This is a genomic window from Pseudomonas citronellolis, assembly GCF_900112375.1.
Taxonomy (GTDB): Bacteria; Pseudomonadota; Gammaproteobacteria; order Pseudomonadales; family Pseudomonadaceae; genus Pseudomonas; species Pseudomonas citronellolis.
Window position 1 is genome coordinate 1 of the sequence record NZ_FOLS01000032.1, and the last position, 54,285, is coordinate 54,285.

Annotated in this window: 57 protein-coding genes and 2 pseudogenes (1 of these 59 only partly in view); 17 read left to right on the forward strand and 42 right to left on the reverse strand. The window is 67.6% G+C overall.

Features of this window, described 5'->3' with window-relative positions; genetic code table 11:
* Positions 1-292: pseudogene (locus tag BM060_RS33050) on the forward strand (hypothetical protein); the annotation flags it as partial.
* A gap of 124 nt (positions 293-416) precedes the next feature.
* On the opposite strand, the gene tyrS reads toward BM060_RS33050, so the two are convergent.
* Positions 417-1,616, reverse strand: coding sequence for a tyrosine--tRNA ligase (gene tyrS, locus BM060_RS25320; protein WP_074984260.1), 1,200 nt, complete (start codon positions 1,614-1,616; stop codon positions 417-419).
* 185 nt (positions 1,617-1,801) lie between these two features.
* On the opposite strand from tyrS, the gene BM060_RS25325 reads away from it, so the two are divergent.
* Both BM060_RS25325 and BM060_RS25330 read left to right on the forward strand, forming a co-directional pair.
* Positions 1,802-3,256 (forward strand): peptidoglycan DD-metalloendopeptidase family protein, encoded by a 1,455-nt coding sequence (locus tag BM060_RS25325; protein WP_074984263.1) that lies wholly within the window; start codon positions 1,802-1,804, stop codon positions 3,254-3,256.
* A 3-nt stretch (positions 3,257-3,259) separates the two neighbouring features.
* Positions 3,260-4,351, forward strand: a complete 1,092-nt coding sequence (locus tag BM060_RS25330; RefSeq protein WP_074984265.1) for an anhydro-N-acetylmuramic acid kinase — start codon at positions 3,260-3,262, stop codon at positions 4,349-4,351.
* A 50-nt stretch (positions 4,352-4,401) separates the two neighbouring features.
* Here the strand turns inward: BM060_RS25330 and erpA are convergent, their stop codons facing one another.
* Together erpA and argC are read right to left on the reverse strand one after the other, a co-directional pair.
* Positions 4,402-4,752 (reverse strand): iron-sulfur cluster insertion protein ErpA, encoded by a 351-nt coding sequence (gene erpA / locus BM060_RS25335; RefSeq protein ID WP_009615673.1) that lies wholly within the window; start codon positions 4,750-4,752, stop codon positions 4,402-4,404.
* Between the two features lie 146 nt (positions 4,753-4,898).
* A complete protein-coding gene (argC, locus tag BM060_RS25340; protein ID WP_074984268.1) occupies positions 4,899-5,933 on the reverse strand; it encodes an N-acetyl-gamma-glutamyl-phosphate reductase in 1,035 nt (344 codons plus the stop codon).
* Between the two features lie 188 nt (positions 5,934-6,121).
* Here argC and hemJ point away from each other — a divergent pair, with 188 nt between their 5' ends.
* The 6 genes from hemJ (at position 6,122) to coq7 (ending at position 10,742) form a co-directional block, all read left to right on the forward strand.
* Positions 6,122-6,544, forward strand: a complete 423-nt coding sequence (hemJ, locus tag BM060_RS25345; protein WP_174672427.1) for a protoporphyrinogen oxidase HemJ — start codon at positions 6,122-6,124, stop codon at positions 6,542-6,544.
* 19 nt (positions 6,545-6,563) lie between these two features.
* Positions 6,564-7,532, forward strand: a complete 969-nt coding sequence (locus tag BM060_RS25350; RefSeq protein ID WP_043269222.1) for an NAD(P)H-dependent flavin oxidoreductase — start codon at positions 6,564-6,566, stop codon at positions 7,530-7,532.
* A gap of 103 nt (positions 7,533-7,635) precedes the next feature.
* A complete protein-coding gene (locus tag BM060_RS25355) occupies positions 7,636-8,736 on the forward strand; it encodes a DUF805 domain-containing protein (RefSeq protein ID WP_074984273.1) in 1,101 nt (366 codons plus the stop codon).
* 52 nt (positions 8,737-8,788) lie between these two features.
* Positions 8,789-9,580, forward strand: a complete 792-nt coding sequence (locus tag BM060_RS25360; protein WP_074984275.1) for an SDR family NAD(P)-dependent oxidoreductase — start codon at positions 8,789-8,791, stop codon at positions 9,578-9,580.
* Positions 9,581-9,657: 77 nt separating this feature from the next.
* Positions 9,658-9,996 carry a histidine triad nucleotide-binding protein gene (locus BM060_RS25365; RefSeq protein WP_009615667.1) on the forward strand — a complete coding sequence of 113 codons (339 nt, stop codon included), beginning with the start codon at positions 9,658-9,660 and terminating at the stop codon, positions 9,994-9,996.
* A gap of 98 nt (positions 9,997-10,094) precedes the next feature.
* The gene (gene coq7, locus BM060_RS25370) at positions 10,095-10,742 is read left to right on the forward strand and encodes a 2-polyprenyl-3-methyl-6-methoxy-1,4-benzoquinone monooxygenase (protein ID WP_058073245.1); all 648 of its coding nucleotides are present in this window, start codon (positions 10,095-10,097) and stop codon (positions 10,740-10,742) included.
* Between the two features lie 149 nt (positions 10,743-10,891).
* On the opposite strand, the gene speD is transcribed toward coq7, so the two are convergent.
* Positions 10,892-11,686, reverse strand: a complete 795-nt coding sequence (gene speD / locus BM060_RS25375; protein WP_009615665.1) for an adenosylmethionine decarboxylase — start codon at positions 11,684-11,686, stop codon at positions 10,892-10,894.
* Between the two features lie 222 nt (positions 11,687-11,908).
* The gene (locus tag BM060_RS25380) at positions 11,909-12,331 is read right to left on the reverse strand and encodes an OsmC family protein (RefSeq protein WP_009615662.1); all 423 of its coding nucleotides are present in this window, start codon (positions 12,329-12,331) and stop codon (positions 11,909-11,911) included.
* Positions 12,332-12,689: 358 nt separating this feature from the next.
* Here BM060_RS25380 and crp point away from each other — a divergent pair, with 358 nt between their 5' ends.
* On the forward strand, positions 12,690-13,337 hold the full coding sequence (gene crp, locus BM060_RS25385) for a cAMP-activated global transcriptional regulator CRP (RefSeq protein ID WP_043269230.1): 648 nt from the start codon (positions 12,690-12,692) through the stop codon (positions 13,335-13,337).
* 469 nt (positions 13,338-13,806) lie between these two features.
* Here crp and trpC read toward each other — a convergent pair whose 3' ends face one another.
* From trpC to BM060_RS25500, 24 genes and pseudogenes are all read right to left on the reverse strand, one after another.
* Positions 13,807-14,643, reverse strand: coding sequence for an indole-3-glycerol phosphate synthase TrpC (trpC, locus tag BM060_RS25390; RefSeq protein WP_074984278.1), 837 nt, complete (start codon positions 14,641-14,643; stop codon positions 13,807-13,809).
* On the reverse strand, positions 14,640-15,689 hold the full coding sequence (trpD, locus tag BM060_RS25395; RefSeq protein ID WP_074984281.1) for an anthranilate phosphoribosyltransferase: 1,050 nt from the start codon (positions 15,687-15,689) through the stop codon (positions 14,640-14,642). Before trpD ends, trpC begins: the two co-directional genes overlap by 4 nt.
* Positions 15,686-16,282 carry an aminodeoxychorismate/anthranilate synthase component II gene (locus tag BM060_RS25400; RefSeq protein WP_074984283.1) on the reverse strand — a complete coding sequence of 199 codons (597 nt, stop codon included), beginning with the start codon at positions 16,280-16,282 and terminating at the stop codon, positions 15,686-15,688. Before BM060_RS25400 ends, trpD begins: the two co-directional genes overlap by 4 nt.
* A 311-nt stretch (positions 16,283-16,593) precedes the next feature.
* Positions 16,594-16,854: a hypothetical protein gene (locus BM060_RS25405; protein ID WP_074984286.1), complete on the reverse strand. Its 261-nt coding sequence runs from the start codon at positions 16,852-16,854 to the stop codon at positions 16,594-16,596.
* Entirely contained in the window at positions 16,851-17,210 is a 360-nt protein-coding gene (locus BM060_RS25410) for a hypothetical protein (protein WP_074984288.1), read from the reverse strand. Before BM060_RS25410 ends, BM060_RS25405 begins: the two co-directional genes overlap by 4 nt.
* Positions 17,207-17,824: a glycoside hydrolase family 19 protein gene (locus BM060_RS25415; protein ID WP_074984290.1), complete on the reverse strand. Its 618-nt coding sequence runs from the start codon at positions 17,822-17,824 to the stop codon at positions 17,207-17,209. The genes BM060_RS25410 and BM060_RS25415 overlap by 4 nt, the downstream gene beginning before the upstream one ends.
* A gap of 11 nt (positions 17,825-17,835) precedes the next feature.
* Positions 17,836-18,852: a phage late control D family protein gene (locus BM060_RS25420; RefSeq protein WP_074984293.1), complete on the reverse strand. Its 1,017-nt coding sequence runs from the start codon at positions 18,850-18,852 to the stop codon at positions 17,836-17,838.
* A 46-nt stretch (positions 18,853-18,898) separates the two neighbouring features.
* A complete protein-coding gene (locus tag BM060_RS25425; RefSeq protein ID WP_009615647.1) occupies positions 18,899-19,105 on the reverse strand; it encodes a tail protein X in 207 nt (68 codons plus the stop codon).
* A complete protein-coding gene (locus BM060_RS25430; RefSeq protein WP_058487607.1) occupies positions 19,089-19,925 on the reverse strand; it encodes a phage tail protein in 837 nt (278 codons plus the stop codon). The genes BM060_RS25425 and BM060_RS25430 overlap by 17 nt, the downstream gene beginning before the upstream one ends.
* A gap of 28 nt (positions 19,926-19,953) precedes the next feature.
* Complete coding sequence (locus BM060_RS25435; protein WP_074984295.1) at positions 19,954-21,876, reverse strand: phage tail tape measure protein; 1,923 nt, start codon at positions 21,874-21,876, stop codon at positions 19,954-19,956.
* Between the two features lie 158 nt (positions 21,877-22,034).
* Positions 22,035-22,346, reverse strand: a complete 312-nt coding sequence (locus tag BM060_RS25440) for a phage tail assembly protein (protein ID WP_061560581.1) — start codon at positions 22,344-22,346, stop codon at positions 22,035-22,037.
* 10 nt (positions 22,347-22,356) lie between these two features.
* Complete coding sequence (locus BM060_RS25445; RefSeq protein WP_074984297.1) at positions 22,357-22,860, reverse strand: phage major tail tube protein; 504 nt, start codon at positions 22,858-22,860, stop codon at positions 22,357-22,359.
* Between the two features lie 12 nt (positions 22,861-22,872).
* Positions 22,873-24,030, reverse strand: coding sequence for a phage tail sheath subtilisin-like domain-containing protein (locus tag BM060_RS25450; RefSeq protein ID WP_074984300.1), 1,158 nt, complete (start codon positions 24,028-24,030; stop codon positions 22,873-22,875).
* A gap of 275 nt (positions 24,031-24,305) precedes the next feature.
* Positions 24,306-24,758: a gp53-like domain-containing protein gene (locus tag BM060_RS33780; RefSeq protein ID WP_371857772.1), complete on the reverse strand. Its 453-nt coding sequence runs from the start codon at positions 24,756-24,758 to the stop codon at positions 24,306-24,308.
* Between the two features lie 54 nt (positions 24,759-24,812).
* Positions 24,813-25,277, reverse strand: a pseudogene (locus BM060_RS33175) (phage tail protein); the annotation flags it as partial.
* The gene (locus BM060_RS25460) at positions 25,268-25,882 is read right to left on the reverse strand and encodes a phage tail protein I (protein WP_074984305.1); all 615 of its coding nucleotides are present in this window, start codon (positions 25,880-25,882) and stop codon (positions 25,268-25,270) included. The pseudogene BM060_RS33175 and the gene BM060_RS25460, both read right to left, overlap by 10 nt.
* Positions 25,875-26,765 (reverse strand): baseplate assembly protein, encoded by an 891-nt coding sequence (locus BM060_RS25465; protein ID WP_069862271.1) that lies wholly within the window; start codon positions 26,763-26,765, stop codon positions 25,875-25,877. Before BM060_RS25465 ends, BM060_RS25460 begins: the two co-directional genes overlap by 8 nt.
* Positions 26,762-27,088, reverse strand: coding sequence for a GPW/gp25 family protein (locus BM060_RS25470; RefSeq protein WP_043269256.1), 327 nt, complete (start codon positions 27,086-27,088; stop codon positions 26,762-26,764). The genes BM060_RS25465 and BM060_RS25470 overlap by 4 nt, the downstream gene beginning before the upstream one ends.
* 100 nt (positions 27,089-27,188) lie before the next feature.
* Positions 27,189-27,752 (reverse strand): phage baseplate assembly protein V, encoded by a 564-nt coding sequence (locus BM060_RS25475; RefSeq protein ID WP_074984308.1) that lies wholly within the window; start codon positions 27,750-27,752, stop codon positions 27,189-27,191.
* Positions 27,749-28,267 (reverse strand): hypothetical protein, encoded by a 519-nt coding sequence (locus tag BM060_RS25480; RefSeq protein WP_074984310.1) that lies wholly within the window; start codon positions 28,265-28,267, stop codon positions 27,749-27,751. The genes BM060_RS25475 and BM060_RS25480 overlap by 4 nt, the downstream gene beginning before the upstream one ends.
* A gap of 28 nt (positions 28,268-28,295) precedes the next feature.
* Positions 28,296-28,628 carry a phage holin family protein gene (locus tag BM060_RS25485; protein ID WP_009615613.1) on the reverse strand — a complete coding sequence of 111 codons (333 nt, stop codon included), beginning with the start codon at positions 28,626-28,628 and terminating at the stop codon, positions 28,296-28,298.
* 280 nt (positions 28,629-28,908) lie between these two features.
* On the reverse strand, positions 28,909-29,415 hold the full coding sequence (locus tag BM060_RS25490; protein ID WP_245322972.1) for a GNAT family N-acetyltransferase: 507 nt from the start codon (positions 29,413-29,415) through the stop codon (positions 28,909-28,911).
* A gap of 40 nt (positions 29,416-29,455) precedes the next feature.
* A complete protein-coding gene (locus BM060_RS25495) occupies positions 29,456-29,815 on the reverse strand; it encodes a PA0613 family protein (protein WP_009615611.1) in 360 nt (119 codons plus the stop codon).
* Positions 29,816-29,832: 17 nt separating this feature from the next.
* A complete protein-coding gene (locus tag BM060_RS25500; RefSeq protein WP_074984313.1) occupies positions 29,833-30,042 on the reverse strand; it encodes a TraR/DksA C4-type zinc finger protein in 210 nt (69 codons plus the stop codon).
* 395 nt (positions 30,043-30,437) lie between these two features.
* Between BM060_RS25500 and BM060_RS25505 the strand changes: the two genes are divergently transcribed.
* On the forward strand, positions 30,438-31,196 hold the full coding sequence (locus BM060_RS25505) for an XRE family transcriptional regulator (RefSeq protein ID WP_043269263.1): 759 nt from the start codon (positions 30,438-30,440) through the stop codon (positions 31,194-31,196).
* Positions 31,197-31,325: 129 nt separating this feature from the next.
* On the forward strand, positions 31,326-31,634 hold the full coding sequence (locus BM060_RS25510) for a pyocin activator PrtN family protein (RefSeq protein ID WP_043319249.1): 309 nt from the start codon (positions 31,326-31,328) through the stop codon (positions 31,632-31,634).
* Between the two features lie 347 nt (positions 31,635-31,981).
* Here the strand turns inward: BM060_RS25510 and trpE are convergent, their stop codons facing one another.
* From trpE to BM060_RS25560, 10 genes are all read right to left on the reverse strand, one after another.
* A complete protein-coding gene (gene trpE, locus BM060_RS25515; protein ID WP_074984316.1) occupies positions 31,982-33,469 on the reverse strand; it encodes an anthranilate synthase component I in 1,488 nt (495 codons plus the stop codon).
* Positions 33,470-33,539: 70 nt separating this feature from the next.
* A complete protein-coding gene (locus BM060_RS25520; RefSeq protein ID WP_043269269.1) occupies positions 33,540-34,364 on the reverse strand; it encodes a phosphoglycolate phosphatase in 825 nt (274 codons plus the stop codon).
* Entirely contained in the window at positions 34,364-35,038 is a 675-nt protein-coding gene (gene rpe, locus BM060_RS25525) for a ribulose-phosphate 3-epimerase (RefSeq protein ID WP_074984318.1), read from the reverse strand. The genes BM060_RS25520 and rpe overlap by 1 nt, the downstream gene beginning before the upstream one ends.
* A 478-nt stretch (positions 35,039-35,516) precedes the next feature.
* A complete protein-coding gene (locus BM060_RS25530) occupies positions 35,517-36,344 on the reverse strand; it encodes an ABC transporter permease (RefSeq protein WP_074984321.1) in 828 nt (275 codons plus the stop codon).
* Positions 36,345-36,357: 13 nt separating this feature from the next.
* Positions 36,358-37,605: an ABC transporter permease gene (locus tag BM060_RS25535; RefSeq protein WP_074984324.1), complete on the reverse strand. Its 1,248-nt coding sequence runs from the start codon at positions 37,603-37,605 to the stop codon at positions 36,358-36,360.
* A gap of 174 nt (positions 37,606-37,779) precedes the next feature.
* The gene (locus BM060_RS25540) at positions 37,780-38,838 is read right to left on the reverse strand and encodes an ABC transporter substrate-binding protein (protein WP_074984326.1); all 1,059 of its coding nucleotides are present in this window, start codon (positions 38,836-38,838) and stop codon (positions 37,780-37,782) included.
* Positions 38,839-38,879: 41 nt separating this feature from the next.
* Positions 38,880-39,989 carry an ABC transporter ATP-binding protein gene (locus tag BM060_RS25545; protein WP_058073263.1) on the reverse strand — a complete coding sequence of 370 codons (1,110 nt, stop codon included), beginning with the start codon at positions 39,987-39,989 and terminating at the stop codon, positions 38,880-38,882.
* Positions 39,990-40,333: 344 nt separating this feature from the next.
* Positions 40,334-41,371, reverse strand: a complete 1,038-nt coding sequence (locus tag BM060_RS25550; RefSeq protein ID WP_135499887.1) for an ABC transporter substrate-binding protein — start codon at positions 41,369-41,371, stop codon at positions 40,334-40,336.
* Between the two features lie 142 nt (positions 41,372-41,513).
* Positions 41,514-42,143 carry a response regulator gene (locus BM060_RS25555; protein ID WP_043269277.1) on the reverse strand — a complete coding sequence of 210 codons (630 nt, stop codon included), beginning with the start codon at positions 42,141-42,143 and terminating at the stop codon, positions 41,514-41,516.
* Between the two features lie 37 nt (positions 42,144-42,180).
* Positions 42,181-44,604 (reverse strand): PAS domain-containing sensor histidine kinase, encoded by a 2,424-nt coding sequence (locus tag BM060_RS25560; protein ID WP_074984331.1) that lies wholly within the window; start codon positions 44,602-44,604, stop codon positions 42,181-42,183.
* Between the two features lie 142 nt (positions 44,605-44,746).
* On the opposite strand from BM060_RS25560, the gene BM060_RS25565 reads away from it, so the two are divergent.
* On the forward strand, positions 44,747-45,787 hold the full coding sequence (locus tag BM060_RS25565; RefSeq protein WP_074984332.1) for an alpha/beta hydrolase family protein: 1,041 nt from the start codon (positions 44,747-44,749) through the stop codon (positions 45,785-45,787).
* A 14-nt stretch (positions 45,788-45,801) separates the two neighbouring features.
* Here the strand turns inward: BM060_RS25565 and BM060_RS25570 are convergent, their stop codons facing one another.
* From BM060_RS25570 to BM060_RS25580, 3 genes are read right to left on the reverse strand one after another with little or no spacing between them, the layout of a single operon-like run.
* A complete protein-coding gene (locus tag BM060_RS25570; RefSeq protein ID WP_074984333.1) occupies positions 45,802-46,560 on the reverse strand; it encodes a DnaJ domain-containing protein in 759 nt (252 codons plus the stop codon).
* Positions 46,561-47,235 carry an N-acetylmuramate alpha-1-phosphate uridylyltransferase MurU gene (murU, locus tag BM060_RS25575; protein ID WP_074984334.1) on the reverse strand — a complete coding sequence of 225 codons (675 nt, stop codon included), beginning with the start codon at positions 47,233-47,235 and terminating at the stop codon, positions 46,561-46,563.
* Entirely contained in the window at positions 47,232-48,248 is a 1,017-nt protein-coding gene (locus BM060_RS25580) for an aminoglycoside phosphotransferase family protein (protein ID WP_074984335.1), read from the reverse strand. Before BM060_RS25580 ends, murU begins: the two co-directional genes overlap by 4 nt.
* 127 nt (positions 48,249-48,375) lie before the next feature.
* Between BM060_RS25580 and BM060_RS25585 the strand changes: the two genes are divergently transcribed.
* The 4 genes from BM060_RS25585 to rsmA form a co-directional block, all read left to right on the forward strand.
* Positions 48,376-51,180 carry an LPS-assembly protein LptD gene (locus tag BM060_RS25585; protein WP_074984336.1) on the forward strand — a complete coding sequence of 935 codons (2,805 nt, stop codon included), beginning with the start codon at positions 48,376-48,378 and terminating at the stop codon, positions 51,178-51,180.
* A complete protein-coding gene (gene surA / locus BM060_RS25590) occupies positions 51,161-52,453 on the forward strand; it encodes a peptidylprolyl isomerase SurA (protein ID WP_099049026.1) in 1,293 nt (430 codons plus the stop codon). Before BM060_RS25585 ends, surA begins: the two co-directional genes overlap by 20 nt.
* A 133-nt stretch (positions 52,454-52,586) precedes the next feature.
* Positions 52,587-53,588: a 4-hydroxythreonine-4-phosphate dehydrogenase PdxA gene (pdxA, locus tag BM060_RS25595; protein WP_074984337.1), complete on the forward strand. Its 1,002-nt coding sequence runs from the start codon at positions 52,587-52,589 to the stop codon at positions 53,586-53,588.
* A gap of 100 nt (positions 53,589-53,688) precedes the next feature.
* A protein-coding gene (gene rsmA / locus BM060_RS25600; protein WP_074984338.1) for a 16S rRNA (adenine(1518)-N(6)/adenine(1519)-N(6))-dimethyltransferase RsmA crosses the window boundary here: on the forward strand, positions 53,689-54,285 show its 5' portion. It continues 210 nt past the right edge of the window; 597 of the gene's 807 nt are visible here — the first part of the coding sequence; the start codon lies at positions 53,689-53,691; its stop codon lies off the right edge, out of view.

Sequence of the window (54,285 nt, forward strand, 5' to 3'; positions counted from 1 at the left end):
AAGCACCCACACGAATTGCTTGATTCAACTTGTTAAAGAGCAGTTGGTTGATTCTTTCGTCTCAACCGAGGCCGCGCATTCTACGCCAACCTCTTATTTCGTCAAGCGTTATTTTCAGAATTTTTCGTTCCTACTCAACCGCTTGCGCTGTCGATCGGCCGGAGCTTCTCGTCAGCGGGAGGCGCATTCTACAGCGATCAAACTCGCTGTCAAGCACCTCGGCGATCTTCCTTTTGGCTCGCTGCCGGAGCAGCTGTCGAACCCAAAGGCGGCGAGTGAATCACCGGCCTGATCACCACTCTCAACTTCTAACCCGCTTAAGTGCTTGATTTTCAAGCTCTTTCAGCGCTTCGTCGCTGGGAGTGGTGCGCATTATAGGGACTTCAGAATGCCCGTCAACACTTTTCTGAAAGTTTTCACTCGGCCAGCAAAGTGACCTTCGCGAACGCCTTCTTGCCGGCCTGCACTATATGAGTAGCACCGACCTTGAAGACGAAGCTGCGATCCACGGCATGGCCATCGATACGCACGCCACCAGCGCCCAGCAGGTCGCGAGCCACGGCGGAGTTCTTCACCAGACCGGCACGGTTCAGCACGGCGCCGATGGGAAGGTCCTCGGTGGCGGCCACTTCCACTTCCGGGATGTCTTCCGGCAGTTCGCCTTCCTTCAGGCGATTGCCTGCGGACTTGTGGGCATTGGCGGCGGCTTCTTCGCCATGGAAGCGGGCGACGATCTCTTCCGCCAGCTTGATCTTGACGTCACGCGGGTTGGCACCAGCCTCGACATCCTTGCGCAGGGCATTGATCTCGTCCATCGAGCGGAAGCTGAGCAGCTCGAAGTAACGCCACATCAAAGTGTCCGGAATGGAAACGAGCTTGCTGTACATGACACCCGGCGCTTCCTGAATGCCGATGTAGTTGCCCAGGGACTTGGACATCTTCTTCACGCCATCCAGGCCTTCCAGCAGCGGCATGGTCAGGATGCACTGCGGCTCCTGGTCATAGGCGCGCTGCAGCTCGCGCCCCATGAGCAGGTTGAACTTCTGGTCGGTACCGCCCAGCTCCACGTCGGCGCGCAGCGCCACCGAGTCGTAGCCCTGCACCAGCGGATAGAGGAACTCGTGGATGGCGATGGACTGATTGCTGGCATAGCGTTTGCTGAAGTCATCGCGCTCGAGCATACGGGCGACGGTGTACTGGGAGGCGAGACGAATGAAATCGGCCGGAGTCAGCTTGTCCATCCAGGTGGAGTTGAATGCCACCTCGGTCCTGGCCGGGTCGAGGATCTTGAAGACCTGGGATTTGTATGTCTCGGCGTTCTCCAGCACCTGCTCGCGGGTCAGCGGCGGACGGGTGGCGCTCTTGCCGCTGGGGTCGCCGATCATCCCGGTGAAGTCCCCGATGAGGAAGATCACCTGATGACCGAGGTCCTGGAACTGACGCAGCTTATTAATGAGGACGGTATGCCCGAGGTGCAGGTCCGGCGCGGTCGGGTCGAAACCCGCCTTGATCCGCAGTGGCTGGCCGCGCTTGAGCTTCTCGACCAGCTCAGCCTCCACCAGAAGTTCATCCGCACCACGCTTGATCAGCGCCAGCTGCTCTTCGACCGACTTCATCACAGTTCCCGTTCCGTTTTTCCGGCAATCAAAAGGGAACCAACCATACAAGATCGGGCACTAAAAACAAGTTTTGCCCGGCGTACGGGGAAATGGCGTCAAACCCTGGGCGATAGACTTGCTTCGAGGGGAATTTGGTTATATTTTAGGCAGTTATTTCACATTCCAAAAACACCACTCATGCCATGACGCAATCGAATCAGAAAGCGCCCTACTATCCGAAGAGCCATCTGCTGGCCGCAAGCGGTGTAGCAGCGCTCCTCAGCCTGGCTCTGCTGGTGTTCCCCTCGAGTGAAGTCGAGGCGAAGAAGACCACGCTCAATCTGGAGCTGGACGGCGGTTCCGACCGCATCATTCAGGAAAAGGACGACCTGCGAAGCCCGCAGGTCACCGAGAACAGCGATTCTCCCTTCGCACGGATCGAAGGGCAGAACGACGACAACCGCGCCGGAAAAGACGCGGAAGAAGAAAAGAAAGCACTCAAGGCTTCCAACGACACCCAACCCGCCACGCCCGCCGAACCGGCGTGGAAACGCGTGACCGTGGGCAAGGGCGACACCCTTTCCACCGTCTTCGCCAAGGCTGGCCTGCCGGCCGGCCTGGTGCACGACGTGCTGGCCAGCAGCAAGGACGCCAAGCAGTTCACCCGCCTGGACGTCGGCCACGAAGTCGAGTTCCTGATCAGCCCGCAAGGCGAGCTGCAGAGCCTACGCATCAAGCAGAGCGACCTGGAGACCATCAGCCTGAACAAGTCCGCCAAGGGCTATGCGTTCAAGCGCGACCTGGTCAAGCCGGATGTGCACACCGCCTACGCCCATGGCCGCATCGACAGCTCGCTGTTCACCGCGGGCAAGGAAGCCGGCCTGTCCCATGACCTGATCATGGCCCTGGCGAACATCTTCGGCTACGACATCGACTTCGCCCTCGACCTGCGCGAAGGCGACCAGTTCGACGTGATCTACGAGAAGAAGGTGGTCAACGGCCGCCAGGTGGACACCGGCAACATCCTCGCCGCGCGCTTCATCAACCGCGGCAAGGAATACACCGCGGTGCGCTTCACCAACAAGACCGGCAACACCAGCTACTACCGCGCCGACGGCACCAGCATGCGCAAGGCGTTCATCCGCACCCCGGTGGACTTCGCCCGCATCAGCTCGCGCTTCTCCATGGGGCGCCTGCACCCGATCCTGAACAAAATCCGCGCGCACAAGGGCGTCGACTACGCCGCGCCCATCGGCACGCCGATCAAGGCCACCGGCGACGGCAAGGTGCTCGAGGCCGGGCGCAAGGGCGGCTACGGCAACGCGGTGGTCATCCAGCACGGCTCGACCTACCAGACCGTCTACGGCCACATGAGCCGCTTCGCCAAGGGCATCCGCAGCGGCGTCGCGGTCAAGCAGGGGCAGATCATCGGCTACGTCGGCATGACCGGCCTGGCCACCGGCCCGCACCTGCACTACGAGTTCCATGTCAACGGCCAGTACGTCGACCCGCTGAGCGCCAAGCTGCCGATGGCCGACCCGCTGGCCGGCCCGGACCGCAAGCGTTTCCTGGCCCAGACCCAGCCGCTGATGGCGCGCATGGACCAGGAGAAGCCCACCTCCCTGGCCATGAACAAGCAACAAGAGCAGCAGCGCTGAGCCATGGCGCTCTACCTGGGAGTGATGTCCGGCACCAGCCTCGATGGCCTGGACATCGCCCTGGTCGAGCAGGGTGAGGATTCCACCACCCTGCTCGCTTCCCACTACCTGCCCATGCCCGCGGACCTGCGCGCCGAACTCCTGGCCCTGTGCGCCAGCGGCCCCGACGAGATCGCCCGCGGTGCCTGCGCCGAGAATGCCTGGGTACGGCTCGCCGCCCAGGGCATCCTGGAACTGCTGCAGCGCCAGCAACTGCCGCCGCAAGCCATCCGCGCCATCGGCAGCCACGGTCAGACCGTGCGCCACGAGCCGCAGCGCGGCTTCACCGTGCAGATCGACAATCCCGCCCTGCTCGCCGAGCTGACCGGCATCGACGTGGTGGCCGACTTCCGCCGCCGCGACCTGGCCGCAGGTGGCCAGGGCGCGCCGCTGGTCCCGGCCTTCCACCAGGCGCTGTTCGGCAACGAAAAGCTGCGAGCCGTATTGAACGTCGGCGGCTTCAGCAACATCTCGCTGCTCGCCCCGGGCGAGCCGGTACGCGGCTTCGACTGCGGACCGGGCAACGTGCTGCTGGACAGTTGGATCCACGACCAGCGCGGCGAATCCTATGACCGCGACGGCGCCTGGGCGGCCAGCGGCCAGGTGAATGACGAACTGCTGCAGCGCTTCCTCGCCGATGACTTCTTCGCCACCCGCGGACCGAAGAGCACCGGGCGCGAACGTTTCAACCTGCCCTGGCTGAAGGCGAAGCTGGCCGAAGGCCCCGTCCTGCCCGCCGAGGACGTGCAGGCCACCCTGCTGGAGCTCAGCGCCCGCAGCATCGCCGAATCCCTGCTGCACGCACAGCCGGGCTGCGAAGAAGTACTGGTATGCGGCGGCGGCGCCTTCAATGGCGCATTCATGGCGCGCCTGGCGGCGCACCTGCCCAGGGCGAAGGTGGCCAGTACTGCGGAATATGGCGTGGCGCCGGAATGGATGGAGGCCATGGCCTTCGCCTGGCTGGCGCACCGTTTCCTCCAGCGCCTGCCCGGCAACCGCCCGGAAGTCACAGGCGCGGCCGGGCCACGGATACTCGGCGCCCTCTACCCCGCCTGAACAAACGAAAACGCCGCGCAGATGCGCGGCGTTTCGTCATTACGGCCGACTCAGATCGAGAACGACTGTCCGCACCCGCAGGTGGTGGCGGCGTTCGGGTTCTTGATCACGAAGCGCGAACCTTCCAGGCCTTCCTGGTAGTCCACCTCGGCGCCGGCGAGGTACTGGAAGCTCATCGGGTCGACCACCAGGCTGACACCATCGCGTTCCACCACGGTGTCGTCGTCCGCGGTGTCCTCGTCGAAGGTGAAGCCGTACTGGAAGCCCGAGCAGCCGCCGCCGGTGACGAAGACGCGCAGTTTCAGACGCGGATTGCCTTCTTCGTCGATCAGCGTCTTCACCTTGTGCGCGGCCCCGTTGGAGAAGATCAGCGGGGTGGGGGTGAAGGTCTCGATGGTCATGTCAGATGTCTCCCGGCCGAAGCCGTACGTTACAACATTGCGGGCTATTATCCGCTTACCCGAGAAAAATGGTCAACTAAGCCAGGTCAATCCTTCGTCGAACATCCTTCGGGACGGGCTCCCGCAGCGGGAGCCCGGGGCCAACCTCAGGGCAGCAGGGCCACGTTGGACAGGCCGAGGCGCTCGTCCAGGCCGAAGAGGATGTTCATGTTCTGGATCGCCTGGCCGGAAGCGCCCTTGACCAGGTTGTCGATCACCGACAGCACCACCACCAGGTCGCCGCCCTGCGGACGGTGCACGGCGATGCGGCAGACGTTGGCGCCGCGCACGCTACGGGTCTCCGGGTGGCTGCCGGCCGGCATCACGTCGACGAAGGGTTCGTTGGCGTAACGCTCCTCGAACAGCTTCTGCAGGTCCACGCCGCGATCGGCCACCTGGGCGTAGAGGGTGGCGTGGATGCCGCGGATCATCGGCGTCAGGTGCGGAACGAAGGTCAGGCCGACATCGCCCTTGGCGGCGCGGCGCAGGCCCTGGCTGATTTCCGGCAGGTGGCGGTGGCCCTTGACCGAGTAGGCCATCATGCTCTCGCCGGCCTCGCAGAACAGCGAACCGACCTTGGCGCCGCGGCCGGCACCGCTGACGCCGGACTTGCAGTCGGCGATCAGCCGCGAGGTATCGACCAGGCCGGCTTCCAGCAGCGGGATGAAGCCCAGCTGGGCGGCGGTCGGGTAGCAGCCGGGCACGGCGATCAGGCGCGCCGATTTGATCGCCTCGCGGTTCACTTCCGGCAGGCCGTAGACGGCTGCGGGCAGCAGTTGCGGCGCGCCGTGGGGCTGGCCGTACCACTTGGCCCATTCCTCGGCATCCTGCAGGCGGAAGTCGGCGGACAGGTCGATGACGCGGGTGCCGGTGGCCAGCAGCTCGCCGGCCAGGGCATGGGCCACGCCGTGCGGGGTGGCGAAGAACACCACGTCGCAGGCGCCCAGGCGCTGCACGTCCGGCACGCTGAAGGACAGGTAGTCGTAGTGGCCTCGCAGGTTCGGGTACATCTCGGCGACCTTCACGCCCTCCTCGGAGCGCGAGGTGATCACCTCGACGCGCGCCTCGGGATGCTGGGCCAGCAAGCGCAGCAGCTCCACACCCGTGTAACCCGTACCACCTACGATACCGACCTTGATCATCTGTCCGTCACTCCGCCAATAAGGGGCTCACTCAGAACCGCCAATGATAAGAGCGCGGGCCCCGCATGAACAGGCCGAAGCGCCGCGGGCGACGAGTCGCCGGCAGGGGCGTGCGACTTCGCGGGGATGACGCTGGCACGGGGCTGCCACTACTATCAGCGCAACCGTGACCCGAGGAGCTATCGATGCTGTATCTGTGGATAAAGGCCCTGCACATAGTCGCAGTGGTCTGCTGGTTCGCCGGCCTGTTCTACCTGCCGCGCCTGTTCGTCTACCACGCCATGAGCGAGGACGCCGCCAGCCGCGAGCGCTTCCAGGTGATGGAGCGCAAGCTGTACCGCGGCATCATGGGCCCGTCGATGATCCTCACCATCCTCCTCGGCGCCTGGATGCTCTACCTGACCCCGGGCTGGCTAAGCCAGGGCTGGCTGCACGCCAAGCTGACCCTGGTGGTCCTGCTGATCGGCTACCACCACGCCTGCGGCGCCATGCTCAAGCGTTTCGCCCGTGGCGAGAACCGCCGCGGCCACGTGTTCTTCCGCTGGTTCAACGAAGTCCCTGTGCTTTTCCTGCTGGCCATCGTCATTCTGGTCGTGGTCAAACCTTTCTAAGTCCTGCCCGGAGCCTCCCATGTCCTTGCCCGCCCTGCTCGACCGCCGTCTGCGCCTGCCCCTGGTGGCGGCGCCCATGTTTCTGGTGTCCAACCCGCAACTGGTGCTGGCCTGCTGCCACAGCGGCATCGTCGGCAGCTTCCCGGCGCTGAACCAGCGCGAGAGCAGCGGCTTCAAGGCCTGGCTGGAAGAGATCGAGGCCGGCCTGGCCAACGCCCCGCAAGCGGCGCCCTACGCCGTGAACCTCATCGTCCACCACAGCAACCCGCGCCTGCAGGCGGACCTTGCGCTGTGCGTGGAGCACCGCGTGCCCATCGTCATCACCAGCCTGGGTGCGGTGCGCGAGGTGGTCGACGCGGTGCACAGCTATGGCGGCCTGGTGTTCCATGACGTGACCACTCGCCGCCATGCGGAGAAGGCCGCCGAAGCCGGGGTCGACGGGCTCATCGCGGTGGCCGCCGGCGCCGGTGGCCATGCCGGCACCTGGAGCCCCTTCGCACTGGTCGCGGAGATCCGCCAGTTCTTCGACAAGACGCTGCTGCTGGCGGGCTGCATCAACCGCGGGCACGAGATCCTGGCGGCGCAGATCCTCGGCGCCGACCTCGCCTACCTCGGCACGCGCTTCATTGCCACCCGCGAGAGCAACGCCTCCACCGCCTACAAGAAGATGCTGCTGGAAGCCCGCGCCGCCGACATCATCCACACCCCCGCGGTCTCCGGCGTGCCGGCCAGCTTCATGCGCCAGAGCCTGGAGGCCGCCGGCTTCGACATGGCGCGCCTGAACGAGAAGGGCGAGCTGAACTACGGCGAGAAACTCAAGCCGGTCAACGACGAGGCCAAGGCCTGGAAGACCGTCTGGTCCGCAGGCCAAGGCGTGGGCAACATCAGCGACCTGCCGTCGGTGGACGAGCTGGTGGCGCGCCTGGACCAGGAATACCGCGACGCGCTCCAGCGCGGCGGCGCCCTGCCCGGCCTGCTGCGCCCCTGAACGGGGCTCGCAAATCCACGCATGCTGGCTTGTTGCCCTCAGGGCCTGCGATTAGGCTGTAGCCAAAAGCTGCAGCCCAATCAACCGACAAGGACGCCCCTCGATGGATGAACCGCGCTACAAGATCGTGTTCGACGGCACGCTGATGCCGCAAACGCCACTGGAAACCGCCAAGGAGAACCTCGCCCGCCTGTTCAAGAGCGACCTGGCGCGCATCGAGGCGTTGTTCAGCGGGCAACTGGTCGTGCTCAAGCGCGACCTTTCCGAGGGCGAGGCCGACAAGTACCTGCAGGCCCTGCACAACGCCGGCGCCCAGGCGCGCAAGGAGTCCGACCTGGTATCCAGCCTGTCGCTGGTGGAGACCGAGGACCACCCCAGCGCCGAGACCCAAGCCGCGGAACAAGCGACCAGCGCCGAGCGGATGACCTGCCCGAAGTGCGGGCACGAGCAGGCCAAAGCCAGCGAGTGCAGCGCCTGCGGCATCATCATCGACAAGTACCTGGCGCGCCAGGCCGAGCTGTCCGCGACCCAGCCCATCGCCGCGGCGCCGGCCGCCACTGCCAGCTCCAGCTCCAGCAACGCTGTCCAATCGCCCTACGCTACCCCGCAGGCACCGGTCGGCGAGGCGCTGCCGGAATACGGCGAGCTGCAGTACTTCACAGTCCAGGGGCGCATCGGCCGCGTCCGCTACCTGGGCTGGAGCATGGGCATGATCCTCGCCATGATCCCGCTGTTCATCCTCTTCGCCGCCCTCACTGCGGCCTCCCAGACGCTGGGCGCCCTGGTGCTGATCGCCGCCTGCGTCGGCATGGTCGTGGTCAGCATCTTCTTCGGCGTCCAGCGCCTGCACGACATCGGCTGGTCCGGCTGGCTGTGGCTGCTCAACTTCGTGCCCGTGGTGGGCAGCGTCATGGCCCTGCTGATGCTGCTGGTGCCGGGCAGCGTCGGCGCCAACCGCTACGGCCCGCCACCGCCGCCGAACAGCCGTGGCGTGGTGGCCCTGGCCTGGGCGTCGATCCTGGTGCCCATCGTCGGCATCCTCGCCGCGATCGCCATCCCGGCCTACCAGGGCTATCTCACCCGCGCCCAGGAAGCGGCCTACAGCCAGGACCAGAGCTACGACCCGGCCGCGACCGCCGAGCCCCAGGCCTACGACGACGAGGACGCGGCCGCCGTCGAAACCGACGAGCCCTCGGAGCAATAGCCCACGGCAATGGGGCGCGCTAGAATCCGCGCCCCATTCCGGAGACCCATCGATGCCACGCTATGCCCTGATCACCGGCGCCTCCAGCGGTATCGGCCTCGCCCTGGCCGAGGCCCTGGCGCGCCGCGGCCAGGCCCTGATCCTGGTGGCGCGCCAGCGCGATGCCCTGGAAAGCATCGCCTACGAGCTGGCCCAGCGTTTCGGCGTGGACGTGCTGTTCCGTATCTGCGACCTGTCCGAGCCGCTGCAGCTGTCCGGGCTGCTGCATGAGCTGGAGCAGTCCGGCCGGCAGATCGAGCTGCTGGTGAACAATGCCGGCTTCGGCAGCGGCGGCGCCTTCGTCGAGCAGGACTGGTCCCGCGAGCAGGAGATGATCGAGCTCAACGTCCTCGCCCTGGCGCGCCTGTGCCACGCCATCGGCGGGCAGATGGCGCGCGGCGGCGGCGGGCAGATCCTCAACGTGGCATCGGTGGTCGGCTTCATGCCCGGCCCCTGGATGAGCAACTACTACGCCAGCAAGGCCTACGTCCTGCACCTGTCCGAAGCGCTGCGCTCCGAGCTCAAGCGCCACGGCGTCAAGGTCTCGGTGCTGTGCCCGGGGCCGACGCGCACGGCCTTCTTCCGCAATGCCAGCGTGGAGGCCGCCCGCCTGGACGGCAGCAAGCTGATGATGAGCCCCGAGGAAGTGGCGCTGATCACGGTGAAGGCCCTGCGGCGCAACAAGGCCATCATCATTCCCGGCTGGCGCAACCGCCTGATGGCCTGGAGCCCGCGCCTGGCGCCACGCTGGCTGGTGCGCTGGATCGCCGGGCGAGCCAACCGCTCGGTGTTGCCCAACCCGTAGCCCCAGCGCGCCAGGCTGGGTTCCCCGGCCGCGGCCGGCTAAACTGCGGACCATCGCCCCGTACCGGAGGACATCCCATGGACTGCCTGTTCTGCAAGATCGCCGCGGGGGAAATCCCGGCGCGCAAGCTCTACGAAGACGACCAGGTCATCGCCTTCCACGATATCGGCCCGCAGGCGCCGGTGCATTTCCTGGTGGTGCCGAAACGGCATATCGCCACCCTCAACGACTTGGAGGAAGCCGACAAGCCGCTGGCCGGGCACATCCTCCTCACCGCCCAGCGCCTGGCCGCCGAGCAGGGCTGCGCGGAAGGCTTCCGCGTGGTGATGAACTGCAACGACCTGGGCGGCCAGACCGTGCACCACATCCACATGCACGTCCTCGGCCAGCGCCAGATGCACTGGCCGCCGGGCTGAGCCGCCAAGCGCAGGGCGGCCATGCAGCCGCCCCGCCGCAAGACCTGTCATCGGCAATCCGTTAAACTGGCCGCTGTTTTCCCTTTCGGAGGTGCGCCATGTCCGCCGACCGTCACTACTCCCCCGCCGACCGCTTCCTGCTGCAGGCCGATGCCGCGCTGCGCACCCTGCTGCCCTTCAGCGGTCACCCGGCACGTCCGTCGCCGGCCATCGTGCAGCCCGACGCCGAGCTCGACGAAGCCGACAGCCGCCACATCGCCGGGCTGATGCGCATCAACCACACCGGCGAGGTCTGCGCCCAGGCGCTGTACCAGGGCCAGGCGCTGACGGCCAAGCTGCCGCACGTGCGCAAGGCCATGGAGGAAGCCGCCGACGAGGAGGTCGACCACCTGGCCTGGTGCGAACAGCGCATCCGCGAACTGGGCAGCCGCCCGAGCCTGCTCAACCCGCTGTTCTATGGCCTGTCCTTCGGCGTCGGCGCGGCGGCGGGGCTGATCAGCGACCGCATGAGCCTGGGCTTCGTCGCCGCCACCGAGGACCAGGTGTGCAAGCACCTCGACGAACACCTGGAACAACTGCCGGCCGAGGATCAGAAGAGCCGCGCCATCCTCGAACAGATGCGCATCGACGAGGAGCAGCACGCCAGCAACGCCATCGAGGCCGGCGGCCTGCGCTTCCCGGCGCCGGTCAAGTTCGGCATGACGCTGCTGTCCAAGGTGATGACCAAGACCACCTACCGCATCTAGGCTTCAGGCGAACAGCGCGACGAGCTCTTCGTAGGATCGAGGGGGACGCCTAGTTCTTGCTCGCGAACGACTCCGCGACGGGGCCGGTTCGCGAGCAAGCTCGCTCCTACAGGTGAGACCTATCCACGGCTTCGCTCTTGCCTGCCGCCTCAGTGCGGCATGTTGCGACCGTAGAAGATCTCCAGCATCTCGTGGCGGACGCGCTCTTCCACCTGCTTGCGCTGCTCCGGCGAGAGGTTGCTCGTGGCGTCGCCGAACAGGTAGTTGTCCAGGTCGAACTGCTTGAGCAGCATCTTGGTGTGGAACAGGTTCTCCTGGTACACGTTCACGTCGGTCATCTGGTAGGCCTCGTACGTGTCGTCGGAGAGGTAGTTCTGGATCGAGTTGATCTCGTGGTCGATGAAGTGCTTCTTGCCCTCCACGTCGCGGGTGAAGCCGCGCACGCGGTAGTCCACGGTGACGATGTCCGAGTCGAACTGGTGGATCAGGTAGTTGAGCGCCTTCAGCGGCGAGATCACCCCGCAGGTGGAGACGTCGATGTCCACCCGGAAGGTCGCGATGCCTTCCACCGGATGGATCTCCGGGTAGGTGTGCACGGTGATATGGCTCTTGTCCAGGTGCGCCAGGATGGTTTCCGGTAGCGGCCCGGGGGATTCCTCGATCTGGCTGTCGGTCGGGGTGACCGGCTGCTCGGAGATCAGGATGGTAACGCTGGCGCCTTGGGGGTCGTAGTCCTGACGGGCGATGTTCAGGATGTTGGCGCCGATGATGTCGACAACATCGGTTAGGATCTGCGTCAGGCGCTCGGCATCGTACTCTTCGTCGATGTACTGCACGTACGCCTGCTGGTCTTCCGGCGTCTCGGCGTAGCAGATGTCATAGATGTTGAAGCTCAAGGTCTTCGTCAGGTTGTTGAACCCGTGGAGCTTGAGTTTGCTTTTCACCGTGGGGGAACTCTCTTCAATGCGGCTCTGCCGCGTGGTTGAGCATGCCCGTCAGATGCTTACGGCGCACCTGCGTAGGACGGTTTACACCTCTTCGCGTTGGCGATTGTGGTTGCTTGGTTTGGGGCCTGGCCCCGAAAAAAGGTGGCGCATTATGCAGAGGTCGGGCGACCTCTGCCAGCCTTTACGCCACCGCCATGACGATCCCGTGACGAGAGGATGTCAGCCGAGCTCGACGATCTCGTAGTCGTGGGTGATCTCCACGCCCGCGCGGCCGAGCATGATCGAGGCCGAGCAGTACTTCTCCGCCGACAGCTCGACGGCGCGCTTGACCTGGGCTTCCTTCAGGCCACGGCCCTTGACCACGAAGTGCACGTGGATCCTGGTGAACACCTTCGGGTCCTCGCCGGCGCGATCGGCCTCGAGGAAGGCCTCGCAGCTCTCCACCGGCTGGCGGCCCTTCTTCAGGATGCTGACCACGTCGAAGTTGGTGCAGCCGCCCAGGCCGAGCAGCAGCATCTCCATCGGGCGCACGCCCAGGTTGCGGCCACCGGCATCGGGCGGACCGTCCATCACCACCACATGACCGCTGCCGGATTCACCGAGGAACATGGCCTCGCCGGCCCACTGGATTCTCGCTTTCATGCAAAGGCTTCCGCCGGAAAAAAGGGGGCGACAGCTTATCACAAGGCCTGGAATGCCCGGCGATGTTGACCAGGTCTCAATTCGAGCCCTGACACCTTAACGTTCTATTATGCTGGCGTCATTTTACTGGCACACTCACGAGGTTAAATTGACAGCCCGACCAGCTTTTGATTGTCGGCGCCAGAACGTCTGTTTAAGCTCTTGCCATTAAAAAAGACCGCCAGCCATCGAGCTGCGGCACCGATGCTCGGGGGAGAGCGTCGTAACGTCACGGTAAGCCAGCCAGGGACGACACATAACAACTCGACAAAAGCGCCTGTCGTGCACAGGGCCATTCTTATAATTTCGGGACTCGGGCATGGTAGCTATTACCCTTACACCCAAACACAAAAACCTCGACAAGTTGCTCGCACACTGTCACCGCCGCCGCTACACCCCAAAGAGCACCATCATCTACGCTGGGGATCGTTGCGAAAGCCTGTTCTTCATCATCAAGGGCTCGGTCACCGTCCTGATCGAGGACGACGACGGTCGGGAAATGATCATCGGCTACCTCAACAGCGGCGATTTCTTCGGCGAGATGGGGCTGTTCGAGAAGGACGGCAGCGCCGCCCAGGAACGCAGCGCCTGGGTTCGCGCCAAGGGTGAATGCGAGGTCGCCGAGATCAGCTACACCAAGTTCCGCGAACTCTGCCTGCAGGATCCGGAGATCCTCCTCACCCTCGGCAGCCAGATGGCCGAGCGCCTGCGCAAGACCACGCGCAAGGTCGGCGACCTGGCCTTCCTCGACGTCACCGGGCGCGTCGCCCGCACCCTGCTGGACCTGTGCCAGCAGCCGGATGCCATGACCCACCCCGACGGCATGCAGATCAAGATCACCCGCCAGGAAATCGGCCGTATCGTCGGCTGCTCCCGGGAGATGGTCGGCCGCGTGCTGAAGAGCCTGGAGGAGCAGGGCCTGGTGCACGTGAAGGGCAAGACCATGGTGGTATTCGGCACCCGCTGAAGCCCGGACTTCAAGGTGTAATGCCATTCACTTGAGAAAGAACGCCGTTTCCCTGCATGGGGAACGGCGTTCTCACCAGCTATTCCTACGGGATGGGAAATAGCTTCGCTTGTGAATCGCCCCCCATTCACGCGGAACGTAGGGCGGATAACCGTTCGCGGTTATCCGCCATTGGCTATGCCCCCGGGACGCCCGGCGTGGCCGGTCATCCAATCGCGGACAAAGTCCGCTCCTACGCCCGTGCTTCCCTGGAACCGTAGGAGCGGACTCCGTCCGCGATTCGGCGGATAACGCCGTAGGCGTTATGCGCCCTACGTTCCGCGTTCGCGGGAATTTCGCCGCTCGCTCCGCATAGCCCCCTCGCCCTTCAGGGAGAGGGGTCGAAAGCCAAGGCTGAACACCTTTGCCGATCCCACGCACCACCCAAGTAACCAGCACTACGACAATTCCTGATTGTGCGCCCCCAGAATCAGTCCGGATCAGCCCCCAATACCGCCGCACGACGCTCAGGGAAGAACAGCCGCTTGAGCTCTACCCCCGGATCGTCGGCACGCATGAACGCCTCGCCAACCAGGAACGCATATACCTCGTTGACCTCCATCAGCTCGATGTCGGCACGGTTGAGAATGCCGCTCTCGGTCACCACCAGGCGATCGCGCGGAATCTCCGGCAGCAGGTCGAGGGTGGTGTCCAGGCTCACCTCGAAGGTGTGCAGGTTGCGGTTGTTGATGCCGATCAGCGGGGTGTCCAGTGTCTTCAGCGCACGCTCCAGCTCATCGCCGTCGTGCACCTCGACCAGTACGTCGAGCTGCTGCTCCTTGGCCACCGCGGCCAGTTCGGCCATGCGCGCGTCATCCAGCGCGGAGACGATCAGCAGGATGCAGTCGGCGCCGATGGCCCGGGCCTCGATCACCTGGTAGGGGTCGATCATGAAGTCCTTGCGGATCACCGGCAGCGCGCAGGCGGCGCGGGCTTCCTGCAGGTAGGCGTCGCTGCCCATGAAGTAGTCGATGTCGGTCAGCACCGACAGGCAGGTAGCCCCGCCTTCCTGGTAGCTGCGGGCGATGTCCGCGGGCGAGAAGTTCTCGCGCAGGATGCCCTTGCTCGGCGAAGCCTTCTTCACCTCGGCGATCACCGCCGGCTGCTTGCGCTGGGCCTGCGCCAGCAGCGCCGCGGCGAAGCCGCGCGGGGCGTCGGCGGCGCGGGCGCGCTGCTCCAACTCGGCGAAGGAGACATGCGCGCGGCGCTCGGCGACTTCCTCGGCCTTGCGGGCCAGAATCTTCTGCAGAACCGTGGGCACAGTCACTGTGCATTCTCCTCTCGGTAAACGGCGGTAAAGGCGGCCAATTCGTCCATTTTTTCCCGGGCCAGGCCGGTGTGCAGGGCATCGTGAGCCAGGTGCATGCCCTCGTGCAGCGTGCTGGCGAGGTCGGCGGCGTAGAGCGCGGCGCCGGCGTTGAGCACGATCAGCTCGGCGGCCTTCTGCCCGGCCTCGGTCCTGCGCCGGCCGAGGGCGTCGCGGATCAGCTCCAGGGACTGCTGCGGGCTGTCCACGGTGAGGCCGATCAGCGTCTGGCTGCGGATGCCGAAGTCTTCCGGCTTCACTTCGTACTCGCGCACCTCGCCGTCCTTGAGTTCGGCGACGTGGGTGGCGGCGGCCAGGCTGAACTCGTCCAGGCCATCGCGCGAATGCACCACCAGCACGTGCTCGCTGCCCAGGCGCTTGAGCACCTCGGCCAGCGGCCGGCACAGCGCCTGGCTGAACACCCCGACCACCTGGTGGCGCACGCCCGCCGGATTGGTCAGCGGGCCGAGCATGTTGAACAGCGTGCGCAGGCCCAGCTCACGCCGCGGGCCCGCGGCGTAGCGCATGGCCTTGTGGTGGACCTGGGCGAACATGAAACCCACGCCGACGCTCTCGATGCAGCGGGCCACCTGCTCGGACTTCAGGTCCAGGTAGATGCCGGCGGCTTCCAGCAGGTCGGCGCTGCCGCTCTTGCCGGACACGGCACGGTTGCCGTGCTTGGCCACCTTGCCCCCGGCGGCGGCGACCACGAAGGCCGAGGCCGAGGACACGTTGAAGATGTTGGCGCCGTCGCCGCCGGTGCCGACCACGTCGACCACACGGTCCAGGCTCTGCAGCTTCACGCCGTCGGCCAGCTCACGCATCACCGAGACCGCGCCGACGATCTCGTCGATGGTCTCGCTCTTCATGCGCATGCCCATGAGGAAGGCGCCGATCTGCGCGTCGGTGCACTGGCCGGTCATGATCTCGCGCATGACCGCCTGCATTTCCTCGGTGGAAAGGTCGAGCTGGTTGACCACGCGGTCGAGGGCTTCCCTGATGTTCATGCGCGCACTCCGCCCTGCTGCTTGAGGAAGTTGGCCAGCATTTCGTGGCCCTGCTCGGAAAGTATGGACTCGGGGTGGAACTGCACGCCCTCGACGTTCAGCGTCTTGTGGCGCAGGCCCATGATCTCGTCCACGGAGCCGTCGTCGTGGGCGGTCCAGGCGGTGATCTCCAGGCACTCGGGCAGGGTTTCACGCTTGACCACCAGGGAGTGGTAGCGCGTCTGCGTCAGCGGGTTGTTCAGGCCGGCGAACACGCCCTGGTCGGTGTGGAACACCGGGCTGGTCTTGCCGTGCATGACCTGGCGCGCGCGCACCACGTCGCCGCCGAAGGCCTGGCCGATGGACTGGTGCCCCAGGCAAACGCCCAGCAGCGGCAGCTTGCCGGAGAAACGCTGGATCACCTCCAGGGACACACCCGCCTCGTTGGGGGTGCAGGGCCCGGGGGAGAGCACGATGCGCTCGGGGTTCAGCGCGGCGATCTGCTCGACGCTCAGCTCGTCGTTGCGAATGACGTGGATGTCGGCCTTCAACTCGGCGAAGTACTGCACCAGGTTGTAGGTGAAGGAGTCGTAGTTATCGATCATCAGCAGCATGTCTGCTCGGACCTCAATGATTGCACTGCTTTCGGTTCGCGTCGCCGGCGCACCCGGGGCGGCCTGGGCAGGACCTGGCCATTATGCCAGCGGATGGGGGACGAACGCGGGGAAGGGTCCGGCGCGAGGGCCGGGAAAGAAGGAATCAGGCGCGCCAGCGCCAGCGGGCGAATGCCTTGAGGAGGGAGATGAGGATGCTGTTGCGGTGAATCACGGTAGCGATCTCGCCAGATGATTGCCGAACAGTAGCCGATGGCCGCCCGGCAACGCAAGCCGCACGGGCCCGCGCGGCGCCGGGAGCCGGCGGGCGGCTAGCGGCAGGCCTCCAGCGCGGCGCGCAGGCGGGCCTCGTAGCCCAGGTGCTGCTGGCGCTCGGCGAGCAGTGCGCGGACCTTGGTCTGCAGCGAGTCGGAAGACTGCAGGAGGGAAGTGGCGAACACCGGAATGGGGACAGCCGGCGCCCGGCAGGGAATGGCGACCGGCACCCGCACTTCGAGCGCGGCCCGTTGGGTTGGCGCCGCTGCGGTGCAGGCCGCGAGCAGCGGCAGACCAACGAGGAAGAGGATTTTCATGGCGCCAGCTCCTGGTCGATGAGCTGGCGCGCTGCGGCGCAGTCCTCCCCGTCGCTGTGCCCCACCAGCAGTCGCTGGGCGGCTGCCTCGTGGGCATCCGCCTGCACCTGGGCCGCCCGCAGCGCCTGCGCGGCGTCTATCTCACGCCTCTGAGTGGCGAGCGCCAGTTCATCCAGGCGGCGGTTCTGCTCGGCCACCTGGGCCTGCAACGCGCTACTGCCCTGGGCACAGAGCACACCCTCGACGCGGGCGGCTTCCAGTTGCGGACGCAGGTATCGGGCCGCGAGCCAGGCGCCCACGACAATGCCGAGGCCGATCAGGAGCAGGACGACGGCGAGCTTCCGGTACAGGCTCATCCCAGTACCTCCTGCGCCCGTCGCCACAGTTTCTGGCGCTCGGCCAGGCCATTGAGGCCGCCGTTGATGCGCCGGGTGATGTCCTCGAAACGGCCGGCGTCGGCCAGTTCGTTCAGGCCCACGTCCGCCCACCACCAGGCCGCCGATTCGCAGGCCCAGTGCGGTTCGGCGAGCGATTCCGGGTGAGCCTCGAAGGCCTGGCCGAGCGCCATGCCGACGCGCCGATAGTTGGCCCGGCCGGTGATCTGCAGCAGGCCACGGCCGCGGTAGCGCCAGCCATCGCCGGAAGCCTCGTCGCCATTGCCGTTGCGCCCGGCGTAGGCGCAGTTGGCGATGGCCTGGGGCTGGTAGGCCAGTCGGCAAGCCAGTGCGGTGGGCTTGCCGGCGGCGTTGCGGAAGCGCCGCGGCCAGGTGTCCGCCAGGCCCTGGGCGCTGTAGGCGAGGCTTTCCACCAGGCGCGTCAGCCCGGCGCTCTCGTGGCCGACCTGGGCGAGGAAAGCGGCGGCGCGCGGCGCTCGGTCAACCCCGTGGGCACGCATCGCCGGCGCCAGCCAGGGCAGGACCTGGCCGGCCCGGGGAAACAGCTGCAGCAGTTGTTGGTCGGTGATCTCCATGCTGCCCTCCTTCAGCTGCGCCCCTTGCCACCCGCGGCATCGGCCTTGCCCTGGGCGCCGCCGTTGCAGGTGATGGTGGTGCTCCAGCCGCTGGCATCCAGGCGCTGTTCCACCGAGTCGGTGAGGAACTCGCCGTCCAGGCCGTCCTTGAAGCCGCTCAGCCGCACGCTGCGCTCGGCGAACAGGTCGCTGCGCCCGGGCATCTGCAGGCGCACGAAGGCGCTGCCACGGTTGAAGTCGACCAGCCGCGCCCTGGCCGCCTGCTCAGCGGCGCCGCGATCCGGATAAGGGTGGCGGTCGATGAACTCGGCGCTGACGTCCTCCGGCGCCTTCGGGTTTTCCAGCGCCACCTGGCGCATGGCGCCGCTGGCCGGGTCCTGGTAGCAGGTCTTCACCCGGCGGTAGACGGTACGGTCGTCGAGGCGCAGGTCGAAGGAGCCGACATCGCCCGGCATCAGCTCCAGCGGCGCGATGGCGCGCCCGGAGGCGCTCTCCCCGGCCTGGCGCGGCAGCACCAGCAACAGGCCGTCGGCCAGCTTGGCAGTGCAGTCGTGCTGGCGGGCCAGGCGGGTGATGAAGTTGAAGTCCGATTCGTTCAACTGCTCCGCGCGGGCGACGTTCACCTGCACCGGGCAGCGTGCGCTCCAGTGGTTGCGCGCGGCCAGGTCGAAGACGATCCGCGCCAGGCTGGCGTTCTCCCAGGCGGCGCAGCGGGTGCTTTTGCCCTCGCCGTGCATGTCGCCGGCACGGCCGCTCAGGGTCAGCCGGCGGGGCGGCCCGTCGAAGCGGAGCGCATCCACCCGGTATCGGCCCATGGGCGCCAGTTCCTCCCCGGCGTAGCCGAGGAACAGGTCCAGCCAGGCGCCGCGCGCGGGCAGCGCAATGGCGCCATCGCGGTCGTCGAGGACCAGCTCGAAGGTATCGGACTCCAGGCCCGGCTTGTCGGTCAGGACCAGGCTGAGCAGACGATCGCTGAGCAGGTGGGTGATGTCGCTGCCGTTGGCGAGCAGACGGAAGGTCGGGCGCACTTCGGGCCTCCGGAAATGAAAGACCCCGCCGGAGCGGGGTCGGGGGTCAGTCCCACAGGCGTACCCGGGGATCGCTGGGGGGCGGCAGCTCGGGCAGGCGGATCAGCAGCCCGGCGCGCAGCGGTTGGGGCTCGTCGGCCAGGCCGGGGTTGGCTTCGAGGACGGCCTCCACGCTGCCCAGCAGGTGCCCATAGTGGTACTGGCAGAGGCTGTCCAGGCAGTCGCCGTCCGCGGTTCTACAGATCGTCGCCATAGCGGGTGAACTCCAGGGTGAAGGCCTGGCTGCGCGGCACGCCGTCGCTCAGCAGGCTGGATTGGTTCTCGCCGATGCGGGTGATGCACCAGTTGCCCAGCAGTTGGCCGGACCAGCTGCTCAGGCTCAGCGGCTCGCGGCGCGCGGCGATGTCGCGCAGCTTCTGCAACTGGCCGACGCCGGCGCCCAGCAGGGTGGCAATGGTGCCGCTGAGGCTCAGCGTCTCCGCGCCCTGCCCCGGCGACTGCAGGGCCGGGCGCCGGTCCAGGCGGGCCTGGGGCACCCAGCTGTACTGGGTGTCGCGCACCAGCTTGTCGAAGGCCGCGGTGGACAGGTTGAAGTAGAAGGGCGTGGCGTTCGGCGCCAGCGGCCGCATCACCAGCAGGTGGGGCTGCGGCTTGACCGCTTCCGCCGCTGGCGTGGTCAGCGGCGCCAGCAGCTCGCTGGGGATGATGTTGGCCAGCTTCGGGCTGATCGCCCCGGCGATGCGGTTGATCGCCTGACCGGCCCGCGCCGCCTGCCGGCCCAGCGCGTCGAGGCGCTCGTCCACCCGCTGCACGGCGCGCTCGGCCTTCGAATAGACGGCCACCACCTTGTCCAGCCGCGCATTGGCCTGGTCGATGCCGCGCATCACACGCTGCAGTTGCGCCGACACGCCGGGCGGCAGGCCCAGCAGTTTCTCCAGCTGGCCGCTGGCGTCCTGCAGCTCGCCGATGGCCTGGTCCAGTGGATCGACCGTGCCCTTCAGCTCGCGGCGGCCGGCCTCGATGGCCTGGCCGATGGACCGTAGGCCGGCCTGTAGTTGCTCCATGTAAGCCATGCTGGCTCCTCATTCGTCATGTCGCCGTTCAGAGCCTCGGCAGGTCGAACAGGCTGTCGTTGCGCTGGCGGCTGTTGAATTCGTCGAGCAGCCGGCGCAGTTGCGGCAGCAACTGTTCGGCCAGCAGGCGCGGCTCGAACAGGCCGCCGCCGACGTTCAGGGTGATCTGCGGGGAGAAATGCCAGTTCTGCACCGGCGGTATCGCTGGCACGGCGGGAGGCAGCTTCGCTTCGGGCACACTGGCGGCCTCGGCCTTCGCCGCTGCACTCTCCTTGCCCAGCCAGGCACCAAGCTTGCCGCCGCCCCAGCCGCCCAGCTTCTCGCCCAGCAGGCCGCCGAGCGCACCGCCGATGGCCGTGCCCACCACCGGGACTATCGAGCCCACGGCAGCGCCCAGCGCGGTTCCCACCAGGGCGCCGGCGGCACCGCCATAGCCTTCGCCCTTCTCTTGGGCGGAGCCGTCACTGGCATAGGTCTGCACGGCGCCCAGCACGGCCAGCCCGGCACTCAGCGGTACGGCACCGCGCAGCAGCAGGCGACCGCCGCGGGCCAGTTGCGCACCGCCCTTGCCGGCCGCGTCGAGCACGGCGGGCACTCCACTCACCGTGCTGCCTGTGCGCAACGCAACCTCCGGCAGCTTCCCGGCTCGCGCGCCGAGCAGGCCGCCCCGGGCCAGGTTCACGGCGCCACGCCCCACATCGAACAGCGCCCGGCCCCCTTTGTAAGCACCGAACAGGCCCACCGCCGAGGCCACCACGCCGGGGTTCTCGTTGACCAGTTGCGTCCCACGGCGGAACGCCTCGGAGCCCGCCTCCAGAGCGGGGTCCACATAGGGCACGAGCGCATCGCCGACGGCTCCCAGCAGCGTCTCGCTGGATGCCCGCGCCGCACCGATGCGGGCCGAGGTCGTGTCATTGCGCTGGAGGAGAAGGCTGTCGACCACTCCACTGGCCTTCAGGGCCTGCGCTTGCAGGCGCCGCAACGCCTCCCCGCCGCCCGAGGCCGGTAGCAGGCCCTTGAGCCCTTTGCCCACCCTTTCGGCCGCCTCTTCGGGCGAACCGCTCTTGCGCATCTGCAGTTCCAGCATGGCCCCCAGGCGGACGACAGCCTTGCTGCCCTGCCCCTTTCGCGGGCGCGCCCTGGACAACAGTTCCGGCAGGTGACGCGCCAGGTCCGCCGTCTCGAACTCGCCCTGCTGGCCGAGGAAGGCCAGGGAGTCCAGCGTCTTCGCCAACTCGGCGGGAGTATCGAGCCCGGCCTTCACCTGCAGGCTGCGCAGCAGCGCCGCGGTGTGGTCGAGCCCGGCGCCCTGGCTGCGGGCGAATTTCGCCGCCAACGGCAGGAGCGACTGGGCATCCTGCTGCCGCATGCCGCTGTCCATCAGCGCAGCGAGCAGGCTTGCGCTGTCGTCCCGGCTCATCCCGCTGCCTTGCGCGCTTTCCTGTATCCGTTGCGACAGCTGCCGTTCCTGCGCGGTGCCGGCGATACCGCCACGGATCGCCAGGGCACGGATGCGTTCCTGATAATCCGCGGCGATACCGATGGGCACGCCCATGGCGCTGCCGAACCTGCCCAGCTCGCCGAAGCGGCGGCCGGCGCTCTCCAGTTGCTCCCAGCCCCGGGCCCTGAGTTCGCTACCACGCACACTGCGGCCCAGGCGCTCATACAGCTTCGACAGGTTGCCCACCTCCAGGCCGTGCCGCTTGAGCAGCGCCAGGTTGCCTTCCAGTGCCCGCAGGGTCGTGCCCGCCTGGGCGTCGCCGATGCGCTGCAGGCGCAGGTATTCCGCCTGCAGGTCGCGGGTTTCACCGACCAGGCCCTGGAGGTCGAAGGCACGCTCGCTGCTGCGCCGGAGCGCTTCCACACGCGCCTTGGCGTCCGCCACGACCGCCCCGAAACTGGCGTCGAGCACCCCGCCGAGCACGATGCTGATCTTCTGTTTCTCGCTCATCGCTCATTCCATCCATCAAAGGCGGGAGCGGCGCATGCACGCCGCTCCCGCGCCCTCAGGCAGCGTCCTCGCCCAGCCACCAGAGCAGCTCGCCCTGGCTCATGCCGTCGAGGTCGGCGGCGCCGAAACCCAGTTCGCGGGCCAGGCGCCGCGCCAGCTCACGCATCCGCGTCGGGCTCGTCGCCGTCTTCGCGCACCAGGCGAAAGTAGGCGTTCTGCAGCCGCTGGTAGTCGCTGAGCTTGAGCCCCTCCAGGTCCTGGGCGCTGACCTGGGCGAGGGAGGCGAACAGTTGCAGCTCGCGCTCCTCCGCATCGCCGCCGACGCGGGTGGCCAGGCGGATGTCGCGCACCGTGGGGGCGCGCAGGGTCAGGCTGTCGACGCTGACGCCGTTGCATTGCGCCGGGCGCGACAGGCGCACGGTGGCGGCGTCGGCGCCCAGGCTGAGCCAGGCCGGTTGTGCTTGGGTCATGGCGCGCACCTCACAGGCCGAGGTGGCCGCGCAGCGCGGCCAGCTGGTCGACGCCGTTGACGCGACGCACCGAGTTCAGCGGGTCGATCTCGAAGACCTCGCGGCCGTCGACTTCCAGCTTGTAGTAGCTGACCACCACGTTGAACTTGAACTCGGCCAGCTCGCCGACCTTCCAGTCGCCCGGGTCGACTTCCTGGAGCATGCCGCGCAGGGTCGCGATCACCGGCACGGCGTCGCCCTTCTGGCTCTTGAAGGAGCCGCGGAACACGCCGTTGAAGCCGCTCTGGTCGGCCAGGCCGAAGAAGTTCAGCGCCTCGCGCCGGGCGCCGTTGGTGGAGAACTTCGCCTCCATCTTCTCCAGGCCCATGTCCAGGGCGATGGGCGCGTCCATGCCGCCGGCCTGGTAGTCCTGGGTCTTGATGCTCAGCTTGGGCAGGGTCAGCGACGGCACGTCACCGGCGAAGCTGACGCCGTCGACGAACAGGTTGGTGTTGCTCAGGGTTTGCGGAATCATGGGTGTTGCTCCTTAGGCGTCGAGGACTTCGGTGAGCCACTGGTCGGTGACTTCCACGCGGAAGTTGGGGTTTTCGGCGGGCGGCACGTCGGTGAAGCGGATGTTCCAGTACACCTTGCCCTGGGCCAGCTGGCTGGCAGTGTTGAGTTCCGCGTCGGCGTAGACCTCGAAGTCGATCACCGCGCCCTGGTTCTTCAGGTCGCGCATGAAGGCGCGCAGGCCCTCGGTGACGTCCTTGACGTAGGTCTTGGTGATGCCGCGGTCGACCGCCCACTTGTGCCCGGCGAGGATGGCGTCCATCACCATGTCGAGGGTGCGCACGCGGGTCACGAAGGCCCACTTCGGGTCGCTGGACAGGGTGCGGTTGCCCCACAGGCGGTAGCCGTCGTCGCGGATGATGGTGGTGACGTTGGCGTTGTTCAGCAGGTTGGCGCGGCAGGTCGCGTCGCCGTCGAGGAACTCCACCGGGCGGGTGGTGCCGGTGATGCCGGTGAACACCTTGTTCGACGGCGAAGACCAGAAGCCGTACTCGGCGTCGGTCCAGGCGAACAGCCCGGCGGCGTAGGCCGAGGCCGGTGCGTCGGCGCTGGCGCTGGCCTCGGTGTCCCAGTACTGCACGCCGGGGTCGACCATGTACACGCGCTTGCTGCCGAACTCGCCGGCATAGGCGATGGCCGCCTCGTCGGTGCTGTTCGGCCCGTCGACGATGGCGATGGCGCGCAGCTTGCCCGCCAGGGCGTCCATGGTGGTAGCCACGGCCTCGGTGGCGGAATGCTTCGGCGCCACCAGCAGGCGCGGCTGGGCGTTGAAGCGCGACTTGCCGTCGAGCAGCGCCTGCAGGCCAGTGCGCTGGCCGGACTCGGTGACGCTGCCGATGATCGCCGAGGTCTGTTGCGCCGGGTCCTCGACCTCGGCCACACCCACCGCGACGACCACGGCGGAGGCCTGGGTGAAGATGGCGGTGCAGGCCTTGTAGATCGCCGAGCCGGCGCCGAAGGCGGCGGCCGCCTCGCGCAGGCTGGTCAGCAGCACCGGCACGTCCGGCTCGGCGGTGGCCGGAGCGCCCGGGGTGAAGGTATCCACCAGGCCGATGATCGAGGACGACGGCAGCGCGATGGTGCGCGCGCCGACGTCGACGTTGGTCACGGTAACGCCGTGAAAGAAGCTCATAGGGTTTTCTCCAGACATAAAAAAACCGCCGGTAGGCGGTTGCTTGGTTGGCCCGGGCCGCGGGTGCGGTGGGCTGGGATTACTCTCATCAGCTAGGAAAGCCAGTCTTGGCCGAAAATGAAGTCGCGCTAATTAGCGCTACATACAAGCGTACTAACTCAGAATTTCAATCGAGAAAGCATGGGCTGTGTGAACTATTTTCAGCACCCACGCCAACTCAGCAAAACAGCATAGGCCTATATATCTCACAACCCAAACCACTCAAATAATTAATCTTATTTACCTATAGACAGCCAGAAGAATGCACTTAGTGTTCCTGCTGTCGAAGCGACTTGCCGAACACCAAATGTCACGCCAGTCTTTGAGTAGCTCAGTGTGCCGATGGCATTCACGCCAGAAATACTGCCAGACGCGTCTCCATACCATATACCGTAAAACTCAGAAGGATATGCCAATGGAAAATTCAGACTACCGTTGCCATTTGCATCAGACTGACTTGTCCCCCACTGAATAATTAGTCCTCCCATCCAGGTTGGAAAAGCGACATAGCCACTATTGCCAATAGAAGCCATAAAGCCTGCCCGAAGTTTCTTAGGTGTGACAACGCTTGCGTCATCTATACCTGCATTTACCTGGGCTTGCGTAGCAATCTTCATCAACCCTGAAACAGACTCCGTAGCCTGTACGATTTTTTTTGCTATAGCCTGAAAAACCCGTAACGGTGTCATCAGTTTGCTGCTATCAACTCCGACTTCAGCATCCTGCTGGCTAGCGAGGATCGTCCGCGAGTCCACATATTCGCGGGTAGCCAGCACCACGCTCGGATCGATCTTCAGCTCCACCGAAGCGGTGTTGCTGACGATCAGCACCATGCGCACGGTCTGGGTGCGGCCGCTGCCTTCGGCCAGTTGCGGTTTGTAGGACGGCGCGCAGTTGGCGTAGGCGATCAGTGCGCCGGCCTCGTCGTACAGGCCCATCTCGCGGATCCACCAGCCGCCGACGTCCTCGGGGATGACCTGCTCGGCGATGATCTGCGCGGCGTTGGCCGGGTCGATGCTGAGTTGGTTCAGCGGTGCGCGGCGGACTTCGTTGACCAGCGCGGTGCGGCTGGCGTCCGGGGTAGGGACGTTGCCTCCGCCGTCGCCGACGGCCAGCTGGGTGATTTTCAGGGTGGTGCCCAGCGCGGTGGCATTCGCCAGCTTGCCGGCACCGATGGTGGTCAGGAGTGCGTAGTAGGTCACGGCCATGGGTAGACGCTCAGTTGGTCGATGGTGTGTTCCCGGCCGGGCAGGCCGTAGCCGCCGCGGGTCTCGATGACGTCCGGGAGATAGGGGTAGACGGTGGTGATGTCGCCGTCGTATTGGCCGGAGCCGACGTAGATCGGCCCCTGGGTTTCCAGGCTGATGTCCAGCCCGATGAGGTGGCGGGTCAGCGGCTTCGCGTCGTCGATCAGACGCTCCACCTCCTGGTACATGGCTTCGCTGATGCCGCTGTCGAGCACGCCGATGCGCAGGCGGAAAGTGCCCGGCTCGCCCGTGGGCGCACTCTGCCACCACTCGATCACCTCGATCAGGTAGCCCAGCGGCTCGATCACCCGGCGCAGCGCGGCGATGGTGCCCTTGTGCTGGTGGATACGGAACGCCGCGGCTATCGCCTTGCGCTTCACCGGCTCGGCCCAGTCCGGGTCCCAGCGGTCCACCGACCAGGCCCAGGCCAGGTAGGGCAGCAGCGCCAGCGGGCAGCGCTGCGGGTCCATCAGCTCGCGCAGCGGGATCGGCAGGTCGCTCACCTGCACGTCGGCCAGCGCCCGTTCCAGCGGCGTGGCGTTGCTGGGCAGCAGGCGGCTACTCATCGGAGCCTCCCACGCTGATGGCGTAGCCGGTGCAATAGGCGGCCTGGGTGGCATCCAGCACCACGTCGGCGGCCGGCTGCGCCAGCTCTACGCGCTGAACGCCCTCCACATGCAGCGCGGCGAACAGCGCCGAGCGGCGGATGTCGCGGCCGAGCCGGCGCTGGGTGGCGATGTAGCCTTGCAGCGAGGCTTCCGCCGCCTGGCGGATCAGCTCGGCCTCGGGCCCCGGGTAGATGTAGAGCACCGCCTCCACCCGGTAGTCGACGATGCTCGCCGACTGCACGGTGACGCGATCGCCCACCGGTCGTACGTCCTCGTCGGACAGCGCCAGGCGCACCGCTTCGAGGATGTCCTCGGCAGCACTGCCATCGCCTTCGCGGGACAGCACGCTGATCAGTGCCTCGCAGGGCGCGGGGCTGATCGCCGAGACATCGGCGATGCGCCCGTCGGCGCCCAGCGCGAAGGCCACGTAGGCATTCCGTGGCCCGGCCACCGACAGTTGGTCGAAGGCCAGCTGGGTGCGGTTGCGCAGCGAGTCGTCGCTCTCCAGCACCGCCTCCAGCGGCGGCACCGCCGACGGATCGGCGGGCTGGATCACCAGGCGCGCCACGTTGTAGCCGGCGGCCAGTTGCTCGAGGTCGCTGCCCGTGGCGTAGGCGAGCATCACTGCCCGCGCGGCGTCGTTGATGCGGGCGCGCAGCAGCAGCTCACGGTAGGCCGCCAGCTCCAGCAGCTTGACCACCGGATCGGACTCCAGCGCGGCGTCCCAGCCTTCGCCCATGGCCGCGCGGAAGGCTTCCAGCAGCTCCTGGTAGAGGCTCTCGAAGTCCAGGCTTTCCACCACGTCCGGCGGCGGCAGCTGCGACAGGTCGATGATGCTCATGCCTGCACCTCCAGCTGGAAACCGTCACCCTGGTAGAGCCCGCTCAACAGCAGGCTGACGCGGCCATCGAGCACCGCGCTGACCTTCACCGACTGCAGGCGGATGCGCGGCTCCCAGCGCCCGAGGGAACGGGCGACCTCGGCCTGCACCGCGCTTTTCCAGCCTTCGCTGAGCGGCAGGTCGACCATGCGCCGCAGCTGGCTGCCGTACTCCGGGCGCATGCGCCGGCTGCCCAGGGGCGTGCCGAGGATGTCCTCGATGGATTGTTTCAGGTGCGCCAGGCCGCCCAGGGGCTGGCCGTTGCGCCTGTCCATGCCGATCATGGCCGCGCCCTCCCCTGTGGCGGGCGGTTGTGCTTGCCCATGCTGTTCTCCAGAAACGAAGAGGCCCGCGCGTGGCGGGCCTGTGGATGAAAGTGACGGTTCAGTGGGTGTGGTGGTTGCTGTTGCCGGTGGTGTCCATGATCGAGCCGCTGCTGGTGACGTTGCCCTGCACCGCCAGGTTGCCCTGGATGGCCACCTCGCCCTGCAGGCTGATCTGCCCGGCCTTGACGCTGACCGCGGCGTCGCTGACCAGTACCTGCGCCCCACCCACCTTCACCGTGACGCTGCCGCTGGGCAGTTCGATGCTGTAGCTGTGCGCGGCCCAGTCGTAGCTCAGGCTGCCGCCGTCGGCGAAGCGCCAGGTCTCGACGTGGTCGCGGCTGTCCGCCGGGGCGCCGGCGTCGCCGTACAGGCCGGGCACGAAGGTGCCCATGGCCAGCACCCCGGACGGGCTGAGCAATACGCCCTGCTCGCCGATGCCCGGCGCCCGCCAGTGCCGCGCCGGGCCTGCTCCCTGGGCGTGCCAGCGCACCCAGGCGCTGGTCCAGTCGCCATTGCGCACCCGCACCCGGGCGGCGGCCAGGTCCACGGCGACCACCACGCAGGGCACGATCAGCGAGGCGAGCATGCGGTCGTGCTCGGCGCTCACGTAGATCGGGTTCATGCCAGGTCCTCCGGGGCGAAGTAGTCGGCCTCGTGGCCGGGGCCGGTCTGCGGCTCGATACCCAGCAGCAGCGAGCCCGGCGGCAGGTCCTCCCAGGGCCATTCCGGCGTACCCAGCAGCAGCGGCTGGTCCCACTCCAGCAGCCAGACGCGGTAGGCCTCGCTGGCCTCGGGCCGGGCCTGGACGAAGCCGGCCGGCTCCAGCGGCAGGTCCCAGGTCTGCGCACGCAGCAGGACGGCGATCAGCGAAGCCAGCTGCAGCGCCAGCACTTCCGCCTCGGCGTCGTCGCGCTGCAGCAGCAGGCGTGCCTGCAGCCGGCACAGCAGCGCCGTCTCGCCGGTGCCGGGGTCGCGGCCCGGCGCCAGCGCGGCGTATTCCAGCAGCAGCGCGGGTAGCTGCGGGGTGGCCGTGCCCAGTGGGCCGCGCAGTATCTGCACGGCCTCCGGCAGTACCGCGCGCAGCCGCTGTTCGACGGCGGCCAGCAGGCTTTCGAGGGTCAACTCCTGGTCAGGCATGGCGCCTCCCTGTTTCGGATGGATTCGTTCAGCGACGCTCGTGGTCGCTGTCGCTCAATTGGCAGACACCCAGGCGGCGGGCCGCCCAGCGTTCGTAGAGGCCGACGGCGATCTCGGCGCCGGCCGCCGCGGTCAGGCTGCCGACGGCGGCGCTGAGCAGCAGCGAGGCGCCGCAGGCCAGGGCCAGGAACATCACCGCCACGCCGCAGACGATCGAAGCGCCGGAGCGCAACGCCAGGCGCCGCAGCAGCCCCCAGCCGCCCAGGCCGGCCTTGTCGGCCCGCCACATCTCGCCGCTGACGCCGCCCACGGCGGCCAGCAGGATCGATACCCACAGCGGCATCTCGGGTTCATTGCCCATGGGTTCACCTTGAAGACAAACGCCCGCGCCGGCGGGCGGAACCGGTGGCTATCAGCCAGCCGGGGATTACGGCCGCAGGCCGCGAAAGCGGGCGGCGGAAACGAAAAAGCCCGGCGCTGGGGCCGGGCTCGACGAGGTTTTCAGCGGTGCTCCCTGGGGACGCACCTTTGCAAGATTGATGACTTTGTACCCCCCGATTCCCGGCCGGACAAGGCATTTCCGCCCTGGCACCGCAATAGGTGGGCAATGCACCGGCAACGCACCGGCGAGGCACTGCGATTCAGCCCAGGGGCTTGCTCAGCAGCACCGTGGTGAAGCCGCTGTGCCATTCCTCGTCGGGGTAGAAGTCGATTTCCGCGTAGCCGTGCCTGGCGTAGAAGGCGCGGCTCTGGCGGTTGAAGGTGTCGGTCTCCAGGCGTGCCTGCCCATGACCGGCCGCGACCATCTGCCGTTCGGCGAAGCGCAGCAGGGCGCTGCCGGCGCCGGCGCGTTGGGCGCGGGGCGAGACGTGCAGGGCATCGATGAAGTCGTCGCGCCAGTCGACCAGGCCGACGACCTCGCCGCCCAGGCAGGCCAGGTGGAAATGCCCGAGGCGCGCCTGGACGTAGGCGCGGGTGCGCCCTGCCGCTTCGAAGCGCGCTCGCGCTTCGGCGGTCAGTTGGGGTTTCCAGGTGGTTTCGTAGGTTTCGCCGAGTATCCGCAGGATCGCCTCGGCATCGGCCGGGTTCGCGGGGCGCAGGGTGAGGGAGGTGCTGTCCATGGCCGCGAGCATAACGCAGCGGCGCATGGATGGAGAAAGCCCGGCGCGGGGGCCGGGCTTGGCGGGGTCAGGCCACGCGGCGCAGCAGGCGGGCCTGGATGCTCTGGTGCGCCACGTGCAGGCGCAGGTAGAAGGTGTTGCGGCTGCAGCGGCAGTGGCGGTACTTCTGTTCGGGTTCGCTGTCGCGGTTCAGGTAGTGTTCGCTGACCACCTGCTTCTGCTGCTCGGGCAGGCCGTTGACGATCAGGTCCAGCTCGGCGACGCGGTCGAGCAGTACCCGGCTGCCACGGGTGCCGCGGATCATCTCGCCCTTGTTGGCGATCATCAGCGCCAGCAGGTTGCCGCCGGCATAGCCGCCACCGGCCACGCCCGGGCTGTGCATTTCCTCGGCCCAGAGCCTGAGCATTTCATCGATCGGCTTGATCACGTTTGCCTCCCGCGCCTTCAGCGGCGCCGTTCCAGTTCGTCCAGGGCCTGGCAGTCCAGGCAGCGGCTGCAGCCGGGCACCGCCAGGCGGCGGGCCTCGGGGATGGGCTCGCCGCAGACCTGGCAGTCGGCGGCGGCTGGCTCCGGCTCGTTGCCGCGCCGTGCCGCCAGCAGGGCGTCGAGGCGTTCCAGGGCCAGGTCGTTGGCGTAGTCGGCGAGATCAGCCATGGGCGACCTCCCCGTGGTGTTGCGCTGGTGCGTTCATGCTTTTCTCCGGGCGACGACCCGCCCTGCGCGTGCCATCCCGCGGCCGCGCTGCCAGGTCATTCGCGTGCTGTTTGTCGATGCGTGGCGCTCAGGTGGACGCCACTCGCCGTGCGGAAGCGGTGCGCTCCTCGCCCGCTTCCGCCGTCAGCCTGCCCCGTGACGCACGGGCCGCAGGCAACCCACGGCTTCCCTGCCGCGGAAGACGGAGGCGCCAGCACCCTCGTGTCGGATCGCGTCCGCCGCCGGCACGGAAACAACCTTCAGAAGGCCGGCGAAGGAAAAACTACAACCAAAGCTATTTATCGTCAACACCAAAGCTATTTACACTTCCCCGGGACGGGCGGTAGAGTGCCGCAATGAACAGCACAGCCCGCCCCTCCACGCTCGCCGAGCGCCTCAAGCAGGCCATGGCCGCGCGCAACCTCAAGCAGGAGAGCCTCGCCGAAGCGGCCGGGGTCTCGCAGAACACCATCCACAAGCTGACCGCCGGCAAGGCGCAGAGCACCCGCAAGCTGATCGAGATCGCCGCGGCCCTGGGCGTCTCGCCGGTCTGGCTGGGCACCGGCGAAGGCTCGCCGCAGGCCGCCACGCCACCGGCCGACGGCAGCCCGCTGCGCCTGGAGCCGCTGCACCCCTGGGACAGCAGCACGCCGCTGGACGAAGACGAGGTGGAACTGCCCTTGTACAAGGAAGTGGAAATGTCCGCCGGCGCCGGGCGCACCGCGGTGCGCCAGATCGAAGGGCGCAAGCTGCGCTTCTCCTATGCCACCCTGCGCGCCGCCGGGGTCGACCCGGACGCGGCCATCTGCGCCCAGCTCACCGGCAACAGCATGGAGCCGCTGATCATGGATGGCTCCACCATCGGCATCGATACGGCGACGACGCACATCACCGACGGCGAGATCTATGCCCTGGAGCACGAGGGCATGCTGCGGGTGAAGTTCCTCTACCGCCTGCCCGGCGGCGGCATCCGCCTGCGCAGCTTCAACCGCGACGAGTACGGCGACGAGGAATACGACGCGCAGGCCATCCAGGCCAGCCAACTGAGCATCATCGGCTGGGTGTTCTGGTGGTCGACGGTGCGCCATCGCCGCGCGCCCACGCTGGTTCGCTGAGCCCTCCCCAACCCCGCCGCCGCGGGGTTTCTTCTGTGCGAAGGAAAGCCGGGCGAACGGCGATTGCCAGGAAAAACAACAAAAGCTATATTTTCTCCATCGAACGACAACCGCAAGCAGGAGGAAGCCATGCTGCCGTCGAACTCCGACACCCAACCGGCGCCACGCCAGGAAACCGTGGCGCTGGTCTACCAGATCTTCGGCGACGTGCTGGTGCCCCTGGAACAGGTGCGCGAGCGCTGGTTCCGCAACCTCAACCGGGAGAACTTCGGCAAGGCCCTGGCCTGCGGACGCATCGCCCTGCCGGTGACCACCCTGGACGACAGCCACAAGGCCATGCAGTACGTGGCGGTGGATCACCTGGCGGCCTATGTCGAGCAGCGCGCCAGCCTGGCGGATGCCGCCCTGGCCCGGCGCCGGGCGGGGCAGCAGGCGTGATGGGTCGAGCGAACATGCCGTCCCCATGTAGGAGCGCGCCCTGCGCGCGATTCGCGGATGAGATCCGCTCCTACAGTTCCTGGGAGGCGGGTGTGCCGAGGTGCTCTTCGTAGGAGCGAGCTTGCTCGCGAACAAACGCGGTGCCATGCGGTTCGCGAGCAAGCTCGCTCCTACGAAAAAACGTTCCGTTCCTCCCTGGAACTGTAGGAGCGGGCCCTGCCCGCGAATCGCGCCGGTGGTTACGGCTATCGCGGACAAGGTCCGCTCCTACGGGAAAACTGCGGGCACCAACGAAAACGCCGTTTCCCCTCCCGGGGAAACGGCGTTCTGCATTACGGCAGCAGCGCTCAGTCTTCGAGGCGCGCGGTGTGTTCGGCCAGGGCCACCGCGCGGAACATGGCGCGGCGCTTGTTGATGGTTTCTTCCCATTCCAGCGCCGGCACCGAGTCGGCGACGATGCCGCCGCCGGCCTGCACGTGCAGTTCGCCGTTCTTGATCACCGCGGTGCGGATGGCGATGGCGGTGTCCATGTTGCCGTTCCATGCCAGGTAGCCCACGGCGCCGCCGTAGACGCCGCGCTTGACCGGCTCCAGCTCGTCGATGATTTCCATGGCGCGGATCTTCGGCGCGCCGGACAGGGTGCCGGCCGGGAGGATCGCGCGCAGGGCGTCCATGGCGCTCAGATCGGGCTTGAGCTGGCCGTTGACGTTGGAAACGATGTGCATGACGTTGGAGTAGCGCTCGATGACCATCTGCTCGGTGACCTTCACCGAGCCGGTCTGCGACACGCGGCCGACGTCGTTGCGGCCCAGGTCGATGAGCATCAGGTGCTCGGCGATTTCCTTGGCGTCGGACAGCAGGTCCTGCTCCAGGGCGCGGTCGGCTTCCTCGGTGGCGCCGCGCGGGCGGGTGCCGGCGATCGGGCGCACCGTGACCTCGCCGTCCTCCACGCGCACCAGCACCTCCGGCGAGCTGCCCACCACGTGGAAGTCGCCGAAGTTGAAGAAGTACATGTAGGGCGTCGGGTTGAAGCAGCGCAGCGCGCGGTACAGGTCGATGGGCGCGGCCTTGAAATCGATGGACATGCGCTGCGACGGCACCACCTGCATGCAGTCACCGGCCAGGATGTATTCCTTGACGGTGTCCACCGCGCACTCGTAGTCCTCGCGGGTGAAGCTGGCGCGGAACTGCGGCTCGGGCGCGTTGACCGCGGCGAAGTCCAGGCCCCGGCGCGGGGTGATCGGCTGGCGCAGGCGCTGCAGCAGTTCTTCCAGGCGCGCCTGGCCCTTGTCGTAGGCGTCCGCCTCGGCCGGGTCGGCGAGGACGATGGCGTGCAGCTTGCCGGCCAGGTTGTCGAAGACGACCACGGCGTCGGAAACCATCAGCAGGATGTCCGGGTTGCCCAGCGGGTCCGGGTTCGGGCACTGCGCCAGGCGCGGCTCGACGTAGCGCACGCAGTCGTAGCCGAAGTAGCCGACCAGGCCGCCGTTGAAGCGCGGCAGGCCCGGCAGGGTCGGCACGCGGTAGCGCTCCTTGAACTGCTCGACGAAGGCCAGCGGGTCCTCGCAGTCGAAGCGCTCGCTTTCCACGCCGTCGACGCTGATGCTCACGCTGTGGCCGTAGACGCGCAGCACGGTACGGCACGGCAGGCCGATGATGGAGTAGCGGCCCCACTTCTCGCCGCCCTGCACCGATTCCAGCAGGTAGCTGTTGGCGCCGTCGGCGAGCTTCAGGTAGATCGACAGCGGGGTGTCGAAGTCGGCGAGGGTTTCGCAGGTCAGGGGGATGCGGTTGTAGCCTTCGGCGGCCAGCCGCTGGAATGCGTCGCGGTTCATGAGCGGTCTCGTGCGAGGAGGTGGAACGGGCAGTGGCAAACGGGTGCCGGGAGGTCCGGCCGGAGGAATGTCAGGCGCGCCAGCGCCAGCGGGCCAGGGCCTTGATGACTTTCATCCAGAGTTTGCGGGGAGCCGTGTCCAGCACGTTGGAGTCTCGATGGGCGGGGTTGGAACCGTCGTCCGGCAACACTATCGCTTTGCCCGGGTCGAAGCAAGGCAGCAGTTGGCGCAGGTCGTCCAGCACCAGGCTCGGCTGCTCCTCGGCGATCGGCCGGCCGTGATTGTAGCCGTAGGTCAGGCCAACGCTGCGCACCCCGGCGGCCTTGGCGGCCAGCACGTCGTTGCGCGAGTCGCCGACGAACAGCGCCTCGCCCGGCGCCACGCCGGCGGCCTTCATCACGAACAGCAGCGCGGCCGGGTCGGGCTTCTGCTGCGGCAGGGTGTCGCCGCCGACGATCCAGCGGAAGAACTTGCCCAGGCCCATCTCGTCCAGCAGCGGGGCGACGAAGCGCTCGGGCTTGTTGGTGATCAGCGCCAGTTCCACGCCCTGTTTCTTCAGCCATTTCAGGGTGTCCACAACGCCGGGATAGACCTCGGTGAGCGCGTGGCTGTCGGCGTAGGCGTCCATGAACAGCGCCAGGGCGCGCTCGGTGTCCTCCTCGCTGACGCCTTCATGCTCGATGCCGCCGGCCAGGGCGCGGCGCACCAGCACCCGGGCGCCGTTGCCGACCCAGTGGCGCACCTGCTCCAGCCCGGCGGGAGCGCGGCCCATGCCGATCAGGGCCTTGTCCACCGCGGCGGCCAGGTCCGGCACCGAGTCCACCAGGGTGCCGTCCAGGTCGAACATCACCAGGCGCGGCAGGCGCCCGGCGAACAGCGCTTGGGCAGCGCTCATCACTTGCCGGCCTGCGCCAGTTCGGCGTGCATGGCGCGGATGACCTCGGCGTAGTCGGGGGCGTTGAAGATGGCCGAGCCGGCGACGAAGGTGTCAGCGCCCGCCGCGGCGATCTCGCGGATGTTCTTCACGTTAACCCCGCCGTCGATCTCCAGGCGGATGTCGCGGCCGGAAGCGTCGATCAGCGCGCGGGCCTCGCGCAGCTTGTCGAGGGTGCCGGGGATGAACTTCTGCCCGCCGAAGCCGGGGTTCACGCTCATCAGGAGGACCATGTCGATCTTGTCCATCACGTACTTGAGCGCGTCCAGCGAGGTGGCCGGGTTGAACACCAGGCCGGCCTTGCAGCCGCCATCCTTGATCAGTTGCAGGGAGCGGTCGATGTGCTGGCTGGCTTCGGGGTGGAAGGTGATGTAGGTGGCGCCGGCCTCGATGAAGTCGCCGATGATGCGGTCCACCGGGGAGACCATCAGGTGCACGTCGATGGGCGCGGTGACACCGTACTTGCGCAGCGCCGAGCAGACCATCGGGCCGATGGTCAGGTTCGGCACGTAGTGGTTGTCCATCACGTCGAAGTGGACGATGTCGGCGCCGGCGGCGAGCACCTTGTCCACGTCCTCGCCCAGGCGGGCGAAGTCGGCGGAGAGAATCGACGGGGCGATGGCGTAGGGTTGCATGGCGCACCTCTGTGGGCGGAATCACGGATGGCGCGCATTGTAGCCGCTCGGAGCGAGCGAGGGGGATCGAGGCGATGGTTGTAGGAGCAACTGTCTTGCAAGCTGCGCCGAGGCGCTTTTCGTAGGATGGGTTGAGTTTGCGAAACCCATGCGGTGGTGGTGATGGGTATCGCTTCGCTCAACGCCATCCTACGAGAAGCAACATCGGCGTAGGGCGTATAACCGTTCGCGGTTATACGCCGCCGTCCGTGCCACCGGGGCGTCCGGGGTGGCCGGTGAATCCAATCGCGGACGGAGTCCGCTCCTACGTCCGTGCTTCCCTGTAACCGTAGGAGCTGCGGTCTTGCAGGCCGCGCCGAGGCGCTTTTCGTAGGATGGGTTGAGCTTGCGAAACCCATGCGGTTGCAGTGATGGGTATCGCTTCGCTCAACGCCATCCTACGAAAAGCCGTCCCCGCCTGCGGCGTAGGAGCGGCGGATCAGGTGGTGGGCGCGGTACGCAGTTTCTCGCTGCGGCCGCGCAGCCATTCCAGGGTCAGCAGCAGCAGGACCGAGAAGCCGATCAGCAGGGTCGCCGCGGCGGCGATGGTCGGGCTGAGGTTCTCGCGGATGCCGCTGAACATCTGCCGTGGCAGGGTGGCCTGCTCGGGGCCGGCGAGGAACAGCGTCACCACCACTTCGTCGAACGAGGTGGCGAAGGCGAACAGCGCGCCGGAGATCACCCCGGGGGCGATCAGCGGCAGGGTCACCTTGAAGAACGTCAGCACCGGCGGTGCGCCCAGGCTTGCGGCAGCGCGCACCAGGTTCTGGTTGAAGCCCTGCAGGGTCGCCGACACCGTGATGATGACGAAGGGCACACCCAGCACCGCGTGCACGATGATCAGCGAGATGTAGCTGTTGCCCAGGCCCAGCGGGGCGAAGAACAGGTAGGCGGCCACACCGATGATCACCACCGGGACCACCATCGGCGAGATCACCAGGCTCATCACCAGGGCCTTGCCGCGGAACTCGCCGCGGGTCAGGCCGATCGACGCCAGGGTGCCGAAGACCATCGCCAGCAGGGTGGCCGCCGGGGCCACGATCATGCTGTTGGTCAGCGAGCGCATCCATTCGGCGCTGTGGAAGAAGTCGGCGTACCAGCGCAGCGAGAAGCCCTGCAGCGGGTAGACCAGGAAGGTGCCGGAGTTGAACGACAGCGGCACTATCACCAGCACCGGCAGCACCAGGAACAGCAGCACCAGGCCGCAGAGGATGCGCAGGGTATAGAACCACACGCGCTCGACCGGGGACATGTAGGGACTCAGCATCTTCTTTCTCTCCTCAGCCCAGGCGCAGGCGGCTCGCGCCCACCAGCCAGCCGTAGATCACGTACAGCACCAGGGTGGCGAACAGCAGCAGGCCGCCCAGGGCCGTGGCCATGCCCCAGTTGATGGTGGTGTTGGTGTAGAAGGCGACGAAGTAGCTGACCATCTGGTCGTTCGGGCTGCCCAGCAGGGCCGGGGTGATGTAGTAGCCGATCGACAGGATGAACACCAGCAGGCACCCGGCGCCGACGCCGGCCACGGTCTGCGGGAAGTAGACCTTCCAGAAGGCGGCGAACGGGTGGCTGCCCAGGGAGATGGCCGCGCGCATGTAGCTGGGCGAGATGCTCTTCATCACGCTGAAGATCGGCAGGATCATGAACGGCAGCATGATGTGCACCATGGCGATGTACACGCCGGTACGGTTGAACACCAGCTGCAGTGGCTGGTCGATCAGGCCCAGCTTGAGCAGCGCGCCGTTGATCAGCCCGCCGGACTGCAGCAGCACGATCCAGGCCGCGACGCGCACCAGGATGGAGGTCCAGAACGGCAGCAGCACCAGGATCATCAGCAGGTTGCTCTTGCGCGTCGGCAGGTTGGCCAGCAGGTAGGCCAGCGGGTAGGCCAGCAACAGGCAGATGACGGTGATCACCGCGCCCATCCAGAAGGTGCGGGCGAAGATGTCCAGGTAGATGGACTGGTCCGGGGTGGCCGGGGCCAGTTCGCCGAGGTCGTCGATGCGGTGGTCGAGGGCAGCGAGCAGGTAATAGGGGGTGATGCTGCTGGCGTTGCGGCGGATCACCTGCCAGTAGGCCGGGTCGCCCCAGCGCTCGTCGATGGTCTCCATGGCGTCCTTGTAGGAAGCCGGTTGCTCCTTGAACGGCAGGGCGCGGGCGGTCTTGGCCATCAGGCTGCGGTAGCCGGCCAGTTCCATGTTCAGGCGCTTGGAGAGGTCACCGATGGTCTGGTTCTTGCGCGCAGCGTAGAGGTCTTCGCTCAGGGCCTGGTAGACCGCGTCCGGCGGCAGCGACTTGCCGTCCCAGGTGGTGATGGCGTTGACCGTCTTGGGCAGCGAGCCGACCACTTCGGGGTTGTACACGCTCTTGTAGAGCAGCGCGGCGATCGGCACCAGGAAGGTCAGCAGGAGGAACAGCAACAGCGGCAGGACCAACGCCTGGGATTTCAGGCGATTCATCCGCTCCGCACGCGCCAGGCGCTGCTTCAGGGTGGGGCCGGCGACCTCGTTCAAGGACACAGCGGTGGCCATAGCGAACTCCGGTAAAACGGGCCGCCCGCGAGGGCGGCCAAGGTGTGGTGTATCAGGTGTGTCACGGCGAGCGCCGCCGCGCCGGGAGCTTTTCCCGGCGGGAACGGCCCGCAGGGCCTGCGGGCCGTGGCATCGCTGCCGCGGTTGCCGCCCGGGCGGGCGGCGGGGCCAGCCTTACTTGGCGGCCCAGGCGTTGAAGCGCTGTTCCAGCTGCTCGCCGTAGTCGGCCCAGAAGGTCACGTCCATGCCCACCTGGTTGGCGATGTTTTCCGGGGTGGTCGGCATGTTGGCCTGCACGCCCTTGTCCAGCAGGCCCACGGTGTTCTTGTTCACCGGGCCGTAGGCGATGTTCTCGGCGTAGATCTTCTGCTGCTCGGGCTTGACCGAGAAGGCGATGAACTTCAGGGCCTCTTCCTTCTTCTTGTCGCCTTTCGGGATGGCCCAGGCGTCGAAGTCGTAGATGCCGCCGTTCCACACGACCTTCAGGTTGCTTTCCTTCTGCACCGAGGCGATGCGGCCGTTGTAGGCCGAGCTCATCACCACGTCACCGGAGGCGAGGTACTGCGGCGGCTGGGCGCCGGCTTCCCACCACTGGATGCTCGGCTTGATCTCGTCGAGCTTCTTGAAGGCGCGGTCCTGGCCTTCCTTGGTGGCCAGCACCTTGTACACGTCCTTGGGCGCGACGCCGTCGGCCATCAGGGCGAATTCCAGGGTGTACTTGGCGCCCTTGCGCAGGCCGCGCTTGCCCGGGTACTTCTTCAGGTCCCAGAAGTCGGCCCAGCCGGTGGGGGCGGTCTTGAGCTTGTCGGCGTTGTAGGCCAGCACGGTGGACCACACGAAGAAGCCGACGCCGCAGTTGCTCACGGCGCCCGGGACGTAGTCCTCGGCCTTGCCGAGGATGGCCGGGTCGATTTCCTCGAACATGCCTTCGTCACAGCCGCGGGCCAGTTCCGGCGACTCCACCTCGACCAGGTCCCAGGTCACGCTGTTGGTGTCGACCATGGCCTTCACCTTGGCCATCTCGCCGTTGTACTCGCCGGCGACGATCTTGTTGCCGGTGGCCTTCTCGAAGGGCTGGTAGAAGGCCTTGGTCTGGGCGTCCTTGTTGGCGCCGCCGAAGGAGATCACGGTCAGATCGGTGGCCGCCATGGACTGCGCGGCGCAAGCCAGGCCGAGGGTCAGCGCGGCGAGCTTGAGGCCGGCCTTCGACGGGTGGAACGGGGACTTCGACATTATTCTTCTCTCCACAGTGTGCTGGTTTGTTTTTCTTCGAATCAGGCCGCCGACAGCGGGTCGAGGGCACGCACGTGCTCCACGGCCCAGCCCAGCGGTACCACATCACCCACGCTCAGCGCAGGGTCGAGCTCGGCGATCGGCTGCTTGACGAAGAAATCGGTGCGGCCGCAAACCTCCAGGCGGATGCGCACGTGGTCGCCAAGATAGATGAACTCGGCCACACGGCCGGAGAAGCGGTTCACGCAGCTTTCGCTGTGCCCGTTCAGGCGCACCCGCTCGGGACGGATCGACAGGCTGACGGCGTCGCCGGGCTGGCCGACGTTCACCGCCAGCGCCTCGACCTTCTCGCCACGCGCCAGGGTCACCACGCAGCGCTCGCCCTCGTGGCTCGCCAGTTGCCCGGCGATGCGGTTGTTCTCGCCGATGAAGTTGGCCACGAAGGAGTTGCGCGGGTGTTCGTAGAGTTCGTGGGGCGGGGCGATCTGCTGGATCTCGCCCTGGTGGAACACCGCCACGCGGTCGGACATGGTCAGCGCCTCGCCCTGGTCGTGGGTCACGTAGACCACGGTCACGCCCAGGCGCTGGTGGATGTGCTTGATCTCCATCTGCATGTGCTCGCGCAGCTGCTTGTCGAGCGCACCCAGGGGTTCGTCCATCAGCACCAGCTGCGGTTCGAAGACCAGCGCCCGGGCCAGGGCCACGCGCTGCTGCTGGCCGCCGGAGAGCTGCGCCGGGTAGCGCCCGCCGAAGGCGTCGAGCTGGACCATCGACAGCGCGCGCTTGACGCGCTCGGCCACGTCGGTCTTGCTCATGCCGCGCACGGAGAGCGGGAAGGCCAGGTTCTCCGCCACGGTCATGTGCGGGAACAGGGCATAGTTCTGGAACACCATGCCGATGTCGCGCTTGTGCGGGGGGACGTTGTTGATGGAGCGGCCGGCCAGCTGGATCTCGCCGGAGGTGGGGGTTTCGAAACCGGCCAGCATCATCAGGCTGGTGGTCTTGCCGGAACCGGACGGCCCCAGCAGGGTGAGGAATTCGCCTTTGCGAATATCCAGGTTGAGGTCTTTGACGATGAGCGTCTCGCCGTCGTAGCTCTTCTGGACGCCACGGAAGCTCACCAGCACATCGTTCGCCTGAGTCTCGGCCATAACCGCACCTTTGTATTTGTAAGTAATTGCCGTGAAGCAAGACTAGAGAAGCCTGCAATGCGCGCAAATCGGGCGGGGAGAGAACTTGCTATAAGGGTAGAAGAGGATCGTCTGTAGGGCGATCCCTACACGAAAAGTGTGGCTATCAGTCGCAGAAAGCCGGTGTCGCATTGGGTGCGACACCGGCATATCCGAAAGCGACCTGGAGCCTGTCTACGATCTCGCGAGCTAGAGCAGGACAAGGCGGGAACAGGCGAGTGAGCGGAGTTCAGGCCGCTAAATGAGCATCGCTCGCCTGTTCTCAACGCAGTCATGCCGACGCGCAGCAGATCGTAGGCAGGTTCTCAGCGTTTGGCCCAGTCCTGGAAGCGTTTCTCCAGAGCATCGCCATGCTCGGCCCAGAAGGCCACGTTCATGCCCAGCGCGTCGGCCATGTTGCGCGGCGCGGTGGGCAGGTTGGCGGCCACCTGCGGGTCGAGCTGCTCCACCGCCTTGCGGTTGGTCGGGCCGTAGGCGATGTTCTGCGCATAGACCTTCTGCTGCTCGGGCTGGCTGGCGAAGGCGATGAACTTCTCCGCCAGCTCCTTCTTCCACACGCCCGAGGGCAGCGCCCAGAAGTCGAAGTCGTAGATGCCGCCGGCCCAGGCCATGCGCAGGCCCTTCTGCTCGGGCTGGGCCGCGGCGATGCGGCCGTTGTAGGCCGAGCTCATGACCACGGTGCCGTCGGACAGGTCGCGCACCGGGTCCTGGCCGGACTTCCACCAGTGGATGCTCGGCTTGATCTCGTCGAGCTTGCGGAAGGCGCGGTCGACGCCACCGGGGGTGCCCAGCACCTGGTAGACGTCCTTGGGCGCCACGCCGTCGGCCATCAGGGCGAACTCCAGGCTGTACTTGGCGCCCCAGCGCAGGCCGCGCTTGCCGGGGAATTTCTTCAGGTCCCAGAAATCGGCCCAGCCCTGGGGCTTGCCCTGCAGCTTGTCCTGGTTGTAGGCCAGCAGAGTGGTCCAGACGAAGATGCCGACGCCGCAGGGCTGCACCGCGCCGGGCACGTAGTCGGCGGGGTCGCCGATCAGGCGCTGGTCGAGCTTCTGGAACAGCCCCTCCTGGCAGCCACGCGCCAGTTCCGGCGCCTCCACCTCGACCACGTCCCAGGACACATGGCTGATCTCCACCATCTGCCTGAGCTTGTCCAGGTCGCCATTGTAGGAACCGTGCACCACCGCCGTGCCGGTGGCCGTCTTGAAGGGTTCGTAGAAGGCCTTCTCCTGGGCCGCCTTGTTGGCCCCGCCGAAGGAAATCACCGTCACGTAGTCCGCCAGCGCCGGCGTGGCGACAGTCCCCAGCAGGCCGGCCAGCAGCCCGCCCCGTACCGCTCGCAGCAACATCCCTCTTCTCCTTGTTCTGATGAAGTACCCCACTGAGCGGGCAATGATTCCCTTTCGCCAGCCGGCGAGGTAGCCGGGCGTTGCAAAAACCGGAAGGGACTCACATAAGCATCGGCGAATCGCACCGCCGCGCGCCGGCTCAGACCAGCTTGTGCTCCACGGCATACTTGACCAGGTCGGCCACCGAATGCGCGCCGAGCTTCTGCATCAGCCGCGCCTTGTGGGTGCTGATGGTCTTGCTGCTGACCGCCAGGTGCTGGGCGATCTCGTTGACGCCCTCGCCCTTGACCAGGCGCTCGAACACCGAGAACTCGCGCTCGGAAAGCAGCGCGTGGGGCGGCCGCGAATCGGTCAGGCCGACCTCGAAGACCATGCGGTCGGCCAGTTCCGGGTCGATGTAGCGGCCGCCGCTGGCGACCTTGCGGATGGCGGTGAGCAGCAGCGCCGGGTCGCTGTCCTTGGTGGCGTAGCCGGCGGCGCCGATCTTCAGCGCGCGGGCGGCCATCTGCACCTCGTCGTGCATGGACAGCATGAGGATCGCCGGCGGATCGTTCAGCGCGCGGATCCGCGGGATGGCCTCCAGGCCGTTGACGCCGGGCATGGAGATGTCCAGCAGGACCACCTCGCAGGGCACCTGGCGCAGGGTTTCGAGCAACTGCTCGCCGTTGGTGGCCTCGCCCACTACCTGCAGGTCCTTGGCCATGCCGATCAGTTGCTTGATGCCCTCGCGGACGATGGTGTGGTCTTCGGCCACCAGTACTCGAATCACGCTGCCCTCCCCGAACAGACAAAACCGCGCCGGCCCTTCACGGCCCCGGCTCCGGCAATTCCCCCGCATCCAGCGGCACGCGCACCCGCAGGCTGCTGCCCTCCCCCGGCTGGCTGTCGATCTCCAGCTCGCCGCCGAGCATCAACACGCGCTCGCGCATGCCGACCAGGCCGAAGGAGCTGCCGCCCCAGGCCGCCGCGGTATCGAAGCCGCGGCCATCGTCGCTGATGCTCAGGCAGAGTTCGTCGCCCTCCACCCGCAGGGCCAGTTCCACAGTATGCGCCTGCGCGTGGCGCATGACATTGGTCAGCGCCTCCTGGAGGATGCGGAACAACCCGATGGCCTTGGCGTCACCCAGGCGCGGCGGGTTCTCCGGCACCTCCACCAGGCAGGGGATCCCGGTGCGCGTCTCGAAGCGCCGCGCCTGCCACTCCAGCGCCGAGCCGATGCCGGCGTCGAGGATCGGCGGGCGCAGCGCCGAGGCCACGTCGCGCACCAGCTGGAACAGCTGGGCGATGAGCTTCTTCATGTTGCCCAGGCGCTCGCTCAGGCCGGGGTCCAGCTCGCCGTAGCCCAGCTCGCACATGGAGGTTTCCAGTTTGAGCACGGTCAGCACCTGGCCCAGCTCGTCGTGCACTTCCCGGGCGATGCGCGCCTTCTCTTCCTCGCGCACGCTTTCCAGGTGCGCCGACAGCTCGCGCAGCTGCGCCCGCGATTGCGCCAGCTCCAGCTCGATCTGCTTGTTGTCGCTGATGTCCCAGACCACGCCGTCCCAGGCCAGGCGGCCGTCTTCCAGGTGCCGCGCGGTGGCCTTGATGTCCACCCAGCGCGGCTCGCCGGAGCGGGTCAGGATGCGCCCCTGCCAGTGCCAGTTCTTGCCGCCGGCCACTGCCTCCAGCTGGCTGGCCAGGTAGCCGTCGCGGTCGCCCGGGTGCACCAGGCCGAGGATGCCCAGGCCGCTTTCGCGCAGGTAGCCGGGGGAATAGCCCAGCGAGGCCTCGCTGCCACCGCTGATGAAGCTGAGGTGGGCGAAGTCGGAGCCGCCGGGGGCGCTGGGCTCCAGGCGGAACACCAGGCCGGGGACGTTGGCGGCGATGCCCTGCAGGCGCGCCTCGCTCTCTTCCAGGGCGGCGCGGGCGCGGCGCCGCTCGGTGGCGTCGTTGAGGAACACCAGCAGGTATTCCGAGCCGCCGAAGCGCAGGAAGCTCAGCGACACTTCCGCCGGCAGCCACTGGCCGTCGGCGCGGCGCAGGTGGCTTTCGAAGCTCAGCGGCCCCTCTTCGCTGTTGCGCGCGCGGCGCCAGAGGTCGAGCCAGGCGTCCATGCCCAGGCTGGGCTCGAAGTCCGCCAGGGGCCGCTCGATCACCTCGCCGGGGGCGTAGCCGAGCATGTCCTCGGCGGCGCGGTTGGCGTAGCGCACGTGGCTGTCCCAGTTGACCCAGAGGATGCCCACGGTGCTGCTGTCGATGGCGAACTGGGTCAGGCGCAGGGCTTCCTCGGCCGCCTGGCGCAGCTCCATGTCGCGGCGCGCGGCGAGCAGGCGCTGCTCCAGCACGTTGCGCTGGTGGCGCAGCCACAGCGCGGTGGCCAGGGCCATGAGCAGCAACAGGCCGAGGAGGATGCAGAGGTTCTGCCAGAAGCCGGGGGATTGCCCCAGGCGCGGATACTGCGGCTGCAGCCAGCGCTCGTGCAGCTGGTCCAGCTGCTTGGCCGGCAGGGCGCGCAGGCTGGCGTCGAGGATGCCGGCCAGCTCCGGCAGGTCGCGGCGGGTGGCCAGGCGCAACAGCTGCGGATAACCGATGTCGGCCAGCACGCGGAAGCCGGAGAATTCGACCTCGCGGCTGAGGCGGGCCAGGTGCGCCTCGTCGACCACCGCGTAGCCGGCGTCCTGGCCGAGCACCCGGCGCAGGGCTTCGCGGTCGCTGTCGGTGAGCTGCAGCTCCAGGCTCGGGTAGGTGCCGCGCAGGTAGTCGGACACTGCCCCCGGGCCACGCAGCGCCACGGGTTCGAGCGCGCCCAGGCGCTCCAGCTCCACGGAGCCGGGGCCGTCGCGGAAGCCGATGAGCAGGCGCGGCACCCGCAGGTAGGGGTCGGAGAACAGCCAATCGCGCAGGCTGGAAGGAGTCTGGGCAAGCCCCGGGGCCAGATCGATTTCGCCGGCGCGGGCGGCACGCTCCAGTTCGTCCTGGTCGGCATAGACGCGCCACTGCAGGCTCACCTGCAGCGCGCCGGCGATCCAGTCGAGCAGCTCGACGTGGGCGCCGGAAAGCTGCTGCAGGCGCCGGTCCTGCTGGGCGTAGGGCGCATCCAGGACCACGCCGACGCGCAGCTGCGGGTGCGCCTGCAACCAGGCGCGCTGGGCGGCGTCCAGGGGCACGCCGGCCGGCGCGTCCTGCGCCGCGCCCCACAATGGAATGCACAACAGGAACGCCGCCACGGCGCTCCACCACAGTCGTCCCATGCCCGCTCCCCGAGAAAAAAGCGCGCCTACATTACCCCATGGCGGGGGGAACCCGGTAAGGCCGGCGCCTGACAAACCAGGAACAAGGGATTAGTCTGGCCGTTTTGCCAGGCCAGCCCGAGCCACGCCAGGAACCCGCCCCATGCCCCGTCCCGCACAGCCTACCCGCCTCGCCCTCTGCCTGGCCCTGAGCCTGGCGCCCCTAGTGCCGGGCTGGGCCGAAGACGCACCGGCCAGCCCGCCCGGCCCGGCGGTGGCGCCGGCTACGCCCGCGCGCCCGGCCCTGGAGGAACGCAGCCAGGACGAAGCCAGCGCCCTGCAGCAGCGCCTGCCGCAGAAACAGCAACAGACGCTGCAGGCCGGCGAGGAAAGCTTCCTCGCCCTATGGCTGCCGGCCAACGCGCCGCAGGCCGAGGGCGTGGTGATCATCGTCCCCGGCGATGGCGAGAACCCCGACTGGCCGGTGGCGGTGGGCCCGCTGCGGCGCAAGCTGCCCGACGCCGGCTGGCAGACCCTCGCCCTCGGCCTGCCCGACCCGCAGGACAGCCAGCCGGTGCCGCGCAAGGAAAGCGCGGACAAGGCCGCCGCCGACAGCGACGCCGGCGCCAGCAGCAAGGACGTCCAGGGCGAATCCGGCGCCGCCACGCCCACCCCGGAAAGCACCGCCGAGGCCGGCAGCGGCGAACCGGCCCAGGCCAGCAGCGAAGCGCCGCCGGCGCCGGATGCGGCCATCGAGCGGCGCAAGGCCTATGCCGACCGAGTCATGGCGCGCATCCAGGCCGGCCTCGACTTCGCCCTGCAGGGCAAGCCCAAGAGCATCGTCCTTCTCGGCCACGGCACCGGTGCCTACTGGGCGGCGCGCTACCTGGCCGAGCGCGAGCCCGGCGAAATCCACAACCTGCTGATCGTCAACGCCGAAGTGCCGCGGGACTTCCGCCCGGCGCTGGAAGACATGGTGCCGCGCCTGCAACTGGCCACCGGCGACTTCTATTACAAGGACAGGCGCGTGGACCGCGACGCCGCCAAGGCCCGCCTGCAGGCGAGCCGGCGCGAGACCGGCAAGACCTACGTGCAGATCGGCATGAACGCCCTGCCGGCCGACCGCGCCACCGAGCAGGACCAGCTCTACCGGCGCATCCGCGGCTGGCTGTCGCTGCACATCAAGCAGGCACCCGCAGAGTAAACCGGCCCCGAGCCCTAGCGGAAACCGCGACGCTCGCGCACCAGGGCATAGGCCTGCTGGATTTCGCGGGTCTTCTCGGTGGCAGCGGCGATGCGCGCCTCGCCGGCGCCGGCCAGCTTGTCCGGGTGGTGCTGGCTGATCAGCCGGCGGTAGGCGCGCTTGATCTCCTCCACCGGGCTGTCGTCTTCCACCCCCAGCAGGCGCAGGGCCTGGCGATAGCTTTCCGCCCGGCTCGGCGGCGCGCGCAGGGCCTCGGCGCCGGCGGCCAGGGACAGCACGGTGGCGCGCGGCAGGCCGAAGCCCTCGCCCCAGCGCAGGATCAGCGCCTTCTCCGCCGCGCTCGGCGCACCGGCCGCCCATGCCATGCGCCAGCAAGCCTGCAGCAGGCCGTCGACGCTGGGCCGCTGGCCCCGGCACTGCTGCACGCCCTCCTCCAGGCGCGAGCCGCCCTGCTTGCCGCGGTTGAAGGCATCGATGGCGTGCAGGCGCCCGGCCTCGTCCAGGCCCAGGCGCAACATTTCCGCCCGCGCCTGCTGGATGTGCGCGTCCTGCACGCGGCCACGGCTCTTGGCCACCCGGCCGAGCAGGAGGAACAGCAGTTCCTCCTCCGGCACCCGCGCGCCGCCGCGCAGCTCATCGAGCAGTTCGCGCCAGCTGCGCCGGCGCAGGCGGCGGTCCAGCACCTGGCCGAGCAGGCCGCCGAGCATGGCCCCGGGGATGCTCGCCAGCGCCCAGCCGGCGACTATGCCTATCAGGGTGCCCGGCCAGAACATTCAGCCGGCCGCCAGCAGACGTTCGACTTCGGCCAGGCGCTCGTGGGTGCCGACGTCCACCCAGCGCCCGCGGTGCAGCTCGCCGCTGACGCGGCCGGCGGCCATGGCCTCGCGCAGCAGCGGCGCCAGCCTGAAGGCGCCGCCCGTGCAGGCGGCGAACAGCGCCGGGTGCAGTACGGCGATGCCGCTGTAGGTGTAGTTGGGCTCGCCTTCGCGATAGTCGCCGACGCGTTCACCTTCCAGGCGGAAGTCGCCGCGGGTGTTGTGCCCGGGGTTGTCCACCAGCACCAGGTGCGCCAGGTCGCCCTCGGCCAGCGCGCCCTGCAGGCGCGCGTAGTCGAAGTCGGTCCAGATGTCGCCGTTGACCAGGGCGAAGGGCGCTTCGCCGAGCAGCGGCAGGGCGCGGAAGATGCCGCCGCCGGTCTCCAGCGGCTCGCCTTCGGCGGAATAGCGGATGCCGACGCCAAAGCGCGAGCCATCACCGAGGTAGTCCTCGATCTGCTGCCCCAGCCAGGCGTGGTTGATCACCAGGTCATGGAAACCGGCGCGGCGCAGGGCCAGCAGTTGGTGCTCGATCAGCGGCCGGCCGCCGGCCGGCACCAGTGGCTTGGGCGTGTGCAGGGTCAGCGGGCGCATGCGCTCGCCCTTGCCGGCGGCGAGGAGCATCGCCTTCATGGCGCCACCGGCTGCGGCAGCTCGGCGAGCAGCGCGCCCAGGTCGGCCAGCTCGGGGCGGCGGGCGACGACGCTGTCGAGGTAGCGGAAGAAGCGCGGCACGTCGCCCAGGTAGCGCGGCTTGCCGTCGCGGTGGCAGATGCGCGCGAAGATGCCGATCACCTTCAGGTGGCGCTGCACGCCCATCAGGTCGCTGGCGCGGAAGAATTCCTCGAAGGTCGGCGGCAACGCGATGCCGGCGGCCTGGGCCTTGCGCCAGTAACGGCTGAGGCCGTCGTGCACGCGCGGCTCGGGCCAGCTGAGGAAGGCGTCCTTATAAAGGCAGGTGACGTCGTAGGTCACCGGGCCGTACACCGCATCCTGAAAATCGAGGATGCCGGGGTTCGGCTCACTGAGCATCAGGTTGCGCGGCATGTAGTCGCGATGCACCAGCACCCGCGGCTGCTCCAGCGCACTGGCCACCAGGCGGTCGCAGGTGCGCTGCCAGCGCGCCAGTTGCTCGCCTTGCAGCTCGATGCCCAGGTGACGGCCCAGGTACCACTCGGGGAACAGGCCCAGCTCGCGGCGCAGCAGCGCCTCGTCGTAGGCCGGCAGGCGGCCTTCGGCCGGCACCTGCTGGAAGGCCACCAGGGCGTCCAGGGCATCCTCGAAGAGTTCCTCGGCGTTCTGCGGGTCGAGCACGTCCAGGTAGGTCTGGCGGCCCAGGTCGTCGAGCAGCAGCAAGCCCTGCTCCAGGTCCTGGGCAAGAATCCGCGGCACGTGCACGCCGGCTTCGGCGAGCATGCCGGCCACCTTGACGAAGGGGCGGCAGTCCTCCTGGGGCGGCGGCGCGTCCATGACGATCAGCGTGCGGCCCTCGCCCTGCCAGCGGAAATAGCGGCGGAAGCTGGCGTCGCTGCTGGCCGGGGTGAGCTCGGCGGGTGGCACCGGCCCCCATCCCTCGGCACTGAACACTACGGGTAAACAAGAGTCCAACCAGCGATTCAGGAGCTGGTAACGGGCATCCTCAGACATCTTTGGGGGTTCTCCACGGCCCTAGCCGTTGCGCGGGTCATGCTTTATTATCCAGCATCTTTTTGAGCCCATCGAGTGGCTATGGCCGAATCTGGCCGATGGCTCGCAGGAAGCCCGGATTAACAAGATGGCAGTGATTCTCCCCGTGTTCCGTAGAAAGTTCCCCTTACTGGTGACCGGTGGCCTGCTGGCTATGCAGCCGCTCGCTTCCTCGACCGCCACGGCGGCCGAACAGTTCAACTGCACCCCCTCCGGCGGCAGCTGGGACTGCTCCTCGCAGCAGCCGGCCAGCGCCCTGCCGCCGCGTCCGGAGCATACCGAAAGCTCGGTCAGTACCCCCGCCGGCGGCGGCGCTGAAGGCGCGGCCGTCGCCGCCGGTGCGGCTGCCGGTGCCGAAGAGCCCAGGCAGAAGCTGGTCACCGAGAGCGGCGGCAAAGGCCTCAAGTCGCGCAGCGCCGACTACAGCCACCTCGACTGGGTCCCGCGGGAGAAGCTCACCGCCGCCCAGCTGGCGGAGGTCGGCCCGTACTGCAGCGGCGCCTACATCGAACCGACCCGCCCGGGCATGAACGACAAGACCCCGCGCGACGAGGCCCCGACCTACGTCTCGGCGAAGGTCTCGCGCTACGAGCAGGAGTCGCAGGTCGCGACTCTGGCCGGCAACGTGGTCCTGCGCCAGGGCAGCATGCAGGTGGAGGCCGACGAGGCCAACCTGCACCAGGCCGAGAACCGCGGCGAGCTGGCCGGCAACGTGCGCCTGCGCGACAACGGCGCGCTGATCGTCGGCGACCACGCCGACCTGCAACTGGACAACGGCGAGGCGAAGATCGACAACGCCGAGTACGTCATGCACCAGGCCCAGGTCCGCGGCAGCGCGCTCTACGCCAAGCGCCAGGAAGACGCCATCATCCAGCTCAAGGACGGGACCTACACCCGTTGCGAACCGGGCAGCAACTCCTGGTACGTCAAGGGCAACAACATCAAGCTGAACCCGGCCACCGGCTTCGGCACCGCGACCAACGCGACCCTGCGGGTGAAGGACATTCCAGTGTTCTACACCCCCTACATCTATTTCCCGATCGACGATCGCCGCCAGTCCGGCTTCCTGCCCCCCACCCTGGGCAGCACCAGCGACACCGGCATGTTCGTGGTCACCCCGTACTACTTCAACCTGGCGCCGAACTACGACGCCACGCTGTTCCCGCGCTACATGGCCAAGCGTGGCCTGATGATGGAAGGCGAGTTCCGCTACCTGACCCACAGCAGCGAGGGCCAGGTCAACGCCGCCTACCTGAACGACAGGGACGACGGCCGCGAGGGCCAGCCGCACTTCACCGACCAGCGCTGGATGTACGGCTGGAAGAACACCAGCGGCCTGGATTCGCGCTGGCTGGCGCAGGTCGACTACACCCGCATCAGCGACCCGTACTACTTCCAGGACCTGGACACCTCCCTGGGCCTGGGCTCGCCGACCTACGTGAACCAGCAGGGCGCCCTGACCTACCGCGGCGACGACTTCACCGCGCGCCTCAACGCCCAGGCCTACCAGCTGGCCACCGTGACCGACGTGACCCCCTACGACCGCCTGCCGCAGCTGACCCTCGACGGTCGCCTGCCCTATCACCCGGGCGGCCTGGAGTTCACCTACGGCAGCGAACTGGTGCGCTTCGACCGCAACCTGGACGAGGACGTCTACTTCGACGCCGACGGCAACGTGCTCGGCCAGCGCCCGGACGTGAACATCTCCGGCCTGGCCCGCGCCACCGGCGACCGCGCGCACTTCGAGCCCGGCATCAGTCTGCCGCTGGCCAGCAGCTGGGGCTTCCTGACGCCAACGCTGAAGGCGATGTACACCAAGTACGACCTAGACCTGGACGGCCAGGGCAAGACACAGCTGAACAGCGCCACCAACTACGGCGAAGTCAGCTACGACAGCAGCCCCGACCGCTCGCTGCCGCTGGCCAAGCTCGACGGCGGCCTGTACTTCGACCGCGACACCACGTTCGGCGGCACCAAGTTCCGCCAGACCCTGGAGCCGCGCGCCATGTACCTGTACGTGCCGTACCGCAACCAGGACAACCTGCCGACCTTCGACACCGGCGAGTTCAACTTCAGCTACGACTCGCTGTGGCGCGAGAACCGCTTCACCGGCAAGGATCGCATCGGCGATGCCAACCAGCTGTCCCTGGGCGCCACTTCGCGCTTCATCGAGGACAACGGTTTCGAGCGCGCCTCGGTCAGCGCCGGCCAGATCTACTACTTCTCCGACCGCCGCGTGCAGCTGCCGGGCCTGACCGAGAAGTACATCCGCAACTACAACCTGGCGAACCCGAACAACCCGATCGACAACCCCGACGCGGACACCTGGCGCTCGCCCTACGCCCTGCAGGGCGTCTATCGCTTCAACCACGACTGGCGCCTGAGCTCGGACTACAACTGGAACCCCAACACGCACCACACCGACAGCGGCAGCGTGATGTTCCACTACCAGCCCGAAGCCGAGCCGCAGAAGGTGTTCAACGCCGGCTACCGCTACCGCGCGGACAGCAAGTCGTTCGACCCGAACCTCGGCCGCTTCAGCTACAACAGCGACGAGTACAAGATCGAGCAGCACGACTTCTCGGTCATCTGGCCGATCGTCCCGCAGTGGAGCGCGATCGCCCGCTGGCAGTACGACTACAACCAGAACCGTACCCTCGAGGCCCTCGGCGGCTTCGAATACGACAGCTGCTGCTGGAAACTGCGACTGGTCAACCGCTACTGGCTGAAGTACGACGACGACAACTTCTACACGTCCGACTCGAAAGCCGACCGCGGCATCTTCCTGCAAATCATCCTCAAGGGCCTTGGCGGCGTTGTAGGCAACCAAGTCGAAGGCTTCCTCGACCAAGGCATCCAAGGTTATCGTCAACGTGAAGACAGCTCTATGTAATGCCCTGCGCCCGCTGATGCTGGGCGCCCTGCTGGTCTGTTCCGCAGCCCACGCCGAAGTCACCCCGCTGGACCGTGTCGTGGCCATCGTCGACAACGACGTGGTCATGCAGAGCCAGCTCGACCAACGCCTGCGCGAAGTCCGCCAGACCATCGAGAAGCGCGGCGCGCCGCTGCCCCCCGAGCACGTGCTGACGCAGCAGGTACTGGAGCGCCTCATCATCGAGGACATCCAGCTGCAGATCGGCGAGCGCTCCGGCATCCGCATCACCGACGAGGAGCTGAACCAGGCCATGGGCACCATCGCCCAGCGCAACAACCTGAGCCTGGACCAGTTCCGCGCCGCCCTCGCCCACGACGGCCTGTCCTACGACGACGCCCGCGAGCAGGTGCGCCGCGAGATGATCATCAGCCGCGTGCGCCAGCGCCGCGTGGCCGAGCGCATCCAGGTCAGCGACCAGGAAGTGCAGAACTTCCTGGCCTCCGACCTGGGCAAGATCCAGCTCTCCGAAGAGTACCGCCTGGCCAACATCCTCATCCCGGTGCCGGACGGCGCTTCGCCGGAAACCCTCCAGGCCGCCGGCAGGCAGGCCCAGGAGATCTACCAGCAGCTCAAGCAGGGCGCCGACTTCAACCAGCTGGCGATTTCCCGCTCGGCCGGCGACAACGCCCTGGAAGGCGGCGAGATCGGCTGGCGCAAGGCCGCCCAGCTGCCCTCTCCGTTCGACGGCATGATCGGCAGCCTGGCCGTGGGCGACGTCACCGAACCGGTGCGCACCCCCGGCGGCTTCATCATCCTCAAGCTGGAAGAGAAGCGCGGCGGCAGCAAGATGGTGCGTGACGAGGTGCATGTCCGCCACATCCTGCTCAAGCCCAGCGAAATCCGCAGCGACGAGGAAACCCAGAAGCTGGCGCAGAAGCTCTACGAGCGCATCCAGAGCGGCGAGGACTTCGGCAAGCTGGCCAAGCAGTTCTCCGAAGACCCGGGCTCGGCGCTGCACGGCGGCGACCTCAACTGGGTCGATCCGGAATCCCTGGTGCCGGAGTTCCGCGACGTGATGAACAGCATCCCGCAGAACCAGCTGTCCAAGCCGTTCCGCTCGCCGTTCGGCTGGCACATCCTGGAAGTCCTCGGTCGCCGCGCCACCGACAGCAGCGACAAGTTCCGCGAGCAGCAGGCCGCCCAGGTCCTGCGCAACCGCAAGTACGACGAGGAACTGCAGGCCTGGCTGCGGCAGATCCGCGACGAAGCCTACGTCGAGATCAAGCTGTAAGCCCCGCGCGCAACACAGGAACCCGGCCCCAAGGCCGGGTTTCTTTTTATCCGCGCCACGCTTCGGCGTAGAGTGGGCCCATACCGAACAACCCCGGCCGCCCGGCGCGGCCGAAGCCCTAGAGACACCCGCCATGCAAGCCTCCAAGCCATTCGCCCTCACCCCCGGAGAGCCGGCCGGCATCGGCCCGGACCTGTGCCTGCTGCTGTCCCGCGAGGCCCAGCCCCACCCGCTGGTGGCCATCGCCAGCCGGCAGATGCTGGCCGAGCGCGCCGCCCTGCTGGGCCTGGACATCCAGTTGCTGGAAACCGGCCCGGGCCGGTGGCCGCAGGCGCCCGCCCCGGCAGGCTCGCTCTACGTCTGGGACACCCCATTGGGGGCGCCGGTGAAGCCCGGCCAGCTCGACCCGGCCAACGCCGGCTATGTGCTGCAGACCCTGACCCGCGCCGGCCAGGGCTGCCTGGACGGCAGCTTCGCCGGGATGATCACCGCACCGGTGCACAAGGGCGTGATCAACGAAGGCGGCGTGGCCTTCTCCGGGCACACCGAGTTCCTCGCCGAGCTGACCCACACCCCGCAGGTGGTGATGATGCTCGCCACCCGCGGCCTGCGCGTGGCGCTGGTGACCACCCACCTGCCGCTGCGCGAGGTGGCCGACGCCATCACGCCCGAACGCCTGGCGCGCGTCACCCGCATCCTGCATGCCGACCTGCGCGACAAGTTCGGCCTGGCCGAGCCGCGCATCCTGGTCTGCGGCCTCAACCCCCACGCCGGCGAGGGCGGCCACCTGGGCCACGAGGAAATCGACGTCATCGAGCCCACCCTGGAGCGCCTGCGCGGCGAAGGCATGCAGCTGATCGGCCCGCTGCCGGCCGATACCCTGTTCACCCCCAAACACCTGGAGCACTGCGACGCTGTGCTGGCCATGTACCACGACCAGGGCTTGCCGGTGCTCAAGTACAAGGGCTTCGGCGCGGCGGTGAACGTCACCCTGGGCCTGCCGATCATCCGCACCTCGGTGGACCACGGCACCGCCCTGGACCTGGCCGGCACCGGCCGCATCGACGGCGGCAGCCTGCAGGTGGCGCTGGAGACGGCCTACCAGATGGCGGCCGCTCGCGCCGGCAGCCAGTAGCGGCAAGCGGCAAGCGGAGCTAGCTGGTAAACTTTTCTCCTTTTGAACACCGCTTTGGCTCTTGCTTGTCGCTTGCAGCTTGAAGCCTGGAGCCGCCTTTATGTCCGAGCTTTTCCAACATCGCGCGCGCAAGCGCTTCGGCCAGAACTTCCTGCACGACGCCGGGGTGATCCACCGCATCCTGCGCGCCATCGCCCCCAAGGAAGGCCAGCACCTGCTGGAGATCGGCCCGGGCCAGGGCGCCCTCACCGAAGGCCTGGTGGACAGCGGCGCGCAGCTGGACGTGATCGAGCTCGACCTCGACCTGATCCCGCAGCTGAAATGGCGCTTCGGCCTCAAGCCGAACTTCCGCCTGCACCAGGGCGATGCCCTGAAGTTCGACTTCGCCACCCTGCCCCAGGCCGGCGAGAAGCTGCGGGTGGTGGGCAACCTGCCCTACAACATCTCCACGCCGCTGATCTTCCACCTGCTGGAGCACGCCGGGATCATCCAGGACATGCACTTCATGCTGCAGAAGGAAGTGGTCGAGCGCCTGGCCGCCGAGCCCGGCGGCGGCGACTGGGGCCGGCTGTCGATCATGGTCCAGTACTTCTGCCGGGTGGACTACCTGTTCACCGTCGGCCCGGGCGCCTTCAACCCGCCGCCCAAGGTGGAGTCGGCCATCGTCCGCCTGGCGCCCTACGCCGAGCCGCCGCAC

What these genes read in the sequence shown, in the direction of transcription:
- BM060_RS25585 (WP_074984336.1), top strand. Translation starts at nt 48,376, where the DNA reads ATGGCAGTGATTCTCCCCGTGTTCCGTAGAAAGTTCCCCTTACTGGTG.
- BM060_RS25460 (WP_074984305.1), bottom strand. Translation starts at nt 25,882, where the DNA reads ATGAGTAGCCGCCTGCTGCCCAGCAACGCCACGCCGCTGGAACGGGCG.
- BM060_RS25500 (WP_074984313.1), bottom strand. Translation starts at nt 30,042, where the DNA reads ATGGCTGATCTCGCCGACTACGCCAACGACCTGGCCCTGGAACGCCTC.
- coq7 (WP_058073245.1), top strand. Translation starts at nt 10,095, where the DNA reads ATGTCCGCCGACCGTCACTACTCCCCCGCCGACCGCTTCCTGCTGCAG.
- murU (WP_074984334.1), bottom strand. Translation starts at nt 47,235, where the DNA reads ATGAAGGCGATGCTCCTCGCCGCCGGCAAGGGCGAGCGCATGCGCCCG.
- BM060_RS25380 (WP_009615662.1), bottom strand. Translation starts at nt 12,331, where the DNA reads ATGAAAGCGAGAATCCAGTGGGCCGGCGAGGCCATGTTCCTCGGTGAA.
- BM060_RS25580 (WP_074984335.1), bottom strand. Translation starts at nt 48,248, where the DNA reads ATGTCTGAGGATGCCCGTTACCAGCTCCTGAATCGCTGGTTGGACTCT.
- BM060_RS25565 (WP_074984332.1), top strand. Translation starts at nt 44,747, where the DNA reads ATGCCCCGTCCCGCACAGCCTACCCGCCTCGCCCTCTGCCTGGCCCTG.
- tyrS (WP_074984260.1), bottom strand. Translation starts at nt 1,616, where the DNA reads ATGAAGTCGGTCGAAGAGCAGCTGGCGCTGATCAAGCGTGGTGCGGAT.
- BM060_RS25365 (WP_009615667.1), top strand. Translation starts at nt 9,658, where the DNA reads ATGGACTGCCTGTTCTGCAAGATCGCCGCGGGGGAAATCCCGGCGCGC.
- BM060_RS25570 (WP_074984333.1), bottom strand. Translation starts at nt 46,560, where the DNA reads ATGTTCTGGCCGGGCACCCTGATAGGCATAGTCGCCGGCTGGGCGCTG.
- BM060_RS25510 (WP_043319249.1), top strand. Translation starts at nt 31,326, where the DNA reads ATGCTGCCGTCGAACTCCGACACCCAACCGGCGCCACGCCAGGAAACC.
- BM060_RS25440 (WP_061560581.1), bottom strand. Translation starts at nt 22,346, where the DNA reads ATGACCCAAGCACAACCGGCCTGGCTCAGCCTGGGCGCCGACGCCGCC.
- BM060_RS25325 (WP_074984263.1), top strand. Translation starts at nt 1,802, where the DNA reads ATGACGCAATCGAATCAGAAAGCGCCCTACTATCCGAAGAGCCATCTG.
- BM060_RS25540 (WP_074984326.1), bottom strand. Translation starts at nt 38,838, where the DNA reads ATGTCGAAGTCCCCGTTCCACCCGTCGAAGGCCGGCCTCAAGCTCGCC.
- trpD (WP_074984281.1), bottom strand. Translation starts at nt 15,689, where the DNA reads ATGAACATCAGGGAAGCCCTCGACCGCGTGGTCAACCAGCTCGACCTT.
- BM060_RS25470 (WP_043269256.1), bottom strand. Translation starts at nt 27,088, where the DNA reads ATGATCGGCATGGACAGGCGCAACGGCCAGCCCCTGGGCGGCCTGGCG.
- BM060_RS25425 (WP_009615647.1), bottom strand. Translation starts at nt 19,105, where the DNA reads ATGGCGACGATCTGTAGAACCGCGGACGGCGACTGCCTGGACAGCCTC.
- BM060_RS25490 (WP_245322972.1), bottom strand. Translation starts at nt 29,415, where the DNA reads ATGCGCCGCTGCGTTATGCTCGCGGCCATGGACAGCACCTCCCTCACC.
- BM060_RS25400 (WP_074984283.1), bottom strand. Translation starts at nt 16,282, where the DNA reads ATGCTGCTGATGATCGATAACTACGACTCCTTCACCTACAACCTGGTG.
- BM060_RS25475 (WP_074984308.1), bottom strand. Translation starts at nt 27,752, where the DNA reads ATGAACCCGATCTACGTGAGCGCCGAGCACGACCGCATGCTCGCCTCG.
- BM060_RS25350 (WP_043269222.1), top strand. Translation starts at nt 6,564, where the DNA reads ATGTCCTTGCCCGCCCTGCTCGACCGCCGTCTGCGCCTGCCCCTGGTG.
- BM060_RS25360 (WP_074984275.1), top strand. Translation starts at nt 8,789, where the DNA reads ATGCCACGCTATGCCCTGATCACCGGCGCCTCCAGCGGTATCGGCCTC.
- BM060_RS25485 (WP_009615613.1), bottom strand. Translation starts at nt 28,628, where the DNA reads ATGGGCAATGAACCCGAGATGCCGCTGTGGGTATCGATCCTGCTGGCC.
- rpe (WP_074984318.1), bottom strand. Translation starts at nt 35,038, where the DNA reads ATGCAACCCTACGCCATCGCCCCGTCGATTCTCTCCGCCGACTTCGCC.
- BM060_RS25355 (WP_074984273.1), top strand. Translation starts at nt 7,636, where the DNA reads ATGGATGAACCGCGCTACAAGATCGTGTTCGACGGCACGCTGATGCCG.
- BM060_RS25330 (WP_074984265.1), top strand. Translation starts at nt 3,260, where the DNA reads ATGGCGCTCTACCTGGGAGTGATGTCCGGCACCAGCCTCGATGGCCTG.
- BM060_RS25480 (WP_074984310.1), bottom strand. Translation starts at nt 28,267, where the DNA reads ATGCCTGACCAGGAGTTGACCCTCGAAAGCCTGCTGGCCGCCGTCGAA.
- BM060_RS25415 (WP_074984290.1), bottom strand. Translation starts at nt 17,824, where the DNA reads ATGGAGATCACCGACCAACAACTGCTGCAGCTGTTTCCCCGGGCCGGC.
- BM060_RS25535 (WP_074984324.1), bottom strand. Translation starts at nt 37,605, where the DNA reads ATGGCCACCGCTGTGTCCTTGAACGAGGTCGCCGGCCCCACCCTGAAG.
- BM060_RS25430 (WP_058487607.1), bottom strand. Translation starts at nt 19,925, where the DNA reads ATGGCTTACATGGAGCAACTACAGGCCGGCCTACGGTCCATCGGCCAG.
- pdxA (WP_074984337.1), top strand. Translation starts at nt 52,587, where the DNA reads ATGCAAGCCTCCAAGCCATTCGCCCTCACCCCCGGAGAGCCGGCCGGC.
- BM060_RS33780 (WP_371857772.1), bottom strand. Translation starts at nt 24,758, where the DNA reads ATGACACCGTTACGGGTTTTTCAGGCTATAGCAAAAAAAATCGTACAG.
- BM060_RS25445 (WP_074984297.1), bottom strand. Translation starts at nt 22,860, where the DNA reads ATGATTCCGCAAACCCTGAGCAACACCAACCTGTTCGTCGACGGCGTC.
- BM060_RS25530 (WP_074984321.1), bottom strand. Translation starts at nt 36,344, where the DNA reads ATGCTGAGTCCCTACATGTCCCCGGTCGAGCGCGTGTGGTTCTATACC.
- BM060_RS25505 (WP_043269263.1), top strand. Translation starts at nt 30,438, where the DNA reads ATGAACAGCACAGCCCGCCCCTCCACGCTCGCCGAGCGCCTCAAGCAG.
- BM060_RS25410 (WP_074984288.1), bottom strand. Translation starts at nt 17,210, where the DNA reads ATGAGCCTGTACCGGAAGCTCGCCGTCGTCCTGCTCCTGATCGGCCTC.
- BM060_RS25405 (WP_074984286.1), bottom strand. Translation starts at nt 16,854, where the DNA reads ATGAAAATCCTCTTCCTCGTTGGTCTGCCGCTGCTCGCGGCCTGCACC.
- BM060_RS25465 (WP_069862271.1), bottom strand. Translation starts at nt 26,765, where the DNA reads ATGAGCATCATCGACCTGTCGCAGCTGCCGCCGCCGGACGTGGTGGAA.
- BM060_RS25450 (WP_074984300.1), bottom strand. Translation starts at nt 24,030, where the DNA reads ATGAGCTTCTTTCACGGCGTTACCGTGACCAACGTCGACGTCGGCGCG.
- crp (WP_043269230.1), top strand. Translation starts at nt 12,690, where the DNA reads ATGGTAGCTATTACCCTTACACCCAAACACAAAAACCTCGACAAGTTG.
- trpE (WP_074984316.1), bottom strand. Translation starts at nt 33,469, where the DNA reads ATGAACCGCGACGCATTCCAGCGGCTGGCCGCCGAAGGCTACAACCGC.
- BM060_RS25435 (WP_074984295.1), bottom strand. Translation starts at nt 21,876, where the DNA reads ATGAGCGAGAAACAGAAGATCAGCATCGTGCTCGGCGGGGTGCTCGAC.
- BM060_RS25560 (WP_074984331.1), bottom strand. Translation starts at nt 44,604, where the DNA reads ATGGGACGACTGTGGTGGAGCGCCGTGGCGGCGTTCCTGTTGTGCATT.
- BM060_RS25545 (WP_058073263.1), bottom strand. Translation starts at nt 39,989, where the DNA reads ATGGCCGAGACTCAGGCGAACGATGTGCTGGTGAGCTTCCGTGGCGTC.
- erpA (WP_009615673.1), bottom strand. Translation starts at nt 4,752, where the DNA reads ATGACCATCGAGACCTTCACCCCCACCCCGCTGATCTTCTCCAACGGG.
- argC (WP_074984268.1), bottom strand. Translation starts at nt 5,933, where the DNA reads ATGATCAAGGTCGGTATCGTAGGTGGTACGGGTTACACGGGTGTGGAG.
- BM060_RS25520 (WP_043269269.1), bottom strand. Translation starts at nt 34,364, where the DNA reads ATGAGCGCTGCCCAAGCGCTGTTCGCCGGGCGCCTGCCGCGCCTGGTG.